At 66.3% G+C, this 56,842-nt stretch carries 51 protein-coding genes (1 of these 51 only partly in view); 30 read left to right on the forward strand and 21 right to left on the reverse strand.

The window, feature by feature from the left end:
* Positions 1–22: 22 nt before the first annotated feature.
* On the reverse strand, positions 23–1,456 hold the full coding sequence (locus HV773_RS00705) for a TAXI family TRAP transporter solute-binding subunit (RefSeq protein WP_175193990.1): 1,434 nt from the start codon (positions 1,454–1,456) through the stop codon (positions 23–25).
* Between the two features lie 582 nt (positions 1,457–2,038).
* On the opposite strand from HV773_RS00705, the gene HV773_RS00710 reads away from it, so the two are divergent.
* Both HV773_RS00710 and HV773_RS00715 read left to right on the forward strand, forming a co-directional pair.
* Positions 2,039–2,404 (forward strand): BON domain-containing protein, encoded by a 366-nt coding sequence (locus tag HV773_RS00710; protein WP_175193993.1) that lies wholly within the window; start codon positions 2,039–2,041, stop codon positions 2,402–2,404.
* Positions 2,405–2,625: 221 nt separating this feature from the next.
* Positions 2,626–2,886: a hypothetical protein gene (locus HV773_RS00715; RefSeq protein WP_129561306.1), complete on the forward strand. Its 261-nt coding sequence runs from the start codon at positions 2,626–2,628 to the stop codon at positions 2,884–2,886.
* A gap of 137 nt (positions 2,887–3,023) precedes the next feature.
* Here the strand turns inward: HV773_RS00715 and HV773_RS00720 are convergent, their stop codons facing one another.
* Positions 3,024–3,812 (reverse strand): sulfite exporter TauE/SafE family protein, encoded by a 789-nt coding sequence (locus tag HV773_RS00720; protein WP_175193995.1) that lies wholly within the window; start codon positions 3,810–3,812, stop codon positions 3,024–3,026.
* A 274-nt stretch (positions 3,813–4,086) separates the two neighbouring features.
* On the opposite strand from HV773_RS00720, the gene rarD reads away from it, so the two are divergent.
* Entirely contained in the window at positions 4,087–4,980 is an 894-nt protein-coding gene (rarD, locus tag HV773_RS00725) for an EamA family transporter RarD (protein ID WP_175193997.1), read from the forward strand.
* 41 nt (positions 4,981–5,021) lie between these two features.
* Entirely contained in the window at positions 5,022–5,402 is a 381-nt protein-coding gene (locus HV773_RS00730; RefSeq protein WP_175193999.1) for a DUF5594 family protein, read from the forward strand.
* A 29-nt stretch (positions 5,403–5,431) separates the two neighbouring features.
* Here HV773_RS00730 and HV773_RS00735 read toward each other — a convergent pair whose 3' ends face one another.
* Genes HV773_RS00735 through HV773_RS00755 form a run of 5 tightly spaced genes read right to left on the reverse strand, consistent with a single transcriptional unit; the run spans position 5,432 to position 9,311 of the window.
* Entirely contained in the window at positions 5,432–6,289 is an 858-nt protein-coding gene (locus tag HV773_RS00735) for a sulfite exporter TauE/SafE family protein (RefSeq protein ID WP_175194001.1), read from the reverse strand.
* A 43-nt stretch (positions 6,290–6,332) separates the two neighbouring features.
* Entirely contained in the window at positions 6,333–8,024 is a 1,692-nt protein-coding gene (locus tag HV773_RS00740) for a bifunctional protein tyrosine phosphatase family protein/NAD(P)/FAD-dependent oxidoreductase (RefSeq protein ID WP_175194003.1), read from the reverse strand.
* A gap of 18 nt (positions 8,025–8,042) precedes the next feature.
* The gene (locus tag HV773_RS00745) at positions 8,043–8,492 is read right to left on the reverse strand and encodes a YeeE/YedE family protein (RefSeq protein ID WP_175194005.1); all 450 of its coding nucleotides are present in this window, start codon (positions 8,490–8,492) and stop codon (positions 8,043–8,045) included.
* A gap of 1 nt (position 8,493) precedes the next feature.
* Positions 8,494–8,949: a YeeE/YedE family protein gene (locus tag HV773_RS00750; RefSeq protein WP_175194007.1), complete on the reverse strand. Its 456-nt coding sequence runs from the start codon at positions 8,947–8,949 to the stop codon at positions 8,494–8,496.
* Positions 8,946–9,311, reverse strand: a complete 366-nt coding sequence (locus tag HV773_RS00755; protein ID WP_129561314.1) for an ArsR/SmtB family transcription factor — start codon at positions 9,309–9,311, stop codon at positions 8,946–8,948. The genes HV773_RS00750 and HV773_RS00755 overlap by 4 nt, the downstream gene beginning before the upstream one ends.
* Before the next feature lie 130 nt (positions 9,312–9,441).
* Between HV773_RS00755 and HV773_RS00760 the strand changes: the two genes are divergently transcribed.
* On the forward strand, positions 9,442–10,341 hold the full coding sequence (locus tag HV773_RS00760; protein WP_175194009.1) for an MBL fold metallo-hydrolase: 900 nt from the start codon (positions 9,442–9,444) through the stop codon (positions 10,339–10,341).
* A 64-nt stretch (positions 10,342–10,405) separates the two neighbouring features.
* Here HV773_RS00760 and HV773_RS00765 read toward each other — a convergent pair whose 3' ends face one another.
* Positions 10,406–11,509, reverse strand: coding sequence for an acyltransferase family protein (locus HV773_RS00765; RefSeq protein ID WP_175194011.1), 1,104 nt, complete (start codon positions 11,507–11,509; stop codon positions 10,406–10,408).
* Positions 11,510–11,743: 234 nt separating this feature from the next.
* Between HV773_RS00765 and HV773_RS00770 the strand changes: the two genes are divergently transcribed.
* Positions 11,744–12,712, forward strand: a complete 969-nt coding sequence (locus HV773_RS00770) for a quinone oxidoreductase family protein (RefSeq protein WP_175194013.1) — start codon at positions 11,744–11,746, stop codon at positions 12,710–12,712.
* 6 nt (positions 12,713–12,718) lie between these two features.
* Here the strand turns inward: HV773_RS00770 and HV773_RS00775 are convergent, their stop codons facing one another.
* Positions 12,719–13,171 carry a host attachment protein gene (locus HV773_RS00775; RefSeq protein WP_175194015.1) on the reverse strand — a complete coding sequence of 151 codons (453 nt, stop codon included), beginning with the start codon at positions 13,169–13,171 and terminating at the stop codon, positions 12,719–12,721.
* Positions 13,172–13,441: 270 nt separating this feature from the next.
* Here HV773_RS00775 and HV773_RS00780 point away from each other — a divergent pair, with 270 nt between their 5' ends.
* Entirely contained in the window at positions 13,442–14,107 is a 666-nt protein-coding gene (locus tag HV773_RS00780; protein WP_175194017.1) for a pyridoxamine 5'-phosphate oxidase family protein, read from the forward strand.
* Between the two features lie 122 nt (positions 14,108–14,229).
* On the opposite strand, the gene HV773_RS00785 is transcribed toward HV773_RS00780, so the two are convergent.
* The gene (locus HV773_RS00785; protein WP_035526646.1) at positions 14,230–14,364 is read right to left on the reverse strand and encodes an entericidin A/B family lipoprotein; all 135 of its coding nucleotides are present in this window, start codon (positions 14,362–14,364) and stop codon (positions 14,230–14,232) included.
* Between the two features lie 148 nt (positions 14,365–14,512).
* On the reverse strand, positions 14,513–15,619 hold the full coding sequence (locus tag HV773_RS00790) for an MraY family glycosyltransferase (RefSeq protein WP_175194019.1): 1,107 nt from the start codon (positions 15,617–15,619) through the stop codon (positions 14,513–14,515).
* A 183-nt stretch (positions 15,620–15,802) separates the two neighbouring features.
* Here HV773_RS00790 and HV773_RS00795 point away from each other — a divergent pair, with 183 nt between their 5' ends.
* A complete protein-coding gene (locus HV773_RS00795; protein ID WP_175194021.1) occupies positions 15,803–16,921 on the forward strand; it encodes a PLP-dependent cysteine synthase family protein in 1,119 nt (372 codons plus the stop codon).
* A 120-nt stretch (positions 16,922–17,041) separates the two neighbouring features.
* Here the strand turns inward: HV773_RS00795 and HV773_RS00800 are convergent, their stop codons facing one another.
* Together HV773_RS00800 and HV773_RS00805 are read right to left on the reverse strand one after the other, a co-directional pair.
* On the reverse strand, positions 17,042–18,394 hold the full coding sequence (locus HV773_RS00800) for a glycoside hydrolase 5 family protein (protein ID WP_246282156.1): 1,353 nt from the start codon (positions 18,392–18,394) through the stop codon (positions 17,042–17,044).
* 2 nt (positions 18,395–18,396) lie between these two features.
* Complete coding sequence (locus tag HV773_RS00805) at positions 18,397–19,902, reverse strand: flippase (RefSeq protein ID WP_175194023.1); 1,506 nt, start codon at positions 19,900–19,902, stop codon at positions 18,397–18,399.
* 255 nt (positions 19,903–20,157) lie between these two features.
* Between HV773_RS00805 and HV773_RS00810 the strand changes: the two genes are divergently transcribed.
* Positions 20,158–22,026, forward strand: a complete 1,869-nt coding sequence (locus tag HV773_RS00810) for an alpha/beta hydrolase family protein (RefSeq protein ID WP_175194025.1) — start codon at positions 20,158–20,160, stop codon at positions 22,024–22,026.
* Positions 22,027–22,050: 24 nt separating this feature from the next.
* On the opposite strand, the gene HV773_RS00815 is transcribed toward HV773_RS00810, so the two are convergent.
* The 6 genes from HV773_RS00815 to HV773_RS00840 all read right to left on the reverse strand — a co-directional run bounded on the left by HV773_RS00815 (position 22,051) and on the right by HV773_RS00840 (position 28,740).
* Positions 22,051–22,494: a nuclear transport factor 2 family protein gene (locus HV773_RS00815; RefSeq protein WP_175194027.1), complete on the reverse strand. Its 444-nt coding sequence runs from the start codon at positions 22,492–22,494 to the stop codon at positions 22,051–22,053.
* Between the two features lie 86 nt (positions 22,495–22,580).
* On the reverse strand, positions 22,581–25,148 hold the full coding sequence (locus HV773_RS00820; protein ID WP_377731416.1) for a glycosyl hydrolase 2 galactose-binding domain-containing protein: 2,568 nt from the start codon (positions 25,146–25,148) through the stop codon (positions 22,581–22,583).
* Between the two features lie 50 nt (positions 25,149–25,198).
* Complete coding sequence (locus HV773_RS00825; protein ID WP_129561327.1) at positions 25,199–26,197, reverse strand: DUF1839 family protein; 999 nt, start codon at positions 26,195–26,197, stop codon at positions 25,199–25,201.
* Complete coding sequence (locus HV773_RS00830; RefSeq protein WP_175194029.1) at positions 26,194–27,231, reverse strand: amino acid--[acyl-carrier-protein] ligase; 1,038 nt, start codon at positions 27,229–27,231, stop codon at positions 26,194–26,196. Before HV773_RS00830 ends, HV773_RS00825 begins: the two co-directional genes overlap by 4 nt.
* Position 27,232: 1 nt before the next feature.
* Positions 27,233–28,492 carry an acyl-CoA dehydrogenase family protein gene (locus tag HV773_RS00835; RefSeq protein ID WP_129561329.1) on the reverse strand — a complete coding sequence of 420 codons (1,260 nt, stop codon included), beginning with the start codon at positions 28,490–28,492 and terminating at the stop codon, positions 27,233–27,235.
* Positions 28,489–28,740 (reverse strand): acyl carrier protein, encoded by a 252-nt coding sequence (locus tag HV773_RS00840; protein WP_129561330.1) that lies wholly within the window; start codon positions 28,738–28,740, stop codon positions 28,489–28,491. The genes HV773_RS00835 and HV773_RS00840 overlap by 4 nt, the downstream gene beginning before the upstream one ends.
* A 487-nt stretch (positions 28,741–29,227) precedes the next feature.
* On the opposite strand from HV773_RS00840, the gene HV773_RS00845 reads away from it, so the two are divergent.
* From HV773_RS00845 to HV773_RS00890, 10 genes are all read left to right on the forward strand, one after another.
* On the forward strand, positions 29,228–30,043 hold the full coding sequence (locus tag HV773_RS00845) for a class I SAM-dependent methyltransferase (protein ID WP_129561331.1): 816 nt from the start codon (positions 29,228–29,230) through the stop codon (positions 30,041–30,043).
* Between the two features lie 79 nt (positions 30,044–30,122).
* The gene (locus HV773_RS00850) at positions 30,123–30,665 is read left to right on the forward strand and encodes a flavin reductase family protein (RefSeq protein WP_129561332.1); all 543 of its coding nucleotides are present in this window, start codon (positions 30,123–30,125) and stop codon (positions 30,663–30,665) included.
* A 411-nt stretch (positions 30,666–31,076) separates the two neighbouring features.
* Positions 31,077–32,246, forward strand: a complete 1,170-nt coding sequence (locus HV773_RS00855) for a sugar transferase (RefSeq protein WP_175194031.1) — start codon at positions 31,077–31,079, stop codon at positions 32,244–32,246.
* A gap of 191 nt (positions 32,247–32,437) precedes the next feature.
* The gene (locus HV773_RS00860) at positions 32,438–33,733 is read left to right on the forward strand and encodes a polysaccharide biosynthesis/export family protein (protein WP_175194032.1); all 1,296 of its coding nucleotides are present in this window, start codon (positions 32,438–32,440) and stop codon (positions 33,731–33,733) included.
* 67 nt (positions 33,734–33,800) lie between these two features.
* A complete protein-coding gene (locus HV773_RS00865) occupies positions 33,801–36,038 on the forward strand; it encodes a GNVR domain-containing protein (RefSeq protein WP_175194034.1) in 2,238 nt (745 codons plus the stop codon).
* Between the two features lie 4 nt (positions 36,039–36,042).
* Positions 36,043–37,119, forward strand: coding sequence for a glycosyltransferase family 2 protein (locus HV773_RS00870; RefSeq protein ID WP_129561336.1), 1,077 nt, complete (start codon positions 36,043–36,045; stop codon positions 37,117–37,119).
* Positions 37,120–37,153: 34 nt separating this feature from the next.
* Complete coding sequence (locus HV773_RS00875; protein WP_175194036.1) at positions 37,154–38,311, forward strand: glycosyltransferase family 4 protein; 1,158 nt, start codon at positions 37,154–37,156, stop codon at positions 38,309–38,311.
* A 35-nt stretch (positions 38,312–38,346) separates the two neighbouring features.
* Positions 38,347–39,570, forward strand: a complete 1,224-nt coding sequence (locus tag HV773_RS00880) for a glycosyltransferase family 4 protein (protein WP_246282174.1) — start codon at positions 38,347–38,349, stop codon at positions 39,568–39,570.
* 69 nt (positions 39,571–39,639) lie between these two features.
* Positions 39,640–40,560, forward strand: coding sequence for a glycosyltransferase family 2 protein (locus tag HV773_RS00885; protein WP_175194040.1), 921 nt, complete (start codon positions 39,640–39,642; stop codon positions 40,558–40,560).
* Between the two features lie 13 nt (positions 40,561–40,573).
* On the forward strand, positions 40,574–42,124 hold the full coding sequence (locus tag HV773_RS00890) for a hypothetical protein (protein WP_175194042.1): 1,551 nt from the start codon (positions 40,574–40,576) through the stop codon (positions 42,122–42,124).
* Between the two features lie 36 nt (positions 42,125–42,160).
* Here HV773_RS00890 and HV773_RS00895 read toward each other — a convergent pair whose 3' ends face one another.
* Together HV773_RS00895 and HV773_RS00900 are read right to left on the reverse strand one after the other, a co-directional pair.
* Entirely contained in the window at positions 42,161–42,682 is a 522-nt protein-coding gene (locus HV773_RS00895; protein ID WP_129561339.1) for a hypothetical protein, read from the reverse strand.
* 31 nt (positions 42,683–42,713) lie between these two features.
* Complete coding sequence (locus tag HV773_RS00900; protein WP_175194044.1) at positions 42,714–43,844, reverse strand: acyltransferase family protein; 1,131 nt, start codon at positions 43,842–43,844, stop codon at positions 42,714–42,716.
* Between the two features lie 233 nt (positions 43,845–44,077).
* Between HV773_RS00900 and HV773_RS00905 the strand changes: the two genes are divergently transcribed.
* From HV773_RS00905 to groL, 11 genes are all read left to right on the forward strand, one after another.
* Entirely contained in the window at positions 44,078–45,208 is a 1,131-nt protein-coding gene (locus HV773_RS00905) for a glycosyltransferase family 9 protein (RefSeq protein WP_175194047.1), read from the forward strand.
* A gap of 244 nt (positions 45,209–45,452) precedes the next feature.
* Positions 45,453–46,949, forward strand: coding sequence for an MBOAT family O-acyltransferase (locus HV773_RS00910; protein WP_175194049.1), 1,497 nt, complete (start codon positions 45,453–45,455; stop codon positions 46,947–46,949).
* Between the two features lie 2 nt (positions 46,950–46,951).
* Positions 46,952–48,154: an SGNH/GDSL hydrolase family protein gene (locus HV773_RS00915; RefSeq protein WP_175194051.1), complete on the forward strand. Its 1,203-nt coding sequence runs from the start codon at positions 46,952–46,954 to the stop codon at positions 48,152–48,154.
* On the forward strand, positions 48,151–48,615 hold the full coding sequence (locus HV773_RS00920; RefSeq protein WP_175194053.1) for a VOC family protein: 465 nt from the start codon (positions 48,151–48,153) through the stop codon (positions 48,613–48,615). The genes HV773_RS00915 and HV773_RS00920 overlap by 4 nt, the downstream gene beginning before the upstream one ends.
* Before the next feature lie 31 nt (positions 48,616–48,646).
* Positions 48,647–48,895, forward strand: a complete 249-nt coding sequence (locus tag HV773_RS00925; RefSeq protein WP_129561345.1) for an acyl carrier protein — start codon at positions 48,647–48,649, stop codon at positions 48,893–48,895.
* 10 nt (positions 48,896–48,905) lie between these two features.
* Positions 48,906–50,849 (forward strand): HAD-IIIC family phosphatase, encoded by a 1,944-nt coding sequence (locus HV773_RS00930; protein ID WP_175194055.1) that lies wholly within the window; start codon positions 48,906–48,908, stop codon positions 50,847–50,849.
* Positions 50,850–50,926: 77 nt separating this feature from the next.
* Positions 50,927–52,018 (forward strand): acyltransferase family protein, encoded by a 1,092-nt coding sequence (locus HV773_RS00935; RefSeq protein ID WP_175194057.1) that lies wholly within the window; start codon positions 50,927–50,929, stop codon positions 52,016–52,018.
* A 242-nt stretch (positions 52,019–52,260) separates the two neighbouring features.
* Positions 52,261–54,000: a SulP family inorganic anion transporter gene (locus HV773_RS00940; RefSeq protein WP_175194059.1), complete on the forward strand. Its 1,740-nt coding sequence runs from the start codon at positions 52,261–52,263 to the stop codon at positions 53,998–54,000.
* A 29-nt stretch (positions 54,001–54,029) separates the two neighbouring features.
* Positions 54,030–55,490 (forward strand): DUF2252 domain-containing protein, encoded by a 1,461-nt coding sequence (locus HV773_RS00945; RefSeq protein ID WP_175194061.1) that lies wholly within the window; start codon positions 54,030–54,032, stop codon positions 55,488–55,490.
* Positions 55,491–55,956: 466 nt separating this feature from the next.
* The gene (gene groES, locus HV773_RS00950; protein ID WP_028202123.1) at positions 55,957–56,247 is read left to right on the forward strand and encodes a co-chaperone GroES; all 291 of its coding nucleotides are present in this window, start codon (positions 55,957–55,959) and stop codon (positions 56,245–56,247) included.
* A 44-nt stretch (positions 56,248–56,291) separates the two neighbouring features.
* On the forward strand, positions 56,292–56,842 hold the 5' end (the start) of the coding sequence (gene groL / locus HV773_RS00955) for a chaperonin GroEL (protein ID WP_129561350.1). It continues 1,090 nt past the right edge of the window; the window shows 551 of its 1,641 coding nt (coding positions 1–551); it begins with the start codon at positions 56,292–56,294; its stop codon lies beyond the right edge, outside the window.

Below are 56,842 nucleotides of genomic sequence, written 5' to 3' on the forward strand. Positions count from 1 at the left end.
GCCTTGCGCGCCTGCGCGTGGGTCAAGTCCGGACGCCGTCGCCGCTGTGGTCACCGGTATGGTCGCCGCTTTCATCGCCCGCTTCATCGCCCGTTTCATCGTCCATGGCCGACAGCCGCTCGCGCACAGCCAGCAACCGCTCGCGCACGAAACCGATGTGTTCGCGCAGCACGTAGAACTGGCCCGCGTAGGCGAGCGGCATCTTCATGCCGTTCACGGACTCCTCGATCTTGTCGAGCTGGTGCGTGAGCGTGCGCCGCTCGGCGGGCGAGTTGTCGGCGTTCGCGGCGCGTTCGAGCGCGATGAGCGAGCCGTACCAGCGGTAGATGCGCGATTTTACCCGCCACGCGTAAAGGCTCGGCACGAGCCGCAGGCCGGGGATCAGCACCACGATGATCGGCACGAGCACCACGATCAGGCGGTCGGCGAGGCTCGCGAGCCAGAACGGCAGCACGCGGTACAGGAAGCTCTTGCCCGACTTGTAGTAGCGCGCGGCGTCATCGCTGATCGGGAAGTCCTGCGCGCGCGGCGCCGGGAATTCGCCGGCGCGCTGCAACAGCGTCGACTTGCCGTGCACCTGCTTCGCCGCTTCGATCAGGAGATCGGAGAGCGCCGGATGGAGCGAATCGCGCGCCACCAGCTCGGCCGTAGGCGCGATGAAATGCAGCGGCGCCGCGGGCAGGTTGCGCCCGAAATCGAACGCGCCCATCGGGATCGTGATGGCCGTGAGGTACGGGAAGCGTCGCGCATAGGCGTCGGCTTGAGCGAAGTCGAAGAAGCGCACGCCCGGCATGCGCATCAGGCGGCCCATGACCGGCGGCTGCGCGGAGTCGCCCGCGAGGAAAGTGACGTCGATCTTGCCCTCGACGAGCGCGCGTGCGGCGTCCTCGCCCGAGAGCGGCAGCAGTTTGGTCTTGCCGCCCGGCTCGATGCCGTTGGCCTTGAGCAGCTTGAGCGCGAGCTCGCGTGTGCCGCTGCCCTCGGCGCCGATGGCGATGCGCTCGCCTTCGAATTCGGAGAGCAGCCGCACGGGCGGCCCGTGATAGAACACCGTGAGCGGCACGTAGGCCACGCTGCCGAGTGAGACGAGGCCCTCGGGCGGCGTGCTCGCGAGCCCATCCTGCACGAATGCGACGTCCACATGCGAGGCCGGGTCGGCGAGCCGCTGGAGGTTTTGCGCCGAGCCTTCCGATTCGAGCACGTTCACGGTGATGTTGTTGTGCGCGAGGATCGTCTTGTACTTCTGGGCGGCGTTCCAGAACGTGCTGCCCTTGGGGCCTGCGCTCAGCGTGAGCGTGCTGGGCGGGGCGGGCTGGATCAGGCGCACGGCCAGCCAGATCGCAGCGGCGCTGATCAACAGGATGGGGCCGAACGAGACCGCCAGGTCGCGCCATGAAATCGCCACGAAGCGCGCGACGAGACGGGTAGGAGGTTTGCGGCCGGTGGGGAACTTCATTGGGGAAGGGCTGGGGCCTCGGGAAATTCAGGGGAAAGTTGCGCGGCGCGGTGTGTCCAGGGTTGCGTCCGGGGTAGTGCCGAAAAGCGTGCCCGCGCCGCTATGCCAGCCGATGTTACCTGAGATTGGACGTTGCAACGGCATGTCCGGCGCGGCCCGGACCGCTAAACCCTTTGCACTCGTGCCTCACCCAGGCTAAATTGTGGGTCGCCATGGCGCTTGCGCCGTGAGGCACGCGCCACGAGGCCGTGCAACCCATAACAAACTACCAGGCGTAATCAGGCAATCGAAGCAGGCGCGGGCTACCGGCGATATAACAGACCGGAACAGCCGCCGCGCGCCGCCATTGCCGTCGGGACGGTCCAATGCGCCGTCGCGTGCCACCCAATCCTTGCCTCTCGCAGCAGCGTGTCCGGACCATGGCAGTGTCCGGGCGCGCGTTTCGCGTGCTCGCCCGCTGCCCGTGGGTGTCGTAACGAAACCGCCGGACCGGATCTGGCGGACGGCCAGTCCGTTCGCTCGGGAAGGCGGTCTATCCTCGCAACGAGCGAAGCAACAACGCGAAAGCAACAAGGAGAAAACATGAAATCGGTCGCTTTTCTGAAGACGCTGACGGCAGTAGCCTGCGTGACGGTCGCCTGCAGCGTGTACGCCCAAGACAATTCGGCGGCGAGCGGCGCGGCAGCCGCAACGGCAGCGGCTCCGGCGGCAGCGGCCCCGACCTCGAGCAAGAAGGTCGACCGCAAGCTCGGCTACTCGGTGCGCAAGGCGCTCTCGAGGACGCAGGGCATCGACGTTTCGAACATCACCGTGCGCTCGCACAACGGTGCTGTCTCGCTCACGGGCTCGGTGCCCGCCCAGGCGCAGATCGACAAGGCAGGCGAGGTCGCACAGGGTGTGGCTGGCGTGAAGTCGGTGTCGAACAAGCTGACGGTCATGCAGCAGTAACATCCGCAGGTAAAGCAAGCAAGCAGGCAAGGCACGGGCACGATCCGTGCGGAAGGCCCCGGCAGGTTGCCGGGGCTTTTTTTTGCCAGCTGTGCGGCGTTGTCGACCGATGCCCCGCTTGCCTATGTGGGCTGACACACCACACTCCCGTGATTAGGGGTATACGTTGTAGTTGCGCGGACTCTACAGAACCGCGCACGGCTTCATTGCGGGGAAATGCCATGATTATTCATAGCTATACCGATTTGCCGCTCGTCGACCGGGCGGCGTTTGAGCTGGCGTGCGCGCGGCACGGCTTTGCTCCGATTCACTTCGACGTGCATGGAGAAACCGATCCCGACGATCCCGAGCACAGCGAGCTCGTGGTCGTGCGGCGCGGAGGCTGGGCACAGGCCTACCGCATCGACGCGCGTGGCCAGTGGCTGCGTCAGTTCGAGACCGACCTGAACGGACGCTTCTTCAATAGCGCGCCGTACGCCTGAGCGGCGCTGGGACGTGGGCCGGCGGACGCACCGCGCGGGTGCCCTGCAGGCTTGCGGGCTTACGGCGTGCACGGCGCATTGTTCAAGAGGGTGGGCCTGGGCGCGCCGGACGGCGCGTGGATGCGCCGCCGCGCCCGTCAGGCCAGCACGAGGCGCGCGCCCACGAGCGTGAGGGTCGCGGCGAGCAGGCCGCGCAGCAGCTTTTCGGGTGCGCGCGAGGAGAGCATGCTGCCGATCGCGATGCCGGGCAGCGAGCCGCACAGCAGCGAGAGCAGCATCGACCAGTCGATCGAGCCGAGCAGCCAGTGCCCCGCGCCCGCGAGCAGCGTGAGCGGCACGGCGTGCGCCACATCTGAGCCGATGATGCGCAGGGTCGGCAGCGTCGGATAGAGCAGCAGAAGCACGGTCACGCCGATCGCGCCCGCGCCCACCGAGGTCAGCGACACCAGCACGCCCAGCACCGCGCCCGTGAAGATCGTGAAGAACAGCGTGCGCGCCTCGCTGGGGCCGTGGCGATGGCGCGACGCGAACGCGGCGAGCTGCGGCCGGAAGATCAGCGCGACGGCGGTGATCAGCAGCGCGGCCCCCAGCACCGACTGGATCAGATGCCCGGCGCGCGGCGTGTCCATGCCGTAGCGGTGCAGCAGGATCAGCGTGATGGTGGCCGCCGGCACGCTGCCCATCGCGAGGCGCAGCGTCACGCGCCAGTCCACTGAGCCCTTGAGCCCGTGCACGAGCGTGCCCGCCGACTTGGTCGCCGCCGCGTAGAGCAGGTCGGTGCCCACGGCGGTGGCGGGATGCACATGGAACAGCAGCACGAGGATCGGTGTCATCAGCGAGCCGCCGCCCACGCCAGTCAGGCCGACCAGAAACCCGACCAGCAGGCCGGAGAGCGAATAAAGCGGATCGATATGAGGTAGGACCATCGCGGGCCTGCACGAAAACGCGCAGCTTTCCTGTTCAAAAGATGGGGCCGCCTGGGCCGCGGATTCATGCCTCGCGGATGACGCGGCAACGCTCACGCATACCCAAACAGAGCGTAGCGTCAGGCTGGACAGCGGCAAAGGCTGGCGGCGAAAATCCGCTATTGTCGCAAAACCGGCGGATCGGCGCTGGGGTCGGTTTGAATCGCCTCCGAAATTCGCGGAATAACAGCGCCGGTTGCCCGCCTCGCCTCGCCTCGCCTCGATAAAACCACTCATGAATCCCGGCATCGCCTACGCCCTGTGCGCCTTCACCATCTGGGGCCTCTTTCCCGTCTACTTCAAGACGCTCCACCAGATTCCCGCGCTCGAGATGCTCGCGCATCGCATGGCGTGGTCGCTCGTGTTCATCGTCCTCGTGCTGCTGGTGCGGCATCGCTGGGCATGGCTGCGGCCCGCGCTGAGCGACAAGCGCCTCATCGCGCGCTTCGCCGCGAGCGCCGTGCTGCTCTCGGCCAACTGGGGCATCTACATCTGGGCCGTGAACGCGGGGCATATCGTCGAGGCGAGCCTTGGCTATTTCATCAATCCGCTCATCAACGTGCTGTTCGGCTATGCGTTCCTGCGCGAACGGCTGCGGGCGATCCAGTGGTGCGCTGTAGCGGTCGCGGCGCTCGGCGTGGCGTGGCTCACGTGGCAGAACGGCGCGCCGCCGTGGATCAGCCTCGCACTGGCGCTGACCTTCGGCGGCTATGGCCTGTTGCGCAAGACCGCGCAGCTCGGCGCGCTCGAAGGGCTCGCGCTCGAGACGGTGCTGCTGTTTCCCATCGCCATCGTCTATTTGTCAATTATCGGCATGGCCGGCGCGAGCCATTTCGGGTCTGCGTCGCTCGGAATCAAGCTGCTGCTGGTCGCCGCCGGGCCGATCACCGCGGTGCCGCTGCTGCTCTTCGCAGCGGCGGCGCGGCGCATTCAGCTGTCGATGCTCGGCCTGATTCAGTACGTCACGCCCACGCTCCAGCTGCTCACCGGCGTGCTCGTGTACGGCGAACCGTTCGGCTCGGTGCGCGCAATCGGCTACGCGGCGATCTGGGTCGCGCTCGCGCTCTATTCGTTCGAAGGGCTGCGCGCTACCCTCCTGGCGACGCGCCGGGCTCGTGAGACAGTCTGATACCGGAAACATAAAACACCCAAAATTGGAGACACCCGCGCATGACTAGCGCAGCCGCTTACCGTTTCGAAGTTGAATTCGCGCCGCGCATCGCTGCCGCGCTCGCGAGCCATTTCGGCTCTGCGATGCGCGTGGAGGTCGTGCCGGGCGAGGGGCGCGGGCATCCCACGCGCGTGCGTATTCAAGGTGTGCCGAGCGAGCTTCGGCATCCCTTTGCGTTTGCGTTGAATGTGTCGCTCACGTGGGACGTCGACGAGATCGAGCGCCTCATGGCGCCCGGCGGCGAGGCGCGCTTCGCGCATTATCTGGACGCGCTTGGGCGCAAGTTGGCTTCGTGGGAGACCGCGCGCCCGCTGGACTTCGCCTCGCGCACGCAAGGCGAGCCGGAAGTGCTGCTGGGCGGGCTCGATTTCGAAGGTTGATTTGGGCGGGCGCGGGTTGCGCGCCTGTTTCAGATCCCGCCCGCAAGCGCGATCGCATGAACGGCCTTCACGGCCATGCCTAGCGCCACGCAGCCCGCGAACACCGCGAACGACTGCTGCAGCCGCGCACCGCTCACGTGCCGCGCGAAGCCGCGTCCGCCCAGCATGCCGGCGAGCGCGCCCGCCGCGAATGGCAGGGCGTTGAGCCAGAGCATATGGCCACTGGCCGCCGATGCGGCCACGCCCGCCGTCGAGACCAGCGCGATCACCGCGAGCGAAGTGGCCACGATGCCCTGCATCGGAATATCCGACGCGCGCTTGAGCGCGGGCACGATCACGAAGCCGCCGCCCACGCCGAGCAGCCCCGAGAGAAAGCCGGCCGTCGCGCCCGAGAGCGCGAGCGCCCGCGCGCAGGGAGCGGTCCAGTCGAGCTTGCCGCGTTCGAGGTTCAGGCGGCACGGCAGGTCCGATGGGCAGGGTTCTGCGCCGCCGTGCAGGTCGTGCGCATCACCGTTTTCCTGACCGCGCTTTTGGCGGAACATGCGCCACGCCACGCGCGCCATCACCAGTGCGAACACGAGCGTGAGCGGCGCGTCGGGCACGCGGTGCGCGACCCACAGCCCCGCGGGCGAGATGACCGCGCCGGTGGCGGCCATCAGCGCGGCGGCCTTGTAACGCACCTTGCCTTCGCGCAGCGCGAGCAGGGCGCCGATGCCCGCCGCGAGCGCGACCGCGAAGAGCCCGATGGGCGCGGCTTGCGCGACGCCGAGCCCGAGGCCGAACACGAGCAGCGGCACGGCGACAATGGCTCCGCCTGCGCCCGTGAGCGCGAGAATAAGCCCGACGACCGAGCCGAGCGCGGCGCTCGCGAGGGTGGTGGGGTCCATGGGCGGTGGTCTCCTTGTCGACCAGAGTTGGCGCTTTAGCGCTTCAGTGTTGCGCCTCGGACGCCTGCGCCCCGGTGAACCACTCGCGGCCCTTGAGCATGCCGCTCCAGTAAAAGCGCGGCAGCACGGTGGCCTTGAGGAACCACATGAGGCGGCGCGGCCGCGTGGGTTCGAGCGCAAAGGTGGGCAGCAGCTTGCCGCCGTAGCCGAACTCGGCCAGCACGACCTTGCCTTTCTCGACTGTGAGCGGGCACGAGCCATAGCCGTCGTAGCGGTAGCGCGGCGGCTGGCCCGCGCGCACGGCGAGCAGGTTCTCCGCGACGATCACCGCCTGCTTGCGCGCCGCCGCCGCCGTCTTCGCGTTGGGCGCCGAGCATACGTCGCCGAGCGAGAACACGTTGAGCCAGCGCGGATGCTGGAGCGTGGCGTGATCGACTTCGCACCAGCCCGCCGCGTCGGCGAGCTCGCTGTCGCGGATGAAGTCGGGCGGCACCTGCGGCGGCACCACGTGGATCATGTCGAAGCGCTTTTCGATGCGCGTGACGTTGCCGTCGGCGTCCTTCGCTTCGAAGGTGGCGCGGCGCGCGGGCCCGTCGATGGCGACGAGATTCGACGAGAACGCGAGCTTCGCGTCGTAGCGCTTCACGTACTCCATGAGCGGCGGCACGAAGGTCGGCACGCCGAACAGCACCGCGCCGGCGAGATCGAATTCCACGTTCACCTTGCTGAGCACGCCGCTTCTGAGCCAGTGGTCGCAGGCCAGATACAGGGCCTTTTGCGGCGCGCCCGCGCATTTGATCGGCATGGCCGGCTGCGTGAAGAGCGCCGTGCCGTCGCGCATGTTCTGCACGAGCTCCCACGTGTAGGGCGCGAGATCGTAGCGGTAGTTCGAGGTGACGCCGTTCTGGCCGAGCGTCGCTTCGAGCCCGTCGATGCGCTCCCACGCGAGGCGCAACCCGGGCGCGACGATGAGCTGGCGGTAGGCCAGGGTCTCGCCGTTCGAGAGGCGCACGAGGTCCGCATGCGGCTCGACGCGCTCGGCCGCCGCGCGGATCCACGTCGCGCCGCGCGGGATCACGCTCGCCATCGGGCGGCGCGTTTTCTTCACGTCGAAGGCGCCGCCGCCGACGAGCGTCCATGCGGGCTGGTAGTCGTGGTGATCCTTGGGCTCGACGATCGCGATGCTCAAGCCCGGCTGGCGGCGCAGCAGGCTCGCGCACACGCTGATGCCCGCGGAGCCGCCGCCGATCACGACGACGTCCCAGCGCTTGCCCGTGCCGCCCGCCGCGGCGGCTTTGTCGCCGCTTTGCGCGGCGTTTTTGTCAGCGGCGTTATCCGAGTCCCATGTGGCGGCGGCCGGGTGGCCCGCCTCGACCGGCGCGGGAACGGGATGGGCTTGCGCGTTCGCCTGCGCGAACTGCCACAGATTGGTCGCGCGGTTGCCGGTGCGGCAGTACGCGAGCACGGGGGCCGGCATGTCGGCGAGCAGTTGCTCGAAGCGCGCGACTTCGTCGGGGCCGATCTTGCCGGGCGTGACGGGCAGATACGCGAATTGCAGGCCAAGCTGCTTCGCGGCTTCGCGGATCTGGGCCGAAGCCGGTTGCGTGGGGCCGCCTTCGCCATCGGGCCGGTTGCAGATGATCGAGCGGTAGCCCGCTGCGGCAATCTCGGCGAGGTCGGCGGGCGTGATCTGGTCGGCGCTGGCGAAGCGCGCGTCGTGTTGCACGATTTGCATGGACTCAAAAACTCCTGACTAGCTTGAAGATTGACGGCGCTGCGCGGCCACGCGCTCGAGCGCGGCGAAGAGCGCCATGCCCGCGAGCATCGCGGCCACGAAGAGCCACGCGCGCGGCTGGCCGCTCGCGGCGCTGACGAGCGCGGGGCCGGGGCAGAAGCCCACGAGGCCCCAGCCCGCGCCGAAGACGAGCGCGCCCGCGATCAAACGTGGATCGATGCGGCGTGCCGTGGGCAACTGCATGGGCGCGCCGAGCACGCTGGTGGAACGAGCGCGCGCGAGGCGAAAGCCGATGCCCGCGATGGCAATGGCGCCCGCCATCACGAAGGCGAGCGATGGATCCCAGCGCCCGGCCAGATCGAGAAAGGCTAGCACCTTGGCCGGGTTCGCCATGCCCGAAACGATCAAGCCGAGGCCGAAAAGCAGGCCGCTGGCGAAGGCGACGAAGTTGCGCGGGGTGTTGCCCATCTCAGCCTCCCACGAGGTGGCGCACCGCGAACACGGTGACGAAGCCGGCGGCCATGAAGGCGCCGGTGGCGGCGAGCGAGCGCAGCGAGCCGCGCGCGATGCCGCACACACCGTGGCCGCTCGTGCAGCCCGAAGCGTAGCGCGTGCCCAGGCCCACCAGCAGCCCGGCGACGACGAGCGTGGCGGGCGAGGCATCGATGGTGGGCGACAAGGCCGAGCTGCCGGCGCCGCAGACAAGCCGCCAGAGCCACGGCGCGGCGGCGAGGCCGGCGATGAACGCGAGACGCCAGGCGCGCCCCCCGAGTTCCGCGCGCGCGCCTTGCAGCAGCGTGCCGACGATGCCGCTGATGCCCGCGACGCGCCCGTTGCCGAGCACGAGGAGCGCGGCGGCCGCGCCGATCATGAGGCCGCCGGCGAGGGAGGCGAACGGCGTGAAGTGGGCGAGGTCGAGGCTCATGCCGAAGGCTCTGCCGGCGAGTCCGAACGTACCGCAGTTGCCTTCAGCCGCCCGCAGTAAAGGCTGGAAAGCGTCTGCATGACCTGGATGACCTCGTGACTCGCGAGGCGATAGTAGATGTACTTGCCTTCGCGGCGCGTCTCGACGAGGCCCTCCTCGCGCAGCACGCCGAGATGCTGCGAGAGGCTCGGCTGATGCACGCCGACCAGCGCTTCGAGCTCGCCCACGTTGCGCTCGCCTTCGGTGAGCTGGCACAAGAGCAGCAGGCGGTCTTCGTGCGCGAGCGCCTTGAGCAGCGCACAGCACTTCTCGGCGGATTCGCGCAGCGCCTCGCGCGCTTCAGAGGTGAGTGATGGGTTCATGTATGTAGGCGTCCGACGCGCAATGGAGCGATGAGCACAGAGGTTGACGTGCACCAACCGACAGTTCATTGACAAACATTATATCAATTAATAATATGTCGTTCAATAAATCGTAGGCCAGGAGTTTCCGATGTCCGAGTCCGCCCCCGTCGCGGTTACACCCGCTACCCCCGCCACGCTCGTCGAGCCGCTCTTCGACCCGGTCACGTCCACCGTCACCTACGTGGTGCATTCGGGGCGCGGTTCGGCGTGCGCCATCGTCGATCCGGTGCTCGACTACGACCCGAAGTCGGGGCGCACGTCCACGGAATCGGCCGACCGCGTGGCCGCGTTCGTGCGCGAGCACGCGCTTTCGACGCAATGGCTGCTGGAGACGCATGCGCACGCCGACCATCTTTCGGCAGCGCCGTACCTGAAGCAGCAACTGGGCGGCAAGATCTCGATTGGCGAGCACATTCGCCACGTGCAGGGCGTGTTCCGCGCGGTCTTCAACCTGGGCGCGACAGTGACCGCCGACGGCAGCGAATTCGACCACCTCTTCAAGGACGAGGAGCGCTTCGAAGTCGGCCCGCTCGCGGCGCGCGCGATGCACGTGCCGGGGCACACGCCGGCGGACCTCGCGTATCAGATCGGCGACGCGGTGTTTGTGGGCGACACGCTGTTCATGCCCGACGTGGGCTCGGCGCGCTGCGACTTTCCGGGCGGCGACGCGCACACGCTGTACCGCTCGGTGCGCAAACTGCTGGATCTGCCGGGCGAGACGCGCCTCTTCATGTGCCACGACTACCCGCCCGAGTCGCGCGGCCCGTGCTTCGAGACCACCGTGGGCGACCAGCGCCGCGCCAACATCCACCTGAACGACGGCGTGACCGAGGAAGCCTTCGTGCAGATGCGCACCGCGCGCGACCGCACGCTTGCCATGCCCAACCTGATCCTGCCGTCGATCCAGGTGAACATCCGCGCAGGGCGCATGCCCGAGCCCGAAGACAATGGCGTGCGCTATCTCAAGATTCCGTTGAACGCGCTCTGAAAAGAAGGGAAATGTGGGCAGGAAGCCGCTGCGCATGGCGCGCCGATCGCGCGCGCTTCGCAAGTCAGCCTGCGTCGTGTTTGACCGGGACGTTGCGCGGCGCTTCTTCGTCGGCGCTCACGCGCGTGCGGTTCAAGCCGGCGTTTGCGGATCGGCGCAGCGATATAGCCGGTACCGACTGCAGCAGCCGGCGTGCGCGCGCGTGCAGCGGCTTGTCGACGAGCACGTAGAGTGCGCCGCCTACCGCAGTCGCCATGACGATGATGACCACCACGCCAAGCGGCGCAGTGGCCTCGAAGCCTGGAATCGCTTTGGGCAGCAGCTTGCGCGCGGCCTCGACGCAGTATGGATGGCTCAGATAGACGGCATAGCTGGCGTTGCCGACGAAGATCGCTGCGCGCGTCGACAGGCCCGAGCCCATTGCCGATTCGAGACTCAGGCTGCAGGCGACCATCAGGCAAGCCGGAATGCCGTAATACAGCAGCATGTAGTGCGAAACGCCGTGCCAGTTCACGTACGCCATCCATACAAAGGCAGCGACCGATATGCCGATGGCCAGCACGGGTTGGTTCGGCAGACCGAATTTCCAGAGCCGGTAGATCACGAAGCCGAGCGGGAATTCGAATATGCGTGGATCCGAATAAAATTCGGCAATCGCACTGTGCGTACGCCATGCCGTTGACGCGCAAAAAATCGCGAAGATCAGCGCGGCCACGAACGGCAGCCGGTGACGGCGCGTCAGCATCAGCGAAATGACCGTCACCGCGTAGAACAGCATTTCGTAGTTCAACGTCCAGCCGACGAACAGCATCGGAAAGATTGCGCCGCTTTCCTTGCGATAGGGAATGAAAAGCAGCGACTTCAGCAGGCTTTCGAAGTTGGCCGTCGTCGAATTGAACAGGGAAGGCGCGATGAGGGCGCTGCCGAATACGGCAAACGTCAGCAGCCAGTAGAGCGGGACGATGCGGGCAATGCGGTCCGTGAGGAAGCGCCGCGTCGTCATCTTGGGGCTGTCCAGCACGAGCGCGATGACGAAACCGCTAATCACGAAAAAAATATCTACGCCGAATTCGCCGAACGTGTGCCCGGTCGGCGCCATGATGTGAAAGTAGATGACCGTGGTGGCGGCAATCGCGCGCAGCACGGAGATGGACTCCAGCTTTTTCATGTTTGGATGCGGTCTGCGTGTTCGTGGCTATTCTGACATTTCGGGGCAGCCGCAAAGGCGCGGTTTTGTGCGTGACCGTACGCAATCCGGTAATTGGCGGGATGCAGGCGTACGCTGCGCGTTGCGGCGTCGGCGCTGCTCGCTTCTTGTCCGAAATTCGAAAGCATCTGTCTACTCGACTGCATGCCGGCAATCTAGACGCCGTTTCATGCATGATCCACGCGGAGTCACCCCATGAAAGCCATCCAGTTCAAGACCTTTGGTACGCCCGACGTGCTCGCGCTCGTCGATCTGCCCACGCCTGCGCCCGCGCCCGGCAGCGCGCTCGTGCGGGTGAAGAGCGCGTCGGTCAATCCGAGCGACGTGAAGAACGTCTCAGGCCATTTCGATCACACCGTGCCGCCGCGCGTGCCGGGGCGCGATTTCAGCGGCGTGGTGACGGCGGGCCCGAACGACTGGATCGGCGCCGAAGTCTGGGGCACGGGCGGCGATATCGGCTTCACGCGTGACGGCACGCATGCCGAGTTCATCGAGATTCCGGTCGAGGCGCTCGTGCGCAAGCCCGCGTCGCTCACGCATGCGCAGGCCGCGTCGATCGGCGTGAATTTCGTGGTGGGGTGGCTCGGCACGGTCGATTACGCGCAACTGGCCGAGGGCGAGACGATCGCCGTGATCGGCGTGTCGGGCGGCGTGGGCGGGGCGGTCACGCAGATCGCGAAGGCGCGCGGCGCGCGCGTGATAGGCATTGGGCGCGAGGCGCCGGCTGCGGAGTCGCCCGCGGCGCGCTTGATCGACGTCTTCGTGCCGATGGACGCCGACACGGCGCAGCGCGTGCGCGAGTTGACCGGTGGCGCGGGCGCGGATGTGGTGTACGACGCCGTGGGCGGCGTCGCGTTCGAGCTGGCGCTTGGGCTGGCGAGGCATCGCGGCCGGGTGGTCGAGATCAGCGCCACGGGCAAGCGGCGCGTCGAATTCGACCTGATCGACTTCTATCACAACGAGACGCAGCTGCTGGGCGCCGACAGCGCCAAGCTGGGCGTCGCCGAGGCCGCGCCGATCATGCGCGCGCTCGCCGAGGCCTTCGACGCGGGGCGCTTCGTCGCGCCGGTCGTAGCCGCGCACTATCCGCTCGAACGCGCGCGCGAAGCGTATGAGGCGGTTGCGGCGGGCACGCAGGGGCGCGTCGTGATCGATATCGGCTGATGCGCTTCAGACCTGCGCCCGCACGAGGCGCTCCGGAAAATGCGTGCGCAGCGCGCGCACGTCGAGCAGCACGAGGTCCTTGTCGAGCTCGAGCGTGACGAGGCTGCGCGTTTGGGCATCGAGCGCTTTGCGCAGCGCGCCGAGGAACGCCGGCGGCGCGGCCAGCACGAGCGTGCCGTAGCGGCCCGCGTGGCGCGCCTGGCCCAGCGTGGTCGCGACCTGTGCGGCGAACAGGCTGGTCTCGCGTTCATGGTGCGTGGTGTCGGGATCGCTCTGCTGGCGGCCGGCGGAGGAGCGCTCGGTGCGCCCCGAGCGGTCGGTTACGAGGCTCTGCTCGCGCACGCGGCTTTCCGGATGGAGCAGGGTTTCGATTTCCTCGATGGCGCCCAGCGGGCTTTCCGTCGCGAAGATACGTGCGGTCACGCGGTTGGCGACGACGACCCAGATCATGTTCGACATGCTTGTCTCCCTGCCGGTGCCTCGGCGCAACAGACGGCCGAAGCGGTGAGTGGACTCGCGCGGCGCGGCGCGGCGCGAGTTTCAAGGGTAGCGCGTTCGCGGTTTGCGGTGGCGCGACATGGCCGAGTGCCGCGTCGGATTCGCCCCGATCCGCAGCACGTCCGCGTCTTTCCGGATTTCGGGAGGATGATTCCAGCAGATGCCGGATTCTGTTTCCCTGCGGAAGGATCTATCTTGCAGGCTCCAGAGTACGCAGCGAAGGAGCCGCAGATGAATACGTCCGCAATCCGCTATTCGAGCGACATCGCGTTTACGCCCACCGTGAAGGCCATGCAGACACAGCTCGGCTCGCGCGACCTCTATGCTCGCATGGAAACGCAGCGCGGCTTTGGCACCGACCTCACGGCGGACGTGAGCGCGTTCATCGAGGCGCAGCGCAGCGTGTTCCTCGCCACCGCGAACGCCGACGGCCAACCGTACATCCAGCATCGCGGCGGCCCAGCGGGTTTCTTGCGGGTGCTTGACGCGCGCACGATCGCGTTTGCGGACTTCATCGGCAATCAGCAATACATCACGCTCGGTAATTTGACGGACAACCCGAAGGCGTATCTGTTCCTGATCGATTACGCGCGGCGCAGGCGTATCAAGATCTGGGGCGAGGCGCGTGTCGAGGAGGATGCGGCGCTGGTCCAGCGGCTCATGCCGGCGGGCTACAAGGCGCGCGCCGAGCGGGCGATCCGCTTCACGGTGACGGCATGGGACAGCAATTGCCCACAGCATATTCCGCAGCGCTTCGAGGCACCGGACGTGAAGGCGGCGCTCGACGAGCGCGATGAACGGATCCGCGAGATGGAGACGGCAGCGCAGCGGCGCGAGGCGCGCGTGCGGGAACTGGAAGCGGAGGTGGCGCGGCTGCGGGAGTTCGCGCGCGGCTGAGGGTCAAACTGAGGGTCAAACGCGCTGCAAAAGAAGCAGCGAAACGAGGCAGTAAAGCGACCGGAACCGGCGCGCACATCGCTTAAGCGTTGTATGCGGCCGGTTCCGGCGTTCCAGCAGGCTTACTTGGCTTTTTCAGCCGAATTCGTGATGGCGTTGCCGCCCTTCGAAAGATCCTGACCGAAGCCGGCCATCGTGTTGCATGCGGCCAGCGTGACCGTGAAGAGAGCGAGAGCAATCGCGAGATAACGGCGCATTTTGGTTTTCCTTATGTTTACGGCGACGAATGTTCGGGCGCCCGCAGGGCCGGCCCGGCGGGGCCTGCGCGGCGCGTGGCGGAATTGTACGTGCGATCCGTGGACGCATGCGTAAGCACATGTTTCCCCGATATTTGTCCCTATTTGCTCAGATCCGCCGCTGATGCTTGCGCACCACGAGCCACTTCGGCGAGCGAAACCTCACGATGCTCACATAGAGCCAGACGTAAGTGAGCGCAAACACCACCACGAAGCAGAACAGGTGCAGCGTGTGACGCCAGAACAGCGTGGCCGGAATCACGGCCACGAGGCACAGCAGCCACAGGTAAGGCGAGGTGAGCGAGTTGCGGCGCGTGAGCTCGCGCGCGGTGCGCGCGCCGACGGCCCAACGCATCAGCCGCTTGTAGACCAGCATGTGCAGGTGCACGCCATCGGGAATGCCCGGCGACATGCCGCGCACGAACTTCTTCCGGTAGATCGAGAAGCAGGTTTCGAAGATCGGGTACATGAAGAGCAGCACCGGATACCACGCCGAGACGTCGCGGTTGCGCATCACGAGCAGGATTGCCAGCTCGCCGAGCATGAAGCCGATGAAGTACGCGCCGCCGTCGCCGAGAAAGATCAGGCCTGCCGGGAAGTTCCAGATGAAGAAGCCCAGCACCGCGCCCATCATGATGAACGAGGCCGAGAGCACGACCGCGTCGTGCACCTGGAACGCCACGTAGGCGAGCGAGGCGAACATCATGAACGCGACCATCGAGGCGAGGCCGTTGAAGCCGTCGATGATGTTGATCGCGTTGGCGAGCGCCGCCACGGCCAGCACGGTGACGACGCACGAGATCGCGGCATACGAGAGCAGGAAGTCGAGCGGCGGCACGCTGATGCGCGTGACCGCGATGTCGAGCAGGAAGTACGCGAGCGCGGCGGCGGCCATCGTGCAGATGAGGCGCGCGAGCGGCGAGACTTTCTTGGTGAGGTCCTCGACGAGCCCCGAGGCGAACGCGGGCAGCCCGCACGCGACGATGCCGAGGATGCCGCCCGACACGGCCGGATACGTGAAATGCAACTGCACCGCCGCGACCACGAGTCCGACGAGAATGCCGGCGCCGCCGATGCGCGGAACGGGGCGCGCGTGGAATTTCTGCACGCCCGCGAGGTCGGAGTCGACGGAGAATTTTTCATGCAGATGCGCGTAACGCACGATCAGCAGCGTGACTAGCAGCGAGACAAGAAAGCCGAGTGCGAAACTAAGCATGAAAGGTGAACGCAGGGCAGGAAGACGGAATCCACGATTATACAAAGGCGGCGTGGCGCGCCTGATGCGCGGCTTGTGCCGAAGTCATGCGGGCATGCAGCTTCGACACCCGGCGCGCAGCTTCGGTGCCGGGCACACACCCTTGTGCCATGATGGCCGGACCTTCTTTTGCCGGAATCCGCCATGCCCCATTCCGCCTGGGTTCGCGAAGCGATCCGCAAGATCGACGCGGACTTTAACCGCTCCGCCGACACCCATCTCGTGCCGCTCGACCTGCCGGGCTACCCCGATCTGCGCTTCTATTTGAAGGACGAGTCGAGCCATCCCACCGGCAGCCTCAAGCACCGGCTCGCTCGCTCGCTGTTTCTTTACGCGCTGTGCAACGGCTGGCTCTACGAGAAGAGCACCGTGGTGGAAGCATCGAGCGGCTCGACCGCGATTTCCGAAGCCTACTTCGCGCGCCTGCTCGGGCTGCCGTTCGTCGCGGTGATCCCGGCCAGCACCTCGCGCCAGAAAATCGAGGAGATCGAGTTTTACGGCGGGCGCTGCCATCTTGTAAACACGTCCGCGGAGATCTACGACGAGTCGCACCGCATCGCGCAGGCGCTGGGCGGCCACTACATGGACCAGTTCACCTACGCCGAGCGCGCGACCGACTGGCGCGCCAATAACAACATCGCCGAATCGATTTTCCGGCAGATGACGGCCGAGGAACATCCCGTGCCGGCGTGGCTCGTGTCGAGCGGCGGCACCGGCGGCACGATCGCCACGCTCGGGCGCTACGTGCGCTACACGCGGCACCTGACGCGCGTGCTCTGCGCCGACCCGGAGAATTCCGTATTTTTCGACTATTTCCGCAGCGTGCTGGCGGGCCGGCCCGAAGCGGGGCTCACGCACGACACTGGCTCGCGCGTGGAAGGCATCGGCCGCCCGCGTGTGGAGCGCTCGTTTATTCCCACCTGCATCGACGCCATGGTGAAGGTGCCTGACGCGCTGTCCTTCGCGGCCATGCGCTATCTGGCGGGGCGGCTCGGCAAGCGCGTGGGTGGTTCGACGGGAACGAACTTCGTCGGCGTGCTGTGGCTGGCCGAGCGCATGAAGGCGCGCGGCGAGTCGGGCTCGATCGTGAGCTTGCTGTGCGACAGCGGCGAGCGCTACCTGTCGACCTATTACGACGACGCGTGGTTCGCGGCGCAAGGTATCGATCTTGCGAGCGCCGAGGCGTGGATCGCGCGGGCTGTGAATGGGGAGCCCGTGTTCGCCATGAGCGGCGCGGGCGGGGTGCAGTTCGCCGGGCTGTAAGGCGAGCGGCGCACGCCGAACGTGAAGGCGGATTTCAAATGGCGCATGTTTCTCTACGCCGCGTGCCCAGGCGTGTACCGGCCGTTTTTTTCGCTGCGTTAGAACTGCAGCATTAGTGGCTCACGCGCCCGGCGTGCCCGCGAGCGTGACTTCGAGCAGCACGACGTGATCGGGCACCTCCACCGCGAGCCGTTGCAAATCGGCGTGCGTGGCGAGCGGCGTGGCTGAAACGGTCGGATCGTAGAGCGCGACGCGGCCTGCCTTCGCGCCGAAGTCGACTTGCACACTCACGGGCGGCGCGTTCAGCGGCTTGCCCGTTGCCCGGTCCCAGAACGGTGCTTCGTTCCAGAGCGCGATGAAGTAGCGCCCATCGCTGCGCGTGAGCAGCAGACTGCGCGCCGATTGCGGCATACCGCTCAATACGCAGGATGACGAAGCATTCGGCGAATTCGCATTAGCCGCGCCTTCAGTGGCATTCGCGCGCAGGATCGCGGTGAGATTGCGGATCGCGCTGGCCGAGGGCTTCGGCGTATGGTCGTAGCGGAACAGGCCGTAGTGCATCTCGTTGTTCTTATGCTGCGGATCGGGTTTTTCGTCGAGCAGTTCGTAGAGGTAAGTGCGCGTGACGCCCAGGCTCGCCGCATCGAACAGGCCGTTGAGCACGCCTTTCGCCTGGGTCGCTTCATCGACGCCGAGGCTGTTCCAGCCCGCCTGCGGGCTCGAAAAATAGCCGAATTCCGTGAGCACGATAGGCAGTTGATACTTGCGCACGCTGTTGATGGCCCACGGCAGCCAGAGCGCGCCGTTGGCGTTGTACGCGGGTTGATCGCCGTTTTGCGGATAGACGTGATGATTGGCGAAGTCCGCGGCGTTCGCGCGCGTGTCGACCTTCGCGATGCCGTAGCCGGTCATGTCGTAGACCGGCACGCCCTTGAGCTGCGCGCTGCCGTGCACGTGCGCGTAGATCGCCCGTTGCGCGGCGAGGCCGGCGGCGTCGCCCTTGAGGCCGTTGTAGGTTATCGGGAAATTGTCGATCTCGTTGGGGCCTTCCACGGCGGCGATGCTGTCGGGCGCGAGCGCGGCGAAGCGGTCGAGCTGGCGCAGCGAGTTGTCGATATCGCCGAGTATCACGAAGTTGAACTTCGCGCCGTGCTGCGCGAGCCAGAGGTAGCTCGACAGCGGAATCGACTCGGCCGGCGCGCCTTCGCGCACGTGGTGCACGCCGGCCCATGCGAGATCGTCGCTGACCTTGCGCACGTCGGCGTAGGCGCCATCCGTGAAGTTGATGTGGATGGTCACGCCGATGGAGTCGAGCAGGGCGTCGGCGCTGATGGCGCGCGTCTGCTGCGCGGCGAGCGCGGCGGTGAACGGCGGCGCGCTCAGCGTGGTGAATAGCGTGATGACCAGCGCAAAGCCGATCGTCACGATGAAGCGCGTCGCGCAGGCCGCTGCTTGCATGGCGAGGCCTCGCATGCTCACTGGCCTTGCGCCCAGCGCCGCGTATGGCTGCGCATCGACGCGAACAGGCCCAGCACGCGCGCGCACGCTTGCGGCTCGGCACGCGCGGCCCACACCAGCGCCACGAGGGTCATGCCGATCCAGCAGCCGATGCTCGGCCACGTGAGCGGCGCGAACAGCAGTGTCGCTACGTACGCCGCCGCGATGATCAGCGCGGGCACCAACAGCATGCGCGCCGGGCGTGCGCTCAGGTGCGCGGCGCGCAATAGCAGCACGCCGTCGAGCAGGCAGCGCGCGCTCCACGCGAGCGCCGCGCCGAGCACGCCGAAGGTGTGCAGCGCCCACCACAGCAGCACGAAGAACGGCACCATTTCGTAGACCTGAAAACGCGCGACGATGCCGGGCCGGCCGGTTGCCTGCAGATGGCAGCCCACGAGGTTCGCGAGCGAATTGATCCAGATGCCGACGAGAATCGTCTCGCCCACCGACATGGCGTGAGAGGCGAACTCCGCGCCCACCCACAGCGACAGGAACGGATGCATGAGGAACATGCCGAACACGACCATCGGCGTGAGCGCGGCGGCGAGTCCGCGTATCGCGCTGGCCGACAACTCGGCGGCGCCGGCGGCGTCGAGTGCGGAGAGCCGTGGAAACAGCGTGCGCGAGATGACGATCGGAATGACCCGCACGCGCCCGGCTAGATTGAACGGCACCTGATACCAGGTGACCGCCTGGGGCCCGAGCGCGTTGCCAATCATCATGCGGTCGGCGGTTTCGAGCAGCGGCTGCGCGAGGCTCGTCACGCTGATCCACGCGCCGTACGAGAACAGCTTGCCGACCCAGACGCGGCGCGGGCCGCCCGCGAAGCGCAGCGGAAACACGCGCCACACGACGACGACGTTGAGCAGCAGCGCGGTGACGCCGGCCACCAGCGTGCCGTACACGAGATAGCGCAGGTTCGGCCCGAACAGCAGCGCCATGACGAGCGGAATGGTCTGATACATCAGCGTGACCGGCAACTGCACCGCGTTGAGCGTGCCGAAGCGCTCGCGCCCGATCATCGCGCCGTTGAACACGCTGATGAGATTCGAGAGCGGCACGAGGCAGGCCACGCAGGGCAGCGCGGGCAAGAGTTCGGCGCGCAGGTCCTGCCCCATGTCGAAATAGCCGATCAGCGCGTGCATGAGTGCGAAGAGCGCGACGCCGCCGGCGAGCCCCAGCGCCGCGTTCAGGATCAGCGCGGTCCACAGCACCGATTCGCGTTCGGCGGGCGTGGCGTCGGAGAGTTGCGCGATGCGGTTCGAGGTGGCCGAGGACAGCCCCAGATCGAGAAAGCCGAAATAGCCCTGCACCATCCAGACGATCGCCAGCACGCCGTAGCGCGCCGCGCCGATTTGCTGGAGATAAATGGGCGTTGTCACGAGCGCGACGAACATCGGCAGAACGCTGCCGCCGAAGTTCAGCGCGGCGCTGCGCTTGAGGCTCGGCTTTTCTCTCGGCGGGGGACTGGGCTTGTCGGTCATGGTGTGGTCGGATTGCAGGCGGAGGCGTACGTGCGCGTACAGGCACCTCCTCGCGCTTCGGTCGATAAGCGCGTGCCGCTCATTCTGGACGAGACATGCATGCGCGTTTGTGCGTCGGCGCACGGAGCCGCGAGGCGCAAAAAATTAAATTTGCCTTACATCATTCCATTGCGCGCCATGCCATGGCGCCGCATGCATTGCTGAGTTTGCCCGGGAGCGGGCCGCCGGCCACGCCATTGAGGGAGGAAGCATTCCATGGTTCCTGTCGTTTTTGAAGGCGCTTTCGGCTGGCTGCATCCGGCCGGGGGCAGCACGGGCGTCGTGCTGTGCAATCCGTTTGGCTATGACGCGCTGTGCACGCACCGCGGCTGGCGCAAGCTGGCCGAGCGGCTCGCGGCGGCGGGCATGCCGGTGCTGCGCTTCGACTACCCGGGCACCGGCGACGCCGAAGGCATGGAGGACGACCCGGGCCGCGTGGAGGCATGGCTCGCCAGCGTGGCCGCCGCCGTGAAGCATCTGCGGGCATGGACTGGTGTGACGCGCGTGGCGCTCGTGGGCTTGCGCCTGGGGGCCACGCTCGCGGCGTTGAGCGCAGAGCGGATGCTCGGTGTGAGCGAGCCCGGCGTGGACTCGCCCGGCGTGGACTCGCTGGTACTGCTCGCGCCACCCGTCACCGGCCGCCGCTATATCCGCGAGTTGCGCGCGCACCGGCAGGGTTGGCTGAGCACGTCGGCGGGCATGGGCGCGGCGCCCATCGCCGACGATGCTGGCTACGTGGAAGCCTTCGGCTTCGGCCTGCACGGCGAGGACATCGCCACGCTCTCGGCCATCGATCTGATGCGCGACACGCGCGCGCCCGCGCGGCGCGTGCTGCTGCTCGACTCGAGCGGCACGAACCTCGCTGCCACACTTGCCGCGCATTACACGCAGCACGGTGTGCAGGTCGAACAGGGCGGTTTTGAGGAATCCGACCGTTTCATGCTGGAAGCGCTCTATAGCGAGGAACCTGTCGACGCGTTCACGCGCGTGAGCGCCTGGCTTGCCGAGGACGCGCAACGCGCCGCCGCCGATCAGTCCGCGAATCTCGCGAATCTCGTGGATCTCGCGCCGGTCGAGCCACAGCCGCATCTGCGGCTCGCGCGCCACCGCGCGACCGAGCGGCCCGTGCGCTTTGGCCATTGCTTCGGCATTCACTGCGAACCCGACACCCCCCGGCCCGATGCGCCTGCCGTGCTGTTCATCAACACGGGCGCGGCGCATCACATCGGCGATGGTCGCATTGCGGTGCTGCTGGCGCGGCGGCTCGCGGAGCAGGGCGTGGCCTCGCTGCGCATGGACGTCGGCGGCCTTGGCGACGCGCAGCCGTCGGCGCCCGAGGTGACGCTCGACTGGCTCTATTCCACCGCGCTGCGCGATGACGCGGCCAGCGGCGCGGACTGGCTCGTCGCGCGTGGCCATGCGCGCGTGGCAGCCTTCGGTGTGTGCGGCGGCGCATTCGTGAGCCTGCACGTGTGCGCGCTGCATCCGAACGTGGTGGCCGCGTATGGCGTGAATCTGCAGAAGTTTACGTGGGACGGCGCGGGGCGCTCGCCGGGCGAGCAGCGCGTGGTCTCGTCGAAGACTTATCTGCACGCCGCGTTCAGCGCCGACAAGTGGAAGCGCGCGCTGCGCGGCCAGACCGACAGCAATCCGCTGCGCATCGCCACCGTGCTCGCGAAGCGCATCCTGCGTCGCGCGGTGTTCGCCTTCGCGCATGCGATCGAGCGCAAGACGGGACGGCCCGTTGCCGCCAACGAGGCGCGCACGCTGCTGGGTGACATCGATGCTAAGCAGGTGCGGTTGCGCCTCGTGTACGGCGAATTCGACAGCGGCCTCGAAGAGGCGCGCTTGCAGCTTGGTGCGTCGTTCGCCGCGTTGCGCGCCGTGGCGAACGTGCGCGCGATGACACTGCCGCGTCTCGACCACGCGCTATTCACGCGCGAGTCGCGCAATGCCGTGATGGACGATGTCGAAGGGTGGCTGCGTGCGGAGTTGATGCGCGAAAGCGCGCACGCCGCCGCGGGCGTGAGCGATGGCGCCGCGCTTGCCGCAGCGGGGGGCGCGGTATCGGGCGCGGCGGCTTGAATTCGCTCGTCCGTGCGCGGCCTGCTATGCAACCGTTGCGTTCAGGTGATGGCTCAAGTCGCCCGTCATGTCCATCAGCGAGTAGTCGCGAAACGAAAAGCGCCACACGCCTTCGACGCGCTCGAACTCGTCACGATAACGCCCGGCCGCAATGGGCTGCAGCGCAAAGCCATCGGTCGCCTGCAAGACCGTGTAGTACGAGCGGGCCGTTGCGCGGTGCGCCTGCTCGTCTATTTCGATGATCGGATTGGTGACGATGTGTTTGGTCCGTGGCGTGCCGCAGGGATAGCGCTTAACGAGGCCATGCAACAGCCGCAGGAAGTCTTGCGCGCCAAGCAGATCGCTTTCGTCGCGTATCTTCAGGCGCGCGTGCTGGAACAGCGCGGCCGCGCCATCCCAGTCGCCGCTGTCCATGCATTCGGCGTATCGGTACAGCAGGTTGCTGATTTGCAGCGCGCTATCGCTCATGTCCGCGTCCATCGGCTAAAGGGGATGGCAAGAACATAGACCGGCAGGCTGCGTGCTGACTTCCTCCGAGTGGACTAGGTTCGGCGTCAGCGATAAAACACGGGCGCCGTTGCGTTGATCGCGCGAACCTCGCCATCGGGCGCAACATCAGGTGCGCCTGCTTCGAGCGGCACCAGATCGATCGCAACAGGCCGGTTCGGCGGCAGATGAAACCAGTCGCGCCGCGCGCGGTAATGCGCGTCGGCAATATGCACGCAGCGCGCGAAGCGTTGCGCTTCGATCACGAGCTGCCAGCCGCTTTCGATGCGTTGCGGCGTTACGGCGATGCCCAGGTCGTGCCGCTCATGCGCGCGCCGCTCGGGCAAATGAAACGCTTCCGAAACAATCGCGCCGCTCGCCGGGTCGCGCAGCGTGGCGATCGTCACGTCGTGCGCGCGCGGCCCGAAACGGTACGCGTGCGTGAGGTCGAAGAAGCGTCCGAGCAAATCGGCGGCGCTCACGCGCTGCACGCTGCGCGGTGCGAGTTCGACCGTGCGCGAGCCCCGCGCGACTGTCACCGCGCCGTCGCGCAGGCAGACGAGTTCCAACTGCGGCGCGAGCGCGTGCGCACCGTCGTTGACGAGGTGGATGTCGAGGCCGTTGAGCCCCTCGTCGGTAATCACGGCCTGCACCGGCTGGAGTACCTGCGCGAGCCCATGCCACGCGCTCTTGGGCCGGCCGAGCGCGTCGATCGTCCCCCAGCCCGCGCCCGCGCGCAGGTCCTGCAATTGCCACACGAGCCCGCCGCCGCACGATGAGCCGGCGCGGCGCCATTCGGCGAACACGTCGATCATCAACTCGGCCACCACGGCGCGCGAGAGGTCCAGATAGCGTTGCGGGTCTTCGTAGCGCACCTGCGAGGGCTCGATGCCAAAGAGCGCGCGCACGTAGTGGTCGCGCACGTCGTCGAAATCCCAGCCCGAGCCGGGGTCGCGCGGCACGGCCGCCTTCCAGCGCGGGTCATGCGCGTGGATCGTGCCGAGCGCGTCGTGCAGGGTGGCGTCGTCGGGCACGTTCGCGAATGCAAGGCACTCCGAAGCAAATCGCACTTGCGAGCGGCGCACGTCGTCGAGCGGGCGCTGATAGGCGCTCACGCCGTAGTAGTGCGTGACGCCCGTGCGCGTCGAGAACGGCCAGGTGCCGCCCGAGGGCGAGTTGCTCACATAGGGCACGTCGGGCCGCTCGCGCGCGACGATGGCGGGCAGTTGCTGCGTGAACAGCGCCTGCTCGCGCATCTCGGGCGGCAGGCCGAACATCGCGCCTTGCTGGTCGGCCTCGCTGCCGCCGCAGAGCACGGCAAGCGCAGCGAAGCGGCGCGTACGCGCGAGAAACTGCGTGGCCTCGGTCTCGACGGCGGTCGTGAAGGCCGCGTCGGTCGGGTAGTCGAAATTGGCGAACGCGAAGTCTTGCCAGACGAGGATGCCGTGCGTGTCCGCGAGCCGGTAGAACGCGTCCGATTCGTAGACCATCGTGCCGCCCACGCGGATCATGTTCATGCCCGCCTCGCGCACGAGCGCGAAGGTGTGTTCGAGCTGTTCCTGCGTGCCCGTGAGCGTTGCGAGGTCGGCGCTGGTCCAGCACGCGCCGCGGCAGAACACCGGCACGCCGTTGATGCGCAGCGCGAAGCCCGCGTCATCGGGGCCACGTTCCACTTCGATGGTGCGAAAGCCCACTTCGCCCAGCCCGATGTCATGAAGCACTGCGTCTCGCGTCAATTGCAGCGTGATCGCGTGGCGGGTGGGCGCGCCGTGCGTATGCGGCCACCAGCGTTCGGCGCCAGGCACGCGCAGCGTACCGCTCAGCGTGTGCGCGTCGCGCCAGGCGAGCGCGGCTTGGGCCTGTGCGCAATGGAGCTTCGCGGCGGGCGCGTCGTCGTGAGCGTGCACGAAGCGCACGGCGACCTGCACGATGCCGTCGTCGCCTTGCATCGATGTCGAAAGGTCGACGCTGTGCAGCGCGTCGGGCGCATCGGCGAGCAGTTCGATGGGCCGCCATGGGCCCACGGCCGGCAGCGAGGGGCACCAGCCCGGCATGCGCCCGAGCAGCGTCGTGCGCACGTTGCGCAACGTGGCGGGCGTGACGAGGCGCGGACGCCAGCGCGCACGCGTGCGCCGCGCGGCGAGCGCGGCGTCGAGCGTGCGAAAGCACAGCGCGAGCGTGGCCGTGCCGCGCAGTTCGAATTCCACGTCGTGCGCGACGAACATCGAGTCGGAGGTGAGCAGCAGGCGCTCGTCGAGCCAGACCTCGGCGATCGAGGCGAGGCCGTGCAGGCGCAAACGGCGCATGCCGTGGCCCGTGAGCGTGAGCCGATACCAGTGATCGCGCGCGGAGTAGGGGGCGGGGTGTGCCGCATCGAGCTTGCCCGCCGCGCGCAGCGCCGAGGCGATCGTGCCCGGCACCGCGGCGTCGAGCCAGTCTTCGGCGCGCGTGGCCGCATCGAGCGCGGCGGGCGATGCGCACGCGCCAGGCGGCGTAGAGACGCATCGCCATCCCGTGTTCAGCGGTGTCGGCCAGAGGTCGTCGTGCGCAGGCGCATCGGCGCAACGCGGCGCGAGCGCGCCTTGATTCGGCCCGCTCGCGCCTGGTTCGTCGATATCGTTCGGCAGATTACGCACGCGTTTCCCCCGGGCTTCTGTCGCCCTTGTTCCCGCTTTTTGCCGTCACTTCAAGCCATCAGCGCGGCAAGCGGTTCGAGCGTGTTTTCGTAGCCCGCTTCGAGCACGTCGAAGCAGTCGTCGCAGGTGTCGCGGCGATTGCGCGCCATCGCGCGCACGAGCCGGAACTGCATCACCATGGCTTCCGAGGCCACTTTTTGCGCCGATGCCGCGATCGTTTCCGGAACCGCCACGCCCTGCGCGTTCAGCCACAGCAGATACTTCGAGAGAAATTCGAAGTTCGCGCCCAACTGACGCATCAGGTTGAACGAGTACGGATGAAAGAAACGCTCGCCGCGTTCGAGCAGCATGTCGAGCTGCGCCGGAAACGCCGCGCGCCATTCGGTCACCGGATTGCGCCGTGGCCGCCGCGCGAGATGCCCGCGCAGCAAGTGCGCCGAACCTTGCGCAAGTGCCTCGCCTTCGAGCGGCGCGCGCACGCGCTTGGCGAATTCCACATACGGAAACAGCAGGTCCGCTTGTCCCTCGAACTGCGGCAGCTTGCGGAATACGCCGTCGTAGTCTTCGCCGTCGAGCCGGTGATAACCCGTGTTGTGGAAGTAGCCCAGACGCCGCGTGGCCGGGTCGATGAAGTCGATGCCCACCGTGGTCTTCGGATGCTCGCGCCGGTACGAGGTCGCGCGCGTGTTCGGCAGATAGAAACCGTCCACTTCGACGAGCACGGTGTGGCCGCGCTGCGTCTGCGCGAGCACGCGGTCTTCGAGCGAGTCGTAGATCGCGAGCTCGGTGACCTGGGTGCCGTACAGGTGCTCGATGTCTTCGAGCGGGAATTTGAAGAACGTGAACTGGTCGCCTTCGAAATCCTGCGTCACCGTGAAGGCGAGCGCAGGGCGCGGATCGAATCCCATGCCGTGCAGGAGTTCGATCCACAAGTCGACGTAGCAGTTGGTCTCCACCCACACGCGCTCGCCCTGGTGCAGCGCGTGTGGGACGTGCTCGCGCGACGCGGCGTGCGCCTGCGCGGCTTCTGGCACGATTGGCGCGTTCATGCGCCCGACTCCTTGAGACCGTGCTCGATGCGCGCCCGGGTGTCGCCCCACAGCAGCGCGCGCACTTCGTCGGGCCAGGCGTTCACGTCGAGGCCGTGATGCTTGAGCAGCGCGAGCGTGATGCGCTCCATGCCGAAGCCCACGCAGGCCGTGTGCGCGGTGGAGCCGTCGTCGCACTTGATCTTCCAGATGCCGCCGAAGTGATCCATGTGGTAATTGAACGAGAGGCAGGCTGTTTTGCTGTCCGCGTTCGCCACCGGAATCAGCAGCTCGAACTTGAGCTCCTGGGCGCGCTGGCTGTCCGCGACGATCTTGCCGCCGCGCCCGAAGAACGGGTCGTTGGCGAGATCCACATCCACCGGCAGGCCGAGCAGCGATACCAGCAGCGAGCCGCGATCAATCCACATCTGGCGGAACGCCATGACCTGTTCCGCGTTGCCGAGGCGCACGTATTCGCGCTGGCGGAACATCTGCATGCGCGCGGGATCGAGCGAGGGCTCGTGGCGGAAACAGTACGAGAGCACGTCGATGGTGCTGCCGCCCGCGGGCAGCGGGCCGCGCCGCGCCACCACCGGATAGATCGGATAGCAGGCCGCCGGCGTGAGCACGAGGCGCGTGGGCTTTTGCTGCTCCATCCAGGCGGGATCGCGGTCGTCGTCGCTTTGCTTCATGGCGTCGTCGAGGCAGCGCAGGAGGCGCATCTGTCCCGCGTCGTTGCCGCAGAACGAGTGGATCGTGCCGGCGAGCTGCGGGAAGTTCTTCAGATACTCGCTATCCTCGAAGTCTGTGCGCCGCAACGCGGGCGGAAAGCGCAGTACTTCGGGATCCTGATCGGCCCCCAGATGCGTAATGGCCGCATTCAGGCGGTCCACCACGTCTTCGAACACCTGGCTGCGGCCATAGAGGCCGTTCTCGCCGGTGTCGATGAGCAGGCCGCTCGCGATCAGTTCGTCCCGGAAGCTCGGCGTTGCCGGTTCCACAGGCGCGCCATCGGCGCCGGCTTGCAGCGCCGCCGTTTCGGTCATCGTGTTCATGTCAGGCTCTCCCCGGGCTTGCCGGACGCTGAGCGAGCAGCAGGCTCGCGGTGTTCTGCGCGATGCGGTCGTTGTTGATCATGAGCGGCGCCGAGTGCAGGTCGCGCAGATGACGGCCCACGCTGTATTCAGTGCCGTTCTTGTAGCCGGCCATGCCGCAGATCATCAGCACTTCCTGCACGACTAGCAGCGCCGTCGAGGAGATGCTCGTTTTCAGCGTGTTCATGTCCGACGCGTAGTGGAGCTGTGCCGAAAGTGGCGCGTCCGCGTCATTGCTCGCCTCGCGGGCTTCGCGCGCGTCGTGCTCGGCCTGCGCGGCGTCGAGCGCCACCGAGAGGCGCGCCTGCATCATCTGCAGCAGGCCCACCGCTTCGGCGAGGCGCATACCCGCCGGCGGCACCGAACCGGGCTTCGCGCGCGCCTGGGCGCGGAAGAACGCTTGCGCGCGATTGACGGCGTCGGCGGCGATGCCGGTCCATACCGAGGCCCACAGCGTGTGCGAGACGGGCAGCATGGTGCGGTCGGAAATCTCGGCGAAGGGCGTGGGCAGGATCTGCTCCGCGTGGCCTTGCGCGAGCAGGCGGAAACCCTCGCTACAGGTGCCGCGCATGCCCATCGAGTCCCACGTGCCGCGCTTTTCGAGTTCGAGGTCGCCCAAGAGCGTCACGATCAGCACCTGGTCGGAGGCGGGCGATTCGGCGGTGCGCCGCGCGGTGACGAGAATGCCGTCCGCGTGCGCGCCGTACGAGATGGTGGGCGCCATCTTCTCGATGCTGAAGCGCCCGTCGATCACATCGACAGCGCAGGCGCTCGTGCGCATGCTGCCGCCGATGTTTTCTTCCGACGTGGCCGAAGCGAGCAGCAATTGCTGTTCGACGAGCTGCGCGAGCACTTGTTGATGCCACGGTGCGTGTGCGCCGTGCTCCATGATGCAGGCCACCTGGATCTGGTGCATCGCGTAGATCATCGCGGTGGACGCGCAGCCGTGCGCGAGCGTCTCGCACACTTGCGCGACCTCGGCGAGCGAAAGTCCCGCGCCGCCAAAACTCGCGGGCACCATCGCCGAGAGCAGGCGCTCGGACTTGAGCGCATCGAAGGCTTCGACCGGAAAGCGCGCTTCGCGGTCCACGTGATCGGCGTGGCGCGCGGCGACTTGCGCCGCGCGTTGCGCGGCTTCGCGCCACGTGCCGGCCGCGTTTTCCGCCTCGGCTAGCGCCTGCCGTTCGGGCTCCACGGCGGCATCGATGTGCGGGGCGTTCATGCTGCCGCCTTTGCCTGCTGCAGTTCGGTGACCGCGGCGGCGAGCGAGTCGATGCTCGAGAACAGGCGCCGCGTGAGCATGCGGTCGGGAATCTCGATGCCGAACTCGTCTTCGACGGCGAGCATCAGATGAACGGTCGCGAGTGAAGAAAGGCCGGCGGCGTAGAGATCGGCGTCGTCGGCCAGCGTGTCGGCTGGCACATCGAGACGGGCCGATTCGGAAAGAATGCGTCGCAGTGCGGTTTTCATGGCAAAGGTGCCCCCTCGTGTGAATGGCGCTTCGATGCAGGCGCGGGTTTCGACGGTCCAGGACCGCGCGGTGATGCGCGCGGCAATTGCCGGTATTTAACGGACTGCCGGGTGGTGGCGTCGGTGCGGCAGCGCACTCAAGCGCGTTTCGCGCAGCCAGGTGAAGCGTTTTGATGCGCGCCGCGGCTTGCCGCCCGCCGACGACCCGCAGATTGCGCCCAGAACTGCCGGAAAGTGTGTGCGCGCCCGTACAGATGCACGCAAGGCCGTTTGCTCTAATGAGCGCCATGCCCGCACCGACGGGCCGCGAGCGCCGTTGCGCCGCGCTGCAGGTCCGCCCGGCGAGCGATGCGCGCACGAGGCGTACCGCTCCAAACAGGTTACACGCCGCCGCGTTATTCGACATACCGGTAGTTCATCCGTGATCGCGGGCGCATGGCCCGGCCGATGCGCGGCACAGGAAATCGATCCTCATTGGAGGGGCGTAATGGACATGCAGCTTCCGCTTGATCAGATCAATCAGCGCGCGTGGACGACGCGCGACGCGTTTCGCGAGTTCACGCGCGAGAAGGTGTGGACGGACGCGGGCGAACAGGCTGCCTTTACACGCATCGCCCGCGAATGCCACGGTCAGCCGCTGCTCGACATTGGCATCGGCGCGGGCCGCACGGTGCCGATGATGATGCAGATGTCGTCTGACTATACGGGCATCGATTACACGGCAGCTTTGCTCGAGCAGTCGCGCACGCGCTTTCCCGGCGTGGACCTGCGCCATATGGATGCGCGCGACATGGCGGCGCTGCCGAGCGACCACTATGCGTTGACGGCGTTCAGCTGGAACGGCATCGACTGCGTGGATTACGAGGACCGCGTGCGCATTCTGCGCGAGATGCATCGCGTGACACGCCCCGGCGGACTCGTGCTGTTTTCAACGCACAACCGCGGCGGCCCCGGCTTCGACGAGAGCCCGCGGCAGTTGCTGCCGCGCTTCTCGGTGAACCCGCTGCGCTATGGCTGGCGCGTGCTGCGCGCCGCGCGCCTGTTGCCGCTCGGGATCTGGAATTACCGGCGCAATGCGCGCCTGCATCGCGATTACGAAGGCTATTCGATCCGCACGGCGGCCGCGCACTACTTCGGCATTGTGATCGTCTACACCACGCTGCCCGAGCAGCGCCGCCAACTCGAAGCGCTGGGTTTCGAGGTGGAGGCGGTCTATGGCAGCTGCGAAGGCGATTTGATTGGCCCTGAGCAGCAGACGAGCGACGCGTGGTGGCTGCATTTCATCGCGCGCAAGGCGGCTTGACGCGGCATGGGTGAAGTAGCGGGGCGCTGTGCACGCTGTGCAATACCGGCGCGGCGCGCCCCCATCACGGAGACCGGACATGAGCGCACACGGACTCGCGATAAACGAAGCGGTGGGGCGTGCGGCCAGCGCGGAGCCGCCCCGCTTTGACGAGCGGCGTCTGCGCACCGCGCTCGGCCGCTTCGCGACTGGCGTGGTGGTGATCTCGACGGGCAGCGGCGACACGCTCCATGCCATGACCGCCAACGCGTTCATGTCGGGGTCGCTGCGTCCGCCACTGATCGTCGTGTCGGTGGGGCAGCGCGCGCGCATGCACGAGCGGCTCATGAACGCCGAGCATTTCGGCGTGAGCGTGCTCTCCGACGAGCAGGAGCCGCACAGCCGCCATTTCGCGGGCGAGCCGCAAAGCTGGCTCGCGCCGCGCTTCACCGAGGTCGATGGCCTCGACGGCGTCGCACTGCTCGACAGCGCGGTCGCGCGTTTCGGGCTGCGCATGGCCGATCGCCATGCGTGCGGCGATCACACGTTGTTTGTCGGCGAGGTGATGGCGTTCTCACTCGACGAGCGCGCGCCGCTGGTGTTTTTCGGCGGGCGTTATGCGGGTGTCGCCGAGGTGCGATGAGGGCATATCGCGCGATGGGCAATCCAGCGCACCAATCTGTACACCAATTAGCGCGCCGCATCCGCGCGGCGTGAATCCGCAACGTCACGCGCATTCCTCCGATCAGTGAATCGCGCCGCGTTCCGTGCGGTTGCGCACGCAATCGATGCGTGCGGCAGTTGCCACGCGCGCTCGCGCGTCGAGCACAACGCCTCCTTTCATAACGATCACAAACCGTTGGTGGGGTTGCGCACGGAATCCGTGCCGCGCAGCCCGTACCGTGTCGATGTGGACTTGGACATCGACTGAGGAGCGGTGCCGGGATCCGGAACAACAGCGTGCTGCGTGTCGTGAATGAGGCGAACGACGCGACAGCAACGCATAGCCTGGGGGCGAACGTTCACCGTACACGCTACGTTTTGGGGTAGGGATATGTCTGCGCTAGTCCATCGCGCGATCGATATCGCGCTTATCGTGCTGGGGGCCATGGGAGCCCTGCATCTGAATCTGAATCTCCCGGACTTGGGCCCGGTGGCGGGCTCGGCGCATCGTCTCGATCCCACGCTCGTCGCCTTCGTGGCGGCGCTGGCGTTGTCCGTGTTTCCCGCATGCGGCACCTACCCGTCGCGCGGCAGCCGCTCGGTCATGAGCGTGGCGAGCCGCACGGCGTTCGCATGGCTCGCGGTGCAGCTGTGCGCGCTCGCGCTGCTCTATGGCCTGCATCGCGATCATCTGATTTCGATGCCGTGGTTCATCTACTGGACGATGACCACGGGCATTTCGCTGCTCGCCTCGCACATGCTTTTCGTCAGCGGATTCGGCGCGGCGCGCCACGCGGGGGCATGGCTGCGGCGCGATCACGCGATGCCCGCGCCGCTGGAGCCGTTCAAGCCGGTAATGAGTGCGGTCGCCATTCCAGTCGACAGGCCCGCGGTTAAGCCCGCATTCAAGCCCGCATTCAAGCCCCTCGATGCGCCGTCGCGCACGGACAAGGTGAAGCACGCGGTGAAGCGTGTTTTCGACATCGTGGTCGGCTCCATGCTGATTGTGATGCTGCTGCCCGTGCTCGTCGTGCTGGCGCTGATCGTGAAGAGCGATGGCGGCCCCGCGTTGTACGGCCATACGCGCGTCGGGCGCAATGGCAAGAAGTTTCGTTGTCTGAAGTTTCGCTCGATGGTGGTGAATTCGGCGGAGGTGCTCAAGCAGTTGCTCGACACCGACCCCGAGGCGCGCGCCGAGTGGGAGCGCGAGTTCAAGCTCAAGCACGACGTGCGCGTGACGCGCATCGGCCACTTCCTGCGGCGTTCCAGTCTCGACGAACTGCCGCAACTGTGGAACGTGGTGCGCGGCGAGATGAGCCTCGTCGGTCCGCGGCCCATCATCGACCAGGAACTGGAGCGCTACGGCGCGAACAGCAAGTACTACTTGATGGCGACGCCCGGCATCACGGGGCTCTGGCAGGTGAGCGGGCGCTGCGAGACCGATTACGCGACGCGCGTTTCGCTCGACGTGAACTACGTGCAGAACTGGTCGCTGCATCGGGACATCGAGATTCTTTTCAAGACTTTCTTCGTGGTGATTCGAGGCACGGGTGCGTATTGAAGATGTGATGAGTTGATGTGATGAGTTGATGTGATGAATGGCAGCAGGCGAGCAGCACCCAAGAACAAAAAAACGGCAGCAAGGCAATCAGGGAGGAACTGGTTGAGGGGTGAGGACTGAAGTTCGCAGGCCGGGATTCATCGCGCAGACGACGCCATGGGACGGCCACACGCAAGATTGGGGGTAGGACGATGGGACTGAGCAAGGTTGGCAGGACAAGGCGGGTGGATGCGCGCGGCGCGCTCGCGTGCTGGCAGCGCTTGGCCAGGCGGTTCGCAGAGGGGGTGACTGCGGGACTGACCTCGCGGCTGACTGCGGGACTGACGACGGCGGCCTTGGCCGCGTCGCTGGCCGGCTGCATGTTTTCGCCGGGCATGAGCTATAGCGGCATGCCGGCGGACTCGGGCGGCGACTCGCTCGCGACAACTCATTCCGCCATGCCGAGCGGCACCAACGTCGCGACCAGCGCGCTCGCGAAAGCGGGCGCGGACGGCGCGCCCGCGGGCTCGCTCATCGAGATCACGCGCGAACTCGTCAATAAGGAGCTCGCCGAGCGTCCCACGGGCGTGCCCACCGGCGTGCAGGCGCTGTACGCCAAGCCCACGCCGTACGAAGTCGGGCCGGGCGACATCCTGAGCATCGTGGTCTGGGATCACCCCGAGCTCAACATGCCGGGGGTGGCCACGGGCGGCGGCAGCGACTCTTCGGGCGCGAACTCGGTCTCCCAGGGCTACACCGTCGACACCAGCGGCTTCATTCAGTATGCCTACATTGGCCCGCTCAAGGTCCAGGGGCTCACGGAGATGGGCGTGCGCGACGCGCTCGCGGCGAAGCTCGCGAAATACGTGCGCCAGCCCCAGGTCACGGTGCGCATCCAGACCTACCGCAGCAAGCGCGTCTATCTCGACGGCGAAGTGAAGACGCCGGGCGTGCAGGTGCTCAACGACATGCCGATGACGCTGCCCGAGGCGATCAACCGCGCGGGCGGCTTCACCGACAAGTCGGACCGCTCGCGCGTGGCGGTCACGCGCGGCGACGACACCGTGGTGGTGGACATGCCCGAGATGATTCGCAAGGGCGTGAACCCCGACCGCATCATCCTGCGCGACGGCGACCTCGTGCGGGTGTACGCGCAGGCGGACACCAAGGTCTTCGTGATCGGCGAGGTGCAGCGTCCCGGCGGCGTGATGTTCAACAACGGCCACATGTCGCTGAATCAGGCGCTCGGCGACGCGGGCGGCATCAGCCAAAGCTCGGGCGACGCCTCGCAGGTGTACGTGGTGCGCGGACACGACGCCGCCAAGCCCAAGGTCTACCACCTCGACGCGTCGTCGGCTTCCGCGATGGCGACGGCCGACTCGTTCGAGCTCAAGCCCAACGATGTCGTCTTCGTCGACGCGTCCGCGCTCGTGAAGTGGAGCCGCGTCATCAACCTGATCCTGCCGGCCACCCAGGCGGCCGCAGCAGGCCGCGCGGTGGGCTTTTGAGCCGCTCAAGACATAGTGCGCCGCCCGCTTGCCGATACGAGCGCGGGCGCGCCGATGGAGAGAACAAATGAACCAGCGTGACTACCTGCTCGAAGGGCCTATCGAACAAGGACTGCCGGCGCCGCCCGAGGGCGGCCATATCAGCGGCGTGCTCGATACCCTCTACCAAAGCCGCAAGATGATCGTCATCGTCACGGCGCTCTTTACGCTCATCGGCGGCACCTACGCGCTGCTCGCGCAGCCCGTCTATCAGGCCGATATGCTCGTCCAGGTCGAGGAGAACCAGAATTCCGCCAAGAGCGCGCTGGCCGATCTGTCGTCGATGTTCGCGGTGAAGACCGCGGCCTCGGCTGAGATCGAGGTACTGCGCTCGCGCATGGTCGTCTCGCGCGCCGTGGATGCGACGCAGCTTTATCTCGACGTGACGCCGCACTATTTCCCGGTGATCGGCCAATGGATGGCGCACCACGTGCACCTGCCGGGCCTCTCGCGATGGGGCAGTTACGCGTGGGGCAACGAGGCGATCGAGGTCGCGCAGTTCGACGTGCCCGACCGGCTGCATGGGGTGCGTTTCGTGATCACCGCGCAGGCGGGCGGCGCTTACACGCTCGCCCACGACGGCGTGCAAATGGCGGGCAGGGTGGGCGTGCCGCTGCACGCCGTGGTGCCAGGCGGCGCGATCGATCTGCTCGTGAAGTCGATCGACGCGCGCCCCGGCGTGACCTTCCAGCTCGTGCGCACCTCCGAGCTCGCGGCGATCCAGCGGCTGCAGAGCGGGCTGCTGGTCTCCGAGAAAGGCAAGGAGTCCGGCGTGATCGGCGTGGCGCTCGAAGGCGGGGATCCGGTCAAGACGGCCGCGATCCTCAACGCGATCGGCAACGAGTACGTGCGCCAGAACGTGCAGCACACCCAGGAGGAGGCCGAGAAGCAGATCGCCTTCCTCGACAAGCAGTTGCCCGAACTGAAGGCGCAGCTCGAAAAGGCCGAGAGCGAGTTCAACGCGTTCCGCTCGGCGCATGGCGCCGTGGACCTGGGGGCGGAAGCCACGGCGCTGCTGCAGAGTTCCGTGCAGGCGCAGGCGCGCATCGCGGACTTGCGCCAGCAACGCGCGCAATTGCTCGCGCGCTTCACCTCGGACAACCCGGCCGTGATCGCCATCGACGGCCAGCTCGACGAGGCGCAGAAGTCGCTCGCGCTGCTCGCCACGCAAACGCGCGCGCTGCCGCCGCTCGAACAGGGCGTGCTGCGGCTGCAGCGCGAGGTGACGGTGGACACCAACATCTACACGAACCTGCTGAACAACAAGGAGCAACTGCGCCTGCTCAAGGCCGGCAAGGTCTCGAACGTGCGCCTGATCGACAGCGCCGCGGTACCCGAAAGCCCGGTGCGGCCCAAGCGCGTGTTCATCGTCGTGGCTGCGCTGCTCACGGGCCTGTTCATGAGCGTGGCGTTCGCGCTGCTCAAGCGCAAGCTCAATAGCGGCATCGCCGTGGTCGACGACATCGAAGTGGGCACCGGTCTCACGGTCTACGCGGCGGTGCCGCGCAGCCGCGTGCAGCACGTGCTCACACGGCGCCTGCCGTCGAGCATGCTGGGCACGACCACCGTGCTCGCGCGCACGGCGTCGTTCGACGCGGCCGTCGAGAGCCTGCGCAGTTTCCGCAGCGCGCTCGAATTCGCGCTCGAGGAGGCGTCCAATCACATCGTGCTGCTCGCCGGGCCTACGCCGGTGGTGGGCAAGTCGTTCGTCTCGGTGAACCTCGCGGCGCTGCTCGGTTCCTCGGGCAAGCGCGTGCTGCTGGTGGATGCCGATTTGCGGCGCGGCTCGCTGAACCGGCACGTGGGCGTGCCGGCGAGCCCCGGCATCACCGACATCGTCGAGCAGGACGGCGGGTACGACCGGATCGTGCATCAGCAGGTCATGCCCGGCGTCGATTTCGTTGCCAACGGCGGCTACGTGACGAACGCGAGCGAGCTGCTCAGGAGCCGCAGCTTCCAGCGCTTCACGCAGTGGGCGGACGGCATTTACGACGTCGTGCTGATCGACGCGCCGCCGATCTTGCCGGTGGCCGATTCGGGCATCGTGGCCAATCTCGCGGGCACGGTGTTCCTGATCGCGCGCTACGGCGTCACGAGCGTTTCGGAGCTGCGCGAGTCGGTGCGCCGCTTCGAGCAGATCGGCGTGCCGATCCGCGGCGTGATCTTCAACGACATGACTTCGCGGCCCGGCAAGTACGGCAGCGAATATGCGGCCTACGGCTATTCGAGTTACGGCGATCCACAAGACGGTGTGATCGGGAGTTGAATTCATGAAGGACATCACCGTTGTCATCGGCAACTACAACTACGCACGCTTCCTGCGCGAAGCGATCGAGTCGGCGCTCGCGAACGTGCATGCGAATGCGCGGCCGGGCTACGACGACCGCGTACGCGTGCTGGTGATCGACGACGGCTCCACGGACGGATCGCGCGCGATCATCGAGAGCTACGGTGAGCGCGTGAGCGCCGTGTTCAAGGAGAACCAGGGACAGTCCTCGGTCTACAACCTCGGGCTGTCGCTGGTGCAGACCGAGTACGTGCTGTTCCTCGACTCGGACGACATCCTGTACCCCGATGCGATTGGCGCGGTGCTGCGCGCGTTCGAGTCGGGCGACTACGCGAAGGTGCAGTTCCGGCTCGACGTGATCGGCGAAGACGGCGTGCGCACCGGCGTGCGCGTGCCGAATTCGACGCCGCCGAGCGACTGCGCCGCGCTGTTGCGGCGCGGCTGGCTTTATCCCTCGCCGCCGGCCTCGGGCAACGCCTACCGCGTGAGCGCGCTGCGCTCGGTGTTTCCCATTCCGATGTCGCTGCATCACCGCAAGGCGGCGGACTTCTTCGCGATCTACGGCATCGCGCTCACTGGCGCGATTTGCGCGCTCGATGGCGCGCTGGGCGGCTATCGCGTGCATCGCAAGGCCGAGGACAAGCGCAGCGCGTCGCTCGGCCAGGCGGGGCTTTCGCTCGGCAATTGCGAGGACGTGAGCGAAGTCGAACTGTCGTTTCCATGGCGCTGGGAGACGCTGCGCCACATGATCCGCACGCGCCTGGGCGAAGACCTGCCTGCGCATTTCATCGACTTTTCGTATGAGAAGAACCGGCTGTGCGTGCGGCTCTACGAGGCGTCGACGTTCGAGCGCTGGCGCTGGCTGATGTTCGAGTCGCACCGCTATTTCGCCTCGGTCTTGCGCAACCCGTACTGGAGCGCGGGCAAAAAGCTGGGCGCGCTCGGCCTCACGCTGATGTGCCTGATTCCGGGGCGCTTCGTCAATCGCTTCGCACTTCGATATATCTCGAACCCCGCCGCGCGTCTTGCCACGCGCCACCCGGCAACGGCACGCGGCTGAAGCACGATAAATACAACTGGTTTCGATCATGCCGATGAAGACTCCGCAAGCCCGCCCACTGGTGATCAACGGCCGATTTCTCGGCCGCCGCGCCACCGGCGTCGACCGCTTTGCCTTCGAGACCGTGCGCGCCATCGACGAGTTGATGGCGGCACGCGACCCGGCTGTGGCGGGGCTGCGCGCCGAGATTGTGGTGCCGGCCGCGCTGGCCGACATGACGAACCCGTTCGCGCACGTGCAGTTGCGCGCGAGCGGCAAGGGCGGCGGCCTGCGCTGGGAGCAATTCGCGCTGCCACAGGCGGTGCGCGGCGGCCTGCTGCTGAACCTCTGCAACTCGGGGCCGCTTTTGTACCGCAGCCAGGTGACCGTGCTGCACGACGCCGCGCCGGCGCGCGTGCCGGACAGCTATAGCCGCTCGTTTGTCGCGTGGTACCGGCTGATGGCGCCGAGCATCGGACGCATCGCACGCCGCGTGATCACGGTCTCCGAATTCTCGCGGCGCGAGCTGTGCGAGGCCTATCGCATTCCGTTCGCGAAGATCGGCGTGGTTTACGAGAGCGGCGAGCACATGCTGCGCATGCGCGGCGCGGGCGACGCGCGCGAGGCTGGGCCCGATATGCACGATGCCCCCGATGCGGGCGTTGACGCCGTGGCCGAAACGCTCCGGCAGACGCGGCCCTTCGTGCTCGCGGTCGGCAGCCTGAACCGCCACAAGAACTTCCAGCTCGTGGCCGAGGCCGCGCAGCGGATTCGCGACGCGCAATTCGACATCGTGGTGGTGGGCGGCGGCGACGCGCGCGTGTACGGCGCCTCGGGCGGCGCGCTGCCCGGCTTCGTGAAGCATCTCGGCTACGTGAGCGACGAGGCGCTCGTCTCGCTCTACCGGCGCGCGGCCTGTTTCGTTTATCCATCGCGCTATGAGGGTTTCGGGCTGCCGCCCGTCGAGGCGCTCGCGCTCGGCTGCCCGGTGATCGCGTCGCGCCTGCCTTCGGTGGTGGAGGCCTGCGGCGACGCGGTGCTCTACACCTCGCCCGACGATCCCGCCGAACTCGCCGCGCTGCTCGAGCGCGTCACCGCCGACGCCGCGCTGCGCGAGACGCTGCGCGCGCGCGGCCGCGAACGCACCGCCGCGCTCACGTGGCGCGCCACCGCCGTCAAGCTGATCGAGGAGATTTCGCCATGGCTCATGTAGTTCACGCCAATCCCTCGGGTCATGCCGCCAATCGCATGCAAGGCGCCCAAGGCACGCAACGCGCGCAGCTTGCGCACGACGAGGGGCGCTTCGGCCGGGTGGCGATCGTTCACGACTGGCTCGTTTCGTATGCGGGTTCGGAGAAGGTGCTCGAGCAGATCATCCGGATGTTCCCGAGCGCCGACCTTTTCAGCATCGTCGACTTCTTTCCCGAGGAACATCGCGAGGCGCTGGGCGGCAAGCATGCGAGCACGTCGTTCATTCAACGTCTGCCGCGCGCGAAGTCGAAGTATCGCGCGTATCTGCCGCTCATGCCGCTTGCGGTAGAGCAGTTCGATCTGTCCGGCTACGACCTCGTGATTTCGTCGAGCCACGCGGTGGCCAAGGGCGTGCTGACCGGGCCCAACCAGGTGCACGTGAGCTACGTGCATTCGCCGATTCGCTACGCGTGGGACTTGCAGCACCAGTATCTCGACGAGGCGGGCCTCAGGCGCGGCCTCAAGAGCTGGCTCGCGCGCAGCCTGCTGCACTACATGCGGATCTGGGACCAGCGCACGGCGCACGGCGTGGATGCGTTCGTCGCCAATTCGGGGTTCGTCGCGCGGCGCATCCGCAAGGTCTATGGCAGCGAGGCGACCGTGATCTATCCGCCCGTCGACGTCGAGCGCTTCGGGCTCGGCGCGCAGCATGACGACTTCTATCTGATCGCCTCGCGCATGGTGCCGTACAAGCGCATTCCGCTCATCGTCGAGGCGTTCGCGGCCATGCCGGAGAAGCGCCTCGTCGTGATCGGCGACGGGCCCGACTTCGAGCGCTGCAAGACGCTCGCCACGCTCAATGTCGCGCTGCTCGGCTATCAGCCGGACGACGTGCTGATCGACCACATGCAACGCGCACGCGCGTTCGTGTTCGCGGCCGAGGAGGACTTCGGCATTTCGGTGGTGGAAGCGCAGGCGTGCGGCCGGCCCGTGATTGCGTATGGACGCGGCGGCGCGCGCGAAACCGTGGTTGAGTCGCACGACCCCGAGCGCGCGACGGGACTGTTCTTCGACGAGCAGAGCGTGGACGCCATCGTCGATGCGGTTGCGCGTTTCGAGGCACACGCGCCGTTTCGCCCGGAGGTGTGCCGCCACAACGCGCAGCGCTTCACCGCCGAGCGTTTCCGGCGTGACTTTCTGGGCATTATCGAGCGCTCGGTGGAGGCCAACCGGGGCACGGACGAGAAGCCGTCGATCGTGCGGCGCTGGCGCTCGGCGTGAGTGGCCCGGGATGCACGCGATCGCTCAATCACCCAACAACGTCAATAACTTCAACAAACGGGGAATTGCATGAAGAGGTACGTCATCGTGGCGACCAAGGGGCGGCCAGTCGAAACCGCGACGCTGCTCGACTTTCTGCACGATCAGGACGCACAGCCCGACGGCGTGTATATCGTCGGCGCGAGCGCGGCGGATCTGCCCGACGTGACGGGCCATCCGCTGCTGGTGTCGACGCGCGTGGCGCTGCTGGTGGGCGACAAGCCGGGCAGCACGACGCAGCGCAACGTGGGCATCGAGGCGATGCTCGAGGACGCCCCGGACGAGACGTCGGGCGAGCGCTGGTTCGCATGTTTCTTCGACGACGATTTCCGGCCGCACCGCGCCTGGCTGCGCGAATGCGAGGCGCTGTTCGCGAGCGATGACGAGGTGATCGGCATGACCGGCCAGGTGCTTGCCGACGGCGTCAAGGGCGGCGGCATCAGCGAAGCCGATGCGCTGCGCTATCTCTCGGGCGAGCGCGAGCGCGAGCCGCACTGGGCTTCGGGCGACGAGCGCCACGAGATCATGTGCGCGTACGGCTGCAACATGGCGTTTGTCGATCGCGTGGTCCGCCAGTGCCGCTTCGACGAGGCCCTGCCGCTTTACGGATGGCAGGAGGACTACGACTTCACGGTGCGCGCGCGTTCGCTCGGCACGGCCATGTACGCGCCCGGCTGTCGTGGCGTGCATCTGGGCACCAAGCGTGGCCGGACCTCGGGCGTGCGCTTCGGCTACTCGCAGATCGCCAATCCGATCTACCTCGCGCGCAAGCAGACCATGGCGCCGCGGCGCGCGTGCAGCTTCATTTCGCGCCACCTGTGCTCGAACCTCTATCACAGCTTGCGCGGCCATCCGCTGGTCGACTATCGCGGCCGCCTGAGGGGCAACGTGCTTGCGTTTTTCGACATTGTGAAAGGCGTCATTCATCCGCAGCGCATTCTCGAACTCTGAGGTTCGAGCATGCGTGCAACGGGTGTGGGGGATTGAAGTGGGACTTTCGGCATACGGCGCGCTCGTGTTTCTCTACGGCCTGTTCGCGCTCAACACGTCATATCGCTGGTCGCTCTACGCGCAGGTGGTGTTCTGCGTGTTGCCAGCCGCGGTGGCCATCGTGCTGCCCGGCGGCATCGGCATCATGCCGGCCAATCTGTTTCTCGTGTTCTTCGCGCTGCGCGCGTTCAATCTGGGCGGCGGCAGGATGCTGAGCGAGTCGATCTCGATCGGCAAGCCCGGCTTCTGGCTTTTTTGCACCTGTGTGTGGGGCGTGGTCGGCGCGATCGTGCTGCCGCGCGTGCTCGCGGGCTCCACGCTGGTCTTCGCGGTCTTCGACCGCAGCGCCGATCCGAACACCGAAGGCCTGCTCCAGCCGCTGCGGCCGGCCTCGGGCAATCTCTCGCAGTCGTTCTACTGCCTCAGCGATCTCGTGGTGTTCTGCTGCGCCTACGTGTTCATGAAGTGCAAAGGCGCGTACGACGTGCTCGGCAAGGCGGTTCTCGCGCTAACGGCGCTCGGCGTGCTTGCCGGGCTGATGGACCTCGGCGGACACGCCGCCGGCATCGATGTGCTTTCGGTCGTGAAGACCGCGCAATACGCCTATAACACCAATTCCGAACTCGGCGGCCTGCTGCGCATCGAGGGCACCTTCAGCGAGGCCTCGGCATACGCGGCTTTTACGCTGCAACTCTTCGCGGTCTGCATCAATCTGTGGCTGGTGGGCTATCGGCCCAAAATATCGGGCGCGCTTGCGGCCGCGACCGGCGTGCTGCTGCTGATCTCGACTTCGGGCAGCGCTTACGTGGGTCTCTCCGCTTATCTGCTCGTGCTGCTTGCGAGCCGGCCCGGACGCATTTCGGCCGCGGCGGGCGCGCGCAAGGCGCACATGTGGTTGTTCATGATCTGCGCGGGCGTGCTGGCCGCGCTCTACATCATGCTGTTCATGCCGGGCGTGGCGACGGCGCTGAGCAACTTCGTCGATGCGACGATCCTGAGCAAGGCCGATAGCGCGTCTGGCGTGGAGCGCTCGAGCTTCAATACCCAGGCGTTCACGAATTTTCTCGATACCTATGGGATTGGGGTGGGGCTCGGCAGTATTCGCGTGTCCAGTTTCGTGATGGTCGTGCTGGCGAGTTTTGGTGTGCCTGGGACGGTTTTTTATGTGCTCTTTTTCATCAGGACGACTTTGGCGCGGATTCCGCCTGAGTATCCTGGCGCCGATCGCGCGGTGGCTTATGCCGCGCGGCATGGCATGTACGCGGCGCTGATTGTGGCGTCGATATCGGCTTCGGTGTTTGATTTGGGGGTGAGTTTTTATGTGCTTGCCGCGGCGGCTGGCGGGTTGACGGCGCATGCGCGCCGCCGGGCGCCGGTGGTCGCGCGGCGTAGTCCTGTTCCTGTCACCGATGTGCAGCCCGAGTTTGCTGTGGAGCGATCTCAGGCTCGCGACGGGCAGGAACGACGCGCGTTCACGCGGCAGTCGATGCCGCGCCGCCTGCCGGCTTTGCCGCGAGGCCGCTAGGGTCTGTTGCCGGCATGGAGCAGAACGAAAAGCAGGCTATTGAATGAGCTTCACCGGACTCATCGTATTGAGGATTTGTGCGCCCAGAGCGCTCGATCCATAGAGGATGTCGTTGTCTATCTTGGTTTTTGCGGCAGTCCAGTCAATCCCGCTGGGAAAAATTTCAGATTGCCCTTGCACGTCGGTTTGAGCAAGGGTGTACTTTTCTCTGAGTTTCAGTCCTCGCGTAAAACTAGGCTTGTCCAGCCACGCGCGGTACTTTTCATTTTGTGACGGCAGCGTTCCGGCCGCGAGTACGGAGTCCCTGTGTTCGCGGTAAAGCGCCGTAACGGTTGCCACACCCGCGCTCACCAGAGAGTCGACCCCATAGAAGCCTAGTGAGGAGCTAATCCGGTTGTCCGCTTTAAACGCTTCCAGCATGGCCAGCTGAACATCCGCAACACCCTGAAAATGCGAATTCAAAATGGTCGACGGCTTCAGGTCTCGCACCGAGATGTCGCCAAATGCTTCGCTCAATATGATCCATGCTTTGATCTGGCCATTCGACGGCGTGCTCATGGTGTAAGTCCTCCCATTTAGCGTCCCTGCACTAACGCACCGCGGCCTCCGCGATACGCCCGGCCTCCTGCGCAGCGGCATTACGCGCCTTCGCAAGCCTGCGCCGCGTCCAGTGAATCGCGGGCTTCTCAACGCAATGCCACGACACAAACGCGCAAGCAAACACACCAGGCGCGGCGATCAGCAGCGCGCTCCAGTGATCGAGATGCGGCCCGAAGTGCGAAACGATCTGCTGAACCGCGTACCCATAGATATAGATCCCAAACGAGTAATCGTTGCGCGGCGCGAAGCGATGAAGCAGCGGAGTGGTCCCCACCCACAACACGGCGTACCCAAACGCCAAATAGAACGCCGGTTGCGCGAGCGCCGTGCCGCGCAGGCCCAGATACAAGGCGCACAGCGCGAGCGCGACCCAGCCATTGATACGGACGCGATCGCGCAACGCATAGAGCAGCATGCCGGTCATGAACACGGGCTCGGGAAAATAGGCATAGCCATTGGGTCCACCGGGCTTGTTCGCGAGGTCGCGCAGCGTGACATAGAAATGCGGCGCGAGGTGCGGGTGAACGAGAAACGGCACCATGCCGATCAACACCGCCACGAGCATGCCGCGCGGGCTTTTCAGCAGGCCCAGCACGCCCGTCACGAGCACCACGATGTAGTAGCGCACTTCGATCGGCAGCGTCCATAGCGGCGTATAGATTCCACTGGGTGCGTAATTGTTCTCGAATACGCCGGGCAAATGGATCGGCTTGCCGAGCAGGATCACGGAGAAGCTGTCGAGATTGCCCCACGTGATGCCCGACGCGAAGTACTTGCGCCAGGGCAGCGTCGTGAAGAGCGGCCCGATGATGAAGATCGCCACCAGCGACGCCACGGCGACAGCCGGCCAGATGCGCGTCATGCGCAAGACGATGAAGCGCGTGGCGGAGCGCTGCCGGTCGAAGCTCGCGGTCACGAGCAGGCCGCTCAGCAGAAAGAACGCGAACACGCCGAGGCTGCCGGAATAGTCGAAGCCGAGCAGGGTGGTGACGAAGTCGATGTGCCCATCGGGCGGCTGGACGACGAACGAGTGCGCGTAGACCACCGCGGCGGCGGCGATCAGGCGGACGAGGTCGAAGTTGTTGCGCTCGCGTGAGAGCGCGCTGGATAGCAGGGACATGGAGGGAATTCCTCAATGGGACGCGCGCGCGGGCGGCGCGCAGCGGCGCACTCGCGCATTGTCCGTGCTCTGGACGCGCCCGACTGTGCTCTTGGCCACGTTGGCGCGCGCAAGCGTCACCTTGGATCGGCGAGCCGAGCGAACGGCCTCGCCCGGCCTCCATGCCCGGCTCCCAGTGTGGCCTGACAGACAGTCGTTCGGCCACGGAAAGCGGATCGTACGATCCTGACCAGATGGCCGCCGATCCAGGCAGGGCCGTGGCGGGAATTCGAATGGGGGGGGAAGCCGTGCCAGACAACACCATCAAAAGGGTACTGATTTATCGCATCGGCAGTCTCGGCGATACGGTGATCACGCTGCCGTGTTTGCACCTCGTTGCGCGGGCCTTTCCGCGGGCAAAGCGGGTGATGGTGACGAATCGCCCGCGGGTGAGCCGCAGCGCGGCTTCCGTCGCGGTGCTGGAGGGCTCCGGGCTCATCGACAAGTTCTGGCTGATCCAGATCGGCGTCAAGACGTGGATGGACAAGCTCACCTTGCTGCTGAAGATCCGGCTCTATCGTCCGCAGGTGCTGGTCTACCTGTCGGAGGCCGGGCGCGTCAAATATCTGCATCGAGACAGGACCTTCTTCCGGCTGGCGGGCATCAAGCGCATCTATGGCATGGGCGATGGCGGCTCGCTCGAGCACCACGTCGATGCCCGGTCGTACGAGTGGGAGCCCGAAGCCTCGCGGCTGGCGCGCTCGCTGCGCAATCTCGGCGATGCGGCCATCGAGCGGCCCGAGAACTGGGATCTGCATTTGACGCCAGCGGAGCGGCGCGTGGCGAGCGAAAAGCTTGCGCCGCTGCACGGCATGCGTTTCTTCGCGTGCGCTCCGGGCAGCAACCGGCAAACGACGGACTGGGGGCGCGAGCAATGGCGCGCGCTGAGCGAGGAGCTGTCGCAAGCGTATCCGGAGATGGGGATGGTCTTGCTCGGCTCGGCGGCGGACAACGCGATGGCGGACCAGATTGGCGCCGGATGGAAAGGCCCGAAGCTGAACCTCTGTGGCCAGCTCGCGCCGCGCGAGACGGCGGCAGTTCTGGAGCGCGCCGCGCTCTACATGGGGCCGGACTCCGGACCGATGCATCTGGCCGCTGCGGTGGGGACCAAATGCGTGGCGCCGTTTTCGGCGCGCGTGATGCCCAAGGTCTGGTTCCCGTTCGGAACGGGGCACAAGGTGATCCTTCACAAGACCGACTGTGCCGGATGCTGGCTCGACACCTGCGTGGCCGAAAAGCACCGCTGCATGACCTCGATAACGGTGGACGAGATGGCGCAGGCCGTGGCCGCGTCGGTCAATGACAGCGTGGTGGCGCGGCCATGAGCCTCGCGAACCCGGCCGCGCGGATGGCGTGGGCAACCACGCCCCGCGCCCTTGCTTGGTCTTCAGTGTGGCCTAACCGACAGTCGTAGCGCGCCGGAAAGCGGATCGTACGACCTGACCGGGTTTAACCCAACGGCCGCCGTGCGCGCGGCCCGTTTTTGCTGGTGTGCTTTTGCTGGCGCGTTTTTGCTAGCGCGCTTTTGCTAGCGATTTCACAGCGCTTTTTTATATCGGGGATGGAGTCATGGAGTTGACGTCCTGGCAATTCGTTGCTTTCAGCGTCGTGGTCGTCTTCCTCTTCAATGCTTCGCGCGCCGCGCGCTGGCGCGCCAGCGTGCTCGCGCTCGCCAACGTGGCGTTCATCGCGAGCCATCTGCGCGCGCCGTACCAGGCGCTCGCGCTCGCGGCGATGCTCGTTGGCGGCTACGTCGCCACGCTCGTCGTGCGGCGCTGGAACAGCCGCGCTGTGGTGGGGCTCTGTATCGCGCTCGTAGTGGTGGGCTTCCTGTATCTGAAGCACTACTCGTTCATGAGCTTCGTGCCGACCCTGCCGTTCCTGTACCTCGTGCTCGGGCTCTCGTACATCCTGTTCCGCATCATCCACCTGATCGTCGATACGGCGAGCGGTGATGTCGGCGAGCCCATCGCGGTCTGGGAATACTTCAACTACACCTGCAATTTCCTGACCTTCATTTCCGGCCCGATCCAGCGCTTCCAGGACTATCGCGCCGACGCCGAAGCGGCGCGAACGCTCGAAACCGCCGACGTGGACGAAGGCATGCGCCGCGTGATCTGGGGGTACTTCAAGATTCTCGCGGTGTCGGCCACGGCCAATGCGGTGTTCTTCAAGCTGAGCCCCGCATTGCTGCAGCCGGACGCGCATCCCGCTTTGGCGAGCGCGTGCGCGCGCTACGTCGCCACCGCTGCCATCTACACGGTGTTCCTCTATTACAACTTCTCGGGCTTCATCGACGTCGTGATCGGCTTCGCGCGTCTGCTGGGCATGCGCCTGCCCGAGAACTTCAACAAGCCGTTCCTCGCGGGGAACTTCCTCGACTTCTGGGGCCGCTGGCACATGACGCTGTCGAACTGGTTCCGCGACTACATGTTCAATCCGCTGCTGGCCGCGCTGATGAGCCGCTTCGAGAATCCGCGCCTCGCGCCGTGGTTCGGCGTGTTCGGCTTCTTCGTCACGTTCGCGGTGATGGGCATCTGGCACGGCGCCACGCCCGTGTTCGTCGCCTACGGTCTTGCGATGGGGCTCGGCGCGAGCGTCAACAAGGCGTTCAAGCTGTTCATGGCCGCGCGCCTCGGCCGCGCGCGCTATCGCGATCTGTGCAAGGCGCAGTGGTACGTGTACCTGTGCCGGGGTCTCACGTTCGCTTATTTCACCATGGGCGTGACGGCGCTCTGGGTTGACATGGCCCAGCTCGCGACGCTCGGCCATGCACTGGGCGTGGTGGGCGCGCTGGCTGCGTTCGTTGCGTTGAGCGTGCTCGGCACCGTGAGCTTCATCGCGGCGGATCTGGCGTTGGCCGGGCTGGCTGCGGTGGCCGCGTTCGCGGGCATCGGCCACAAGGCAAATGCGGCAAACGCGGCAAGTCCGGCAAACGACGCCGCGCGCGGGCGTTTTGCTCGCCCGCTGGCCGCCGCGTTCGCGCTCGCGGGCGTGCTGCTCGTGACGCTGGCCGTCAACACGCTCTACACGCAACCTCCCGAATTCGTCTACAGGGCCTTCTGATCATGCGTATTCTCCTGACCTCCGGCCTGCGGCTACTGGCGGCGTGTCTCGTGCTCTACGCACTGCTGATCGCCGTCGCGCTGCTGGCTTTTCCGCCGCCGGGGCGCGGCGCGGCGTTCGATACCTCCACGGCGTCCAACACGGTATTCGAAACCGAAGCCAAGTACCTCGTGCTCAATCGCCATGTGCTCGGCACGCCTGGCACGCGCGTGGTGCTGCTCGGCGCTTCGAACACGGTGGGGGGCTTTCCCGTGAAGCTCACCCAGGCCGCGTTGCCGGGCGTTTCGGTCGTGAGCGCCGCGGTCAGCGGCTCGAACGTGACGCAGATCCGCGAAGCCTTCGAACTCACGCGCCGCGCGATCAAGCCCGAGGACCGCGCGCGCACCGTCTACGTGATCGGCCTCTGGTATGGCGTGTTCGTGGCTGACGCGGCGCACTGGCCGCACATCGCCGGCCAGCCCGTGCAGACCGCCGTGGATACCGAGCTGTATCGCTACGACTTCTATCGCCGCGAGCCGCATGGCCCGATGCCGGTCGTGCCCGAGCGCCTGCTGCCGGCGGCCACTATCGCGATCTATCCGGTGATCGCGCTCGAGAAGCTCGTGCGCGTCGTGACGGAGCCCGTGCGCACGGCATTTCTCGGCGCGCAGCCCGGCCGCACCGACAGCGAGCGCGACGCCTATGTGGCGAGCGCGAAAGACAAGCAGGAGCAGACCGCCTACTGGCTCGCCGAGTTTCCCGACAACCGCATCGACAACCGCCAGTTCGCCGCGCTCGAAGCGCTCGTGGACGAGGCGCGTGCGGACCATAGCGCGGTCATCATCGTGAATCTGCCGATTCCGGCGTGGCATTCGGCGGCCGTGCGCTACGACGCCGATTACCTGAAAGCCGTGAACGCGTTCATCGCGCGCCACGCCGACGACCCGATGTTCGCGAGCGTCGACATGCGCGACATGAACAACGACACGTGGTTCTCCGACGAAGTGCATCCGAAGCCGCGTGTGGTGCCGCTGTGGGTGCGCCGCATCACGGCGCCGGTGCAGACCTTCGTCGCCCGCGTGGATGCGCGCGCTGGGGCAGCGGCGAACGAGCCGATGAATGGGGCGGCGAGTGTTCCCGCGAACGCGGGCGCCGAGTTGCCTGCTGACGTGCAACCTGACGTGCAAGCCAACGCGCAAGCCGAACGCAAAGGACCGCAATCATGAGCCCCGCACTCGCGTTCCACCACCACGGCCTCGCGGTGAGCGCGCCCGACGAGGCGTACCGCTTTCTCGACGCGCTCGGCTATGCGAGCGGCGAGGCGCTCTACGACCCGCTGCAGCGCGTGAATCTCGCGCTGTGGACGCACGACGCGCTGCCGGCGGTGGAGATCGTCTGGCCCGGCGAGGGCAAGTCGCCGATCGATCGCATCCTGCGTCACGGCCCGTCGATCTACCACACCTGCTATGCGACGCACGATGCGAACGCATGGCTCGAAGCGATGGAGCGCCGGGAGATCGAGATCGTGACGGTTTCCGCGCCCACGCCCGCGATCCTGTTCGGCGGGCAGAAGGTGTCGTTCCACATGGTTTCTGGCGTCGGGCTCGTCGAGTTGCTGCATCTCGACACCGTGGCCACTCACATTCGAAGCGAATCGCAGGCGGCAACGCTCACCACCGCCGCCTGACATCGACTCATTTTTCCCGAAGGGGGACAGCATGACCGAGCAAATGATCTACTCGCAACTCCAGCCGATCTTCGACGACCTGTTCGACACCGGCGATTTGGCGCTCGCGGCAGATACCACCGCCGACGACGTCGACGGCTGGGACAGCCTCAACCACGTGATGCTGATACTTGCCGTGCAAAAGCGCTTCAAGGTGAAGTTCTCGGCGGCGGAGATCAGCGGGCTGGAGAATGTCGGTGCGCTCGTTGCGCTGATCGGCAAGAAGCTCGGCACTGCTTGAGGCCGCGACGATGAGCGCGTCCCTCTACCTCGGGCTAGGCTGGCTGCCGCCCGCACCCGACGACTTTACGCGGCGCTGCCGCGAAATTGCCGCATCCATCGCTGCATCGAACGAGCCGGTTGGCGCGCAGATCGCGGCGCTTGCCCGGCATGCGCTCGACAGCAGCCAGTTGAACCGGCTCGCCGCGCTGATCGAGACCGTGCGCGAGAACGGACGCAGTCTCGAACCGCTCGTGCCGCTCACGCTCGGGCTCGTCTGCAACGCGACGAGCGATACGCTGCGCGCCGCGCTGGTGGCGAGCGCCGCGCGCCACGGCTTCGCGCTGACCTGCGTGGGCACCGGCTACAACCAGGTGGTGCAGGACGCGCTGTCGCCCGATTCGGCGCTCAACCGCGCGCGGCCCGAGATCGTGCTGCTCGCGCTCGATCATCGCGCGCTGCCGTTGCAGCCGATGCCGGGCAACGAAGCGGCGAGCGCGCAGATGATCGAAGAAGCCGCCCAGCACATCGATCTCGTGGTGCGCGGCATTCGCCAGAACAGCGGCGCGGTGTGCATCGTGCAGACGCTCGCGCGTCCGCCCGAGACGCTGTTCGGCAGTCTCGACTACCGCACGGCGGGCACCTGGCGCACCCTCTGCGAGGGCTTCAACCGGCGTCTTGCCGATGGCCTCGACGGATCGCCGAACCTGCTGCTCGACGTCGCCGGCATTGCCGAAACGGTCGGGCTTGCGACCTGGCACGACCCGGCCATGTGGAATCTCGCCAAGCTGCCGTTCAGCGACGACGCGCTGCCGCTCTACGCCGACCACGTGGGCCGCGTGATCGCGGCGTGGCGCGGCAAGAGCCGCCGCTGCCTGATTCTCGACCTCGACAACACGGTGTGGGGCGGCGTGATCGGCGACGACGGGCTCGACAACATCCGCATCGCGGAAGGCGACGCGGTGGGCGAGGCGCATCGCAGCGTGCAGGCTGCGGCGCTCGCGCTGCGCGAGCGCGGCGTGGTGCTCGCGGTGTCGTCGAAGAACGACGACGACGTTGCGCGCGCACCGTTCCGCGAGCATCCCGAGATGCTGCTGCGCGAGGACCACATCGCCGTGTTCCAGGCGAACTGGCAGGACAAGGCTAGCAACATCACGGCGATCGCGGAGAACCTCGCGCTCGGCCTCGAATCGATGGCCTTCCTCGACGACAACCCGGCCGAGCGCGGGCTCGTGCGCGAGTTCACCTCGCAGGTCTGCGTGCCCGAAGTGGGCGACGATCCGGCGCTGTACGCGCGCACGCTGTTCGCTTCGGGCGCGTTCGAGGCCACGCTGTATTCCGACGAGGATCGCGCGCGCGCGAGCTTCTACCAGGCCAACGCGCGGCGCGTGGCGCTCCAGCAGCAGGCGGGCGATCTCGCGGCGTACCTGCGCTCGCTCGACATGGAGCTCACGTTCAAGCCGTTCGACTCGCAGGGCCGCGCGCGCATTGCGCAACTGATCGGCAAGTCGAATCAGTTCAACCTCACGACGCGGCGCTACTCCGAGGCCGAGGTGGAAGCGCTCGAACACGCCGCCGATTGCCTGACGCTGCAAGTGCGCCTCAAGGACGTGTTCGCCGACAACGGCATGATCAGCGTGATCGTGGCGCGGCTGCGCGAGGACGCGCTCGAGATCGACACGTGGCTGATGAGCTGCCGCGTGCTTGGACGCAAGGTGGAGCACGCGGTGCTGCAAAAGCTGTGTGCGTATGCGCAGGCGGTGGGCGCGCGCAGCATCGTCGGCGAGTATCGGCCCACGGCGCGCAACCGCATGGTCGAGCAGCATTACGCGAACTTCGGCTTCGCGCTGCGCGAACGCGATGCCGATGGCCGCACGGTGTGGACACTCGATCCCACGCAGGGACCGGGGGAAGAACTGCCGATGCGCATCGTCGATTTGACGACTACGCCAGAGCGCGCGCTCGACGGCGTGTGAACGACGGCGTGTGAGCGTCGAGCGGGAGAGGGGGCTTGCGCGGTCGCGCGAGCGCCCAACAGTACGGGGTTCAAGCCATGAAAAAATTAGGCTCCATTCAGGTTCTACGCGCCATTGCGGCAGTCCTGGTCATCTTCTGCCACGGCGCCGGCGAAGTGGGCGGCAGCCACGCCGCGCTCGCGCCGGGCTTCTGGCCGCTCGTCAGCGCGAAAGGGCTGTTCGGCGTGGACCTCTTCTTCGTCGTCAGCGGCTTCGTGATGATGTACATCATCTCGGGCAAGCGTTCGAGCGGCGTGACGGCGGCCCGCTTTCTCGGCGAGCGCATCGCGCGGATCGTGCCGCTCTACTGGGCGGTGACGCTGCTATCGGTGCTGATCGGCCTCGTGCTGCCGGCGCTCAAGCACAAGAACGGCTATTCGGCGGACTACGTGCTGCGCTCGCTGCTGTTCGTGCCGTCGAGCAACCCCGTGACGGGCGCGCCGGAGCCGGTGCTCGGGCTCGGCTGGACGCTGAACTACGAAATGTTCTTCTATGTCGTCATTTCGATCGTGCTGCTGCTCGGCGTGAAGCGCGTGTTCGCGGCGGTGCTGGCGATCTTCGTTTCGCTCGTCGCGCTAGGCATCTGGTTCGATCCCGCCGCCGTCATCCTGAAGAGCTGGACCCATACGATCATTCTGGAGTTCGCCTTCGGCGCGATGATGGCCGAGGCGAGGTTGTCAGGATTCCGAATCGGATCGCTCGCGCAGATCGTGCTGGTAATGGCGGGCATTGCGGGCTGGCTGTGTTTCGGCGCGCCCTCGGACGGCGTGATGGCCTTGCGTGGATTCGAGTGGGGGCTGCCTGCCGCCGCGATATTCGCAGGCGTGGTGATGGGCCGCCGTGAAGTTGCATACCCCAAGCTGCTGCTGTTGATCGGCGATGCTTCGTATAGCCTCTACCTGACCCATCTGTTCGTGATGCGGCTCTGCTCGCTGTTGGTGTTTCATCTGCCGATCAGCCCTGAGTTGCGCGTGGTCGTGTTCTTCCTCGTCTTCCCGTGTGCGGCGATCGGGTTCTCCATCCTTTCGTACCGCAAGTTCGAGATGCCGACGCTGCGGATCGGCCGGCAGCTTCTCGAGTCGCGCTTGAGCAAGGCAAGCCTGGCCGAGAGCGCGTCGAGCGGAGGGTAGTTTCCCGGCCGCGCGCGATCCGGTACGTCGCGGCCGCAGCGAATCCACAGCGCAGCCCCAATGAATTTATTGGGGCTGCCTGACTATTGACTATTCGTACAAAAGAGACGACGGTGTCAGTCTCGATTCAGGTTCGCTGTTGTCCCGGTCAGATCCCATCTCATAGCGCATTTCCTGACAAACTGTTTTCAGTGTCTTGGGGCGGGGCAATCTCGTCACGACACTCGGGTGGAGGCGACGAAATGAAACCGGCTGCTTCTACGGAGTCCCGTCCGCGCCGCCTGCCATTCCTGCAGGGCGTGTTGCCCATCAATCCCGCCCAGTTGCCGCACGACATCATTGCCGGCATCACGCTCGCCGCGCTCGGCATTCCCGAGGTGATGGGGTACACGAAGATTTCCGGCACGCCCACCGTGACCGGCCTCTATACGATATTGCTGCCGCTGATCGCATTCGCGGTGCTGGGTGCGTCGCGCCAACTGGTGGTCGCGGCGGATTCCGCAACCGCCGCCATTCTTGCGGGCGAGCTTACGGCCGTCGCTTCGTTGGGAAGTCCAGAGTATGTCGGGCTCACCAGCACGGTTGCGCTCACCGTTGCCGTGATGCTGGTGATCGCGCGGGTTTTCCGGCTGGGGTTTCTGGCCGATTTTCTTTCCCGCAGCGCACTGATCGGCTTCCTGACCGGCGTGGGCGTGCAGGTCGCCGCCGGCGAACTCTCCGGGCTGATCGGCCTTCCAAAGCAGGGGCATGGCCCGATCATGCAGATCGTGTCGGCGTTCGAGCGCATCCCCGTAGCGCACCTTGCGACCACGGCGCTTTCGTTTGCCGTGCTGGCGGTGATCATCGGATGCAAGCGCTTTGTACCGCGCGCGCCCGGTGCGCTGATCGCCGTGATCGGGTCGATTCTCGCGAGCGGGTTTTTCAATTTCGCGGGGCGCGGCATCGCGGTAACCGGCGAAGTGCCAGGCGGCCTGCCGACGCTGTTCCTGCCGCACCTGCCGGTGGACGATATCAATCAGGTGCTGGCGACGGCCGCCTCGTGTTTCATCGTCATCATTGCGCAGAGCGCGGCCACCGCGCGCGCCTATGCCAACCGCTACAACGAGAAGGGCGACGACAACGCGGACCTCATCGGGCTCGCAGCCGCGAACGCGGCCGCTGCGTTCACGGGAACCTTCGTCGTGAACGGCAGCCCGACCAAGACCGAGATGGTCGACGATGCGGGCGGCCGCACCCAGATCGCGCATCTGACGACGGCGGTCATCGTGCTGCTGGTGCTGCTGTTCCTCACGCGGCCGCTGAGCCTGCTGCCTGCCGCCGTGTTGTCGGCGATCGTCTTCATGATCGGCGTAAAGCTGATCGACGTGAAAGGCATGGCCGAACTATTTCGCATGCAGAAGGACGAACTGGTGGTCGCCTTGCTGACGGCGGGCGTGGTCGTGTTCGTCGACGTGATGCATGGCATTCTCGCGGCCGTGGTGTTGTCGCTGATCGCCCATGCGCGGCATAGCTACCGCCTGCATACGCACGTGCTCACGCGCAATCCCGCCGGTCACTGGGTTCCGCATCGCGTCGAACCGAATCTGTACGCGGTGCCCGGCATCGTCGTCTACCGGTTCGAGGCCGACTTGTTCTATGCGAATACCGGGCGCTTCACCGAGGAGGTGCTGACGCTCGTGAACGAAGCGGATCAGGTGCTGCGCTGGGTGGTGATCGACGCGTCGGTGATCAACAACATCGACTACACGGGAGGCAAGGCGTTGATCCAGGTGGGCGAGGAACTCGACCGGCGCGGCGTTGGCATCGCGGCCGTCGCGCTTCCAACGGGCGTGCGTAGTGAGATCGAGCGCTACAAGGCGCTGCGGGCGCGAGGCGCGCATCGCGAGATCTTTGCAACGGTCGACGCCGCGATCGACGCGCTCCACAACGTCGCGCCGACCACATCCGCCGCCTCGCCCGACGAGACGAAAAAACCAGGCTGAAGCCAATGAACCGGAACTGGAGATGAAGCGTGCCTGAAACTGCCGCAGATAAGCGCAATGAACCCGCGAAGGAAGCGGTGAAGGAGCCTGCTGGTCCCGTGATTGCGCAGGAAGATCCGTCCATGCTGTTTGGCGGGCGTGGCTCGCTGGCGTCTCGAATCGAGCGCGGCAAGGCGGCGCGCAAAATGGCGCCGCGCGCGAAGCTGGCGGAGTGCCGGCTCGACGATCGGGATCCGCTCGCGCTGCTCGATGCGTCCAACGTGGGCCGCGTGCCGGAGCTGATACCGATTCGCTATGGGCGCATGGTGGCGAATCCGTTTGCGTTCTATCGCGGCGCGGCGCCGCTGATGGCCTACGACCTCTCGAAGTTGCCGCATTCCGGCGTGAACGTGCAGCTAGGCGGCGATGCGCACTTGGCGAACTTCGGACTGTTCGCGAGCCCGGAGCGGCGCATTCTGTTCGGCCCCAACGACTTCGACGAAACGCTGCCTGGCCCGTTCGACTGGGATATGCGCAGGCTGGCGGCCTCGTTCGTGATCGCGGCGCGCGAACGCGGATTTGCGACGCGCGACCAGCGCGCCGTGGTGCAGCGGCTCTGCGAGACGTTCCGGCAACAGATCGCCCGGTTTAGCCAGATGGATACGCTCGACGTCTGGTACTACCAGTTCAGGGCCACGAGCATGCTGGCGATTGCCGATACGATGGAGGAAAAACAGAAAGAACTGGCGGTGATCGAGAAGGCGCGGCTGCAGTCGTCGCGTTCCGTGATGGGCCATGCCACCGAGATCGTCAACGGCAAGCTGCGCATCAAGGACGTGCCGCCGCTCGTGTATCACGTTCCATTGGCGAGCGCGCACGACCAAAAGCAGTATGAGGCGCAGGTCCGGCGTTTCTTTGCCGACTACCGTTTGACGCTGCCCGACGACCGGCGCGCATTGTTCGATCGCTATGAACTGGTGGATGTGGCCATTCGCGTCGTGGGCGTGGGCTCCGTGGGGACGCGGTGCTATCAGGCGCTTTTCATGGCCGATGGAGAGTGTCCGCTGTTCCTTCAATTGAAGGAGGCGCGCGCTTCGGTGCTGGAGGGGTATGTGCCGCCGAGCCGTTTTCCGAACCACGGCCAGCGTGTGGTGAACGGCCAGCGCCTGCTGCAGTCGGCCAGCGACATTTTCCTCGGGTGGTCGAAGATGCGGCACACGGGAAACGACTTCTACGTACGCCAGTTGCGCGACATGAAGGGCGCATTCGATTTCGCCGCGTTCGATGTCGAGGATCTCAGCGAATATGCGGTCTCCTGTGCGCATGCGCTGGCCCATTCGATGGCCAAGGCGGGCGATCCGGCACTCCTGTGCGGATATATCGGCAAGTCGAGTGCATTCGATGACGCCATCGAGCGATTCGCGCTCGCTTATGCCGACCGGAATGAGGCCGACTGGGAGGTTTTGAAGGCGGCGGTTAAATCGGGACGCATCCAGGTCATTCGTCAGTGAGGCTGGAGTGCCATTGCCGTGCGCACCGGAATTTGATCCAAACCTTAATATTTGCGCAATGTTTACGGGAATCCCCTGGGACGCAGCGGGAGATTGGGGCGCGAGCCGAAAGTCGCGGCAGCCCGCCATGGGTTTGCCCTCATCAGAAGATCCGCAGAGCAGCGAGGGGTCGATATAAGTAGTTGTTTTTTAATGATAAATCGACCTTGATTTCGCGGCTTTCGCCCGTTCGGCAAGCTCAAGTCCGGGTGGCCGGGGTTCAAAATTGGGCGCATCCCGGCCCCAACGACACCCGAAAAAAACCTATCCGGCCCGTTCTTGAATTTGTCATTCCCCGTCCATATAATTAGCACTCACCGCATGAGAGTGCTAACAACTCTGGTGCCATACATCGCTGGCTGGCGGTTGTCGTCAGCCAGGTTTTCTTGAGTCTCTTCAAGTCCCAATCAAGATAGAGGATCTATCCATGAACCTTCGTCCTTTGCATGATCGCGTGATCGTCAAGCGCCTGGATCAAGAAACCAAGACCGCTTCGGGCATCGTGATCCCGGACGCAGCGGCAGAAAAGCCGGATCAAGGTGAAGTCCTGGCCATCGGCCCGGGCAAGCGCGACGACAAGGGCGCCCTGATCGCGCTCGACGTCAAGGTCGGCGACCGCGTCCTGTTCGGCAAGTACGCAGGCCAGACCGTCAAGGTCGACGGCAACGAACTGCTCGTGATGCGCGAAGAAGACATCATGGCCGTGGTGAACAAGTAAGTTCAGACCACCGCTTATTCATCAAGAATTCAAGGAGTTAGAAGATGGCAGCTAAAGACGTCGTGTTCGGCGATTCCGCCCGTTCCAAGATGGTTGAAGGCGTGAACATTCTCGCCAACGCAGTGAAGGTCACGCTGGGTCCGAAGGGCCGCAACGTGGTCCTCGAGCGCTCGTTCGGCGGCCCGACGGTCACCAAGGACGGTGTCTCGGTCGCAAAGGAAATCGAGCTCAAGGACAAGCTCCAGAACATGGGCGCGCAAATGGTCAAGGAAGTCGCTTCCAAGACCAGCGACAACGCCGGTGACGGCACCACGACCGCAACGGTCCTGGCACAGTCGATCGTGCGCGAAGGCATGAAGTACGTCGCATCGGGCATGAACCCGATGGACCTCAAGCGCGGCATCGACAAGGCCGTCGCAGCAGCCATCGACGAACTGCGCAAGGTCAGCAAGCCCTGCACGACCAACAAGGAAATCGCGCAAGTCGGCTCGATCTCGGCAAACAGCGACACGTCGATCGGCGACCGTATCGCTGAAGCGATGGACAAGGTCGGCAAGGAAGGCGTCATCACCGTCGAAGACGGCAAGTCGCTGCA

The organism is Paraburkholderia caffeinitolerans, from assembly GCF_902859945.1.
GTDB classification, from domain to species: Bacteria; Pseudomonadota; Gammaproteobacteria; order Burkholderiales; family Burkholderiaceae; genus Paraburkholderia; species Paraburkholderia caffeinitolerans.

Bases quoted from the DNA above. Each gene is read 5' to 3' on its own strand.
- HV773_RS00740 (WP_175194003.1), bottom strand. From the start codon at position 8,024: ATGCAAATCGTGCAACACGACGCGCGCTTCGCCAGCGCCGACCAGATC.
- HV773_RS00830 (WP_175194029.1), bottom strand. From the start codon at position 27,231: ATGAACACGATGACCGAAACGGCGGCGCTGCAAGCCGGCGCCGATGGC.
- HV773_RS00800 (WP_246282156.1), bottom strand. From the start codon at position 18,394: ATGCGAGGCCTCGCCATGCAAGCAGCGGCCTGCGCGACGCGCTTCATC.
- HV773_RS00735 (WP_175194001.1), bottom strand. From the start codon at position 6,289: ATGGACCCCACCACCCTCGCGAGCGCCGCGCTCGGCTCGGTCGTCGGG.
- HV773_RS00925 (WP_129561345.1), top strand. From the start codon at position 48,647: ATGACCGAGCAAATGATCTACTCGCAACTCCAGCCGATCTTCGACGAC.
- HV773_RS00790 (WP_175194019.1), bottom strand. From the start codon at position 15,619: ATGCTTAGTTTCGCACTCGGCTTTCTTGTCTCGCTGCTAGTCACGCTG.
- HV773_RS00795 (WP_175194021.1), top strand. From the start codon at position 15,803: ATGCCCCATTCCGCCTGGGTTCGCGAAGCGATCCGCAAGATCGACGCG.
- HV773_RS00865 (WP_175194034.1), top strand. From the start codon at position 33,801: ATGAACCAGCGTGACTACCTGCTCGAAGGGCCTATCGAACAAGGACTG.
- HV773_RS00845 (WP_129561331.1), top strand. From the start codon at position 29,228: ATGGACATGCAGCTTCCGCTTGATCAGATCAATCAGCGCGCGTGGACG.
- HV773_RS00920 (WP_175194053.1), top strand. From the start codon at position 48,151: ATGAGCCCCGCACTCGCGTTCCACCACCACGGCCTCGCGGTGAGCGCG.
- HV773_RS00760 (WP_175194009.1), top strand. From the start codon at position 9,442: ATGTCCGAGTCCGCCCCCGTCGCGGTTACACCCGCTACCCCCGCCACG.
- HV773_RS00880 (WP_246282174.1), top strand. From the start codon at position 38,347: ATGCAAGGCGCCCAAGGCACGCAACGCGCGCAGCTTGCGCACGACGAG.
- HV773_RS00825 (WP_129561327.1), bottom strand. From the start codon at position 26,197: ATGAACGCGCCAATCGTGCCAGAAGCCGCGCAGGCGCACGCCGCGTCG.
- HV773_RS00815 (WP_175194027.1), bottom strand. From the start codon at position 22,494: ATGAGCGATAGCGCGCTGCAAATCAGCAACCTGCTGTACCGATACGCC.
- HV773_RS00885 (WP_175194040.1), top strand. From the start codon at position 39,640: ATGAAGAGGTACGTCATCGTGGCGACCAAGGGGCGGCCAGTCGAAACC.
- groES (WP_028202123.1), top strand. From the start codon at position 55,957: ATGAACCTTCGTCCTTTGCATGATCGCGTGATCGTCAAGCGCCTGGAT.
- HV773_RS00850 (WP_129561332.1), top strand. From the start codon at position 30,123: ATGAGCGCACACGGACTCGCGATAAACGAAGCGGTGGGGCGTGCGGCC.
- HV773_RS00860 (WP_175194032.1), top strand. From the start codon at position 32,438: ATGGGACTGAGCAAGGTTGGCAGGACAAGGCGGGTGGATGCGCGCGGC.
- HV773_RS00835 (WP_129561329.1), bottom strand. From the start codon at position 28,492: ATGAACGCCCCGCACATCGATGCCGCCGTGGAGCCCGAACGGCAGGCG.
- HV773_RS00750 (WP_175194007.1), bottom strand. From the start codon at position 8,949: ATGAGCCTCGACCTCGCCCACTTCACGCCGTTCGCCTCCCTCGCCGGC.
- HV773_RS00930 (WP_175194055.1), top strand. From the start codon at position 48,906: ATGAGCGCGTCCCTCTACCTCGGGCTAGGCTGGCTGCCGCCCGCACCC.
- HV773_RS00755 (WP_129561314.1), bottom strand. From the start codon at position 9,311: ATGAACCCATCACTCACCTCTGAAGCGCGCGAGGCGCTGCGCGAATCC.
- HV773_RS00715 (WP_129561306.1), top strand. From the start codon at position 2,626: ATGATTATTCATAGCTATACCGATTTGCCGCTCGTCGACCGGGCGGCG.
- HV773_RS00870 (WP_129561336.1), top strand. From the start codon at position 36,043: ATGAAGGACATCACCGTTGTCATCGGCAACTACAACTACGCACGCTTC.
- HV773_RS00805 (WP_175194023.1), bottom strand. From the start codon at position 19,902: ATGACCGACAAGCCCAGTCCCCCGCCGAGAGAAAAGCCGAGCCTCAAG.
- rarD (WP_175193997.1), top strand. From the start codon at position 4,087: ATGAATCCCGGCATCGCCTACGCCCTGTGCGCCTTCACCATCTGGGGC.
- HV773_RS00705 (WP_175193990.1), bottom strand. From the start codon at position 1,456: ATGAAGTTCCCCACCGGCCGCAAACCTCCTACCCGTCTCGTCGCGCGC.
- HV773_RS00915 (WP_175194051.1), top strand. From the start codon at position 46,952: ATGCGTATTCTCCTGACCTCCGGCCTGCGGCTACTGGCGGCGTGTCTC.
- HV773_RS00710 (WP_175193993.1), top strand. From the start codon at position 2,039: ATGAAATCGGTCGCTTTTCTGAAGACGCTGACGGCAGTAGCCTGCGTG.
- HV773_RS00770 (WP_175194013.1), top strand. From the start codon at position 11,744: ATGAAAGCCATCCAGTTCAAGACCTTTGGTACGCCCGACGTGCTCGCG.
- HV773_RS00810 (WP_175194025.1), top strand. From the start codon at position 20,158: ATGGTTCCTGTCGTTTTTGAAGGCGCTTTCGGCTGGCTGCATCCGGCC.
- HV773_RS00730 (WP_175193999.1), top strand. From the start codon at position 5,022: ATGACTAGCGCAGCCGCTTACCGTTTCGAAGTTGAATTCGCGCCGCGC.
- HV773_RS00940 (WP_175194059.1), top strand. From the start codon at position 52,261: ATGAAACCGGCTGCTTCTACGGAGTCCCGTCCGCGCCGCCTGCCATTC.
- HV773_RS00720 (WP_175193995.1), bottom strand. From the start codon at position 3,812: ATGGTCCTACCTCATATCGATCCGCTTTATTCGCTCTCCGGCCTGCTG.
- HV773_RS00840 (WP_129561330.1), bottom strand. From the start codon at position 28,740: ATGAAAACCGCACTGCGACGCATTCTTTCCGAATCGGCCCGTCTCGAT.
- HV773_RS00905 (WP_175194047.1), top strand. From the start codon at position 44,078: ATGGCCGCCGATCCAGGCAGGGCCGTGGCGGGAATTCGAATGGGGGGG.
- HV773_RS00855 (WP_175194031.1), top strand. From the start codon at position 31,077: ATGTCTGCGCTAGTCCATCGCGCGATCGATATCGCGCTTATCGTGCTG.
- HV773_RS00765 (WP_175194011.1), bottom strand. From the start codon at position 11,509: ATGAAAAAGCTGGAGTCCATCTCCGTGCTGCGCGCGATTGCCGCCACC.
- HV773_RS00935 (WP_175194057.1), top strand. From the start codon at position 50,927: ATGAAAAAATTAGGCTCCATTCAGGTTCTACGCGCCATTGCGGCAGTC.
- HV773_RS00875 (WP_175194036.1), top strand. From the start codon at position 37,154: ATGAAGACTCCGCAAGCCCGCCCACTGGTGATCAACGGCCGATTTCTC.
- HV773_RS00785 (WP_035526646.1), bottom strand. From the start codon at position 14,364: ATGCGCCGTTATCTCGCGATTGCTCTCGCTCTCTTCACGGTCACGCTG.
- HV773_RS00910 (WP_175194049.1), top strand. From the start codon at position 45,453: ATGGAGTTGACGTCCTGGCAATTCGTTGCTTTCAGCGTCGTGGTCGTC.
- HV773_RS00900 (WP_175194044.1), bottom strand. From the start codon at position 43,844: ATGTCCCTGCTATCCAGCGCGCTCTCACGCGAGCGCAACAACTTCGAC.
- HV773_RS00780 (WP_175194017.1), top strand. From the start codon at position 13,442: ATGAATACGTCCGCAATCCGCTATTCGAGCGACATCGCGTTTACGCCC.
- HV773_RS00745 (WP_175194005.1), bottom strand. From the start codon at position 8,492: ATGGGCAACACCCCGCGCAACTTCGTCGCCTTCGCCAGCGGCCTGCTT.
- HV773_RS00775 (WP_175194015.1), bottom strand. From the start codon at position 13,171: ATGTCGAACATGATCTGGGTCGTCGTCGCCAACCGCGTGACCGCACGT.
- HV773_RS00895 (WP_129561339.1), bottom strand. From the start codon at position 42,682: ATGAGCACGCCGTCGAATGGCCAGATCAAAGCATGGATCATATTGAGC.